At 70.1% G+C, this 57,671-nt stretch carries 42 protein-coding genes, 1 tRNA gene and 1 riboswitch (2 of these 44 only partly in view); of the genes, 23 read left to right on the top strand and 20 right to left on the bottom strand.

From position 1 onward, the window contains the following. A protein-coding gene (locus DFJ64_RS09470; protein WP_245941037.1) for a DUF881 domain-containing protein crosses the window boundary here: on the top strand, positions 1 to 638 show its 3' portion. It extends 85 nt beyond the left edge of the window; only the last 638 of its 723 coding nucleotides appear in the window; its start codon lies off the left edge, out of view; its stop codon occupies positions 636 to 638. Between the two features lie 55 nt (positions 639 to 693). Beyond that, entirely contained in the window at positions 694 to 1,317 is a 624-nt protein-coding gene (locus DFJ64_RS09475; RefSeq protein WP_115850136.1) for an aminodeoxychorismate/anthranilate synthase component II, read from the top strand. Positions 1,318 to 1,497: 180 nt separating this feature from the next. On the opposite strand, the gene pknB is transcribed toward DFJ64_RS09475, so the two are convergent. The 6 genes from pknB to DFJ64_RS09505 all read right to left on the bottom strand — a co-directional run bounded on the left by pknB (position 1,498) and on the right by DFJ64_RS09505 (position 9,250). Further along, positions 1,498 to 3,330 carry a Stk1 family PASTA domain-containing Ser/Thr kinase gene (gene pknB / locus DFJ64_RS09480; RefSeq protein ID WP_115850137.1) on the bottom strand — a complete coding sequence of 611 codons (1,833 nt, stop codon included), beginning with the start codon at positions 3,328 to 3,330 and terminating at the stop codon, positions 1,498 to 1,500. Positions 3,331 to 3,377: 47 nt separating this feature from the next. Next, positions 3,378 to 4,829 carry a peptidoglycan D,D-transpeptidase FtsI family protein gene (locus tag DFJ64_RS09485; protein ID WP_115850138.1) on the bottom strand — a complete coding sequence of 484 codons (1,452 nt, stop codon included), beginning with the start codon at positions 4,827 to 4,829 and terminating at the stop codon, positions 3,378 to 3,380. 7 nt (positions 4,830 to 4,836) lie between these two features. Next, complete coding sequence (locus DFJ64_RS09490; protein ID WP_115850139.1) at positions 4,837 to 6,267, bottom strand: FtsW/RodA/SpoVE family cell cycle protein; 1,431 nt, start codon at positions 6,265 to 6,267, stop codon at positions 4,837 to 4,839. Beyond that, positions 6,264 to 7,793: a PP2C family protein-serine/threonine phosphatase gene (locus DFJ64_RS09495; RefSeq protein ID WP_115850140.1), complete on the bottom strand. Its 1,530-nt coding sequence runs from the start codon at positions 7,791 to 7,793 to the stop codon at positions 6,264 to 6,266. Before DFJ64_RS09495 ends, DFJ64_RS09490 begins: the two co-directional genes overlap by 4 nt. A 152-nt stretch (positions 7,794 to 7,945) precedes the next feature. After that, a complete protein-coding gene (locus DFJ64_RS09500) occupies positions 7,946 to 8,422 on the bottom strand; it encodes an FHA domain-containing protein FhaB/FipA (protein ID WP_115850141.1) in 477 nt (158 codons plus the stop codon). Then, on the bottom strand, positions 8,423 to 9,250 hold the full coding sequence (locus DFJ64_RS09505; protein ID WP_115850142.1) for an FHA domain-containing protein: 828 nt from the start codon (positions 9,248 to 9,250) through the stop codon (positions 8,423 to 8,425). It abuts the gene before it with no gap. A gap of 275 nt (positions 9,251 to 9,525) precedes the next feature. On the opposite strand from DFJ64_RS09505, the gene DFJ64_RS09510 reads away from it, so the two are divergent. Continuing rightward, positions 9,526 to 9,609: transfer RNA gene (locus tag DFJ64_RS09510), tRNA-Leu, on the top strand. A gap of 100 nt (positions 9,610 to 9,709) precedes the next feature. Then, complete coding sequence (locus tag DFJ64_RS09515; protein WP_115850143.1) at positions 9,710 to 11,041, top strand: amidase; 1,332 nt, start codon at positions 9,710 to 9,712, stop codon at positions 11,039 to 11,041. A 46-nt stretch (positions 11,042 to 11,087) separates the two neighbouring features. On the opposite strand, the gene pdxR is transcribed toward DFJ64_RS09515, so the two are convergent. Next, a complete protein-coding gene (gene pdxR, locus DFJ64_RS09520) occupies positions 11,088 to 12,557 on the bottom strand; it encodes a MocR-like pyridoxine biosynthesis transcription factor PdxR (RefSeq protein WP_245941038.1) in 1,470 nt (489 codons plus the stop codon). A 256-nt stretch (positions 12,558 to 12,813) separates the two neighbouring features. Between pdxR and DFJ64_RS09525 the strand changes: the two genes are divergently transcribed. The 8 genes from DFJ64_RS09525 to DFJ64_RS09560 all read left to right on the top strand — a co-directional run bounded on the left by DFJ64_RS09525 (position 12,814) and on the right by DFJ64_RS09560 (position 20,344). Further along, positions 12,814 to 13,767 carry an ABC transporter ATP-binding protein gene (locus DFJ64_RS09525; RefSeq protein WP_245941039.1) on the top strand — a complete coding sequence of 318 codons (954 nt, stop codon included), beginning with the start codon at positions 12,814 to 12,816 and terminating at the stop codon, positions 13,765 to 13,767. Continuing rightward, complete coding sequence (locus DFJ64_RS09530) at positions 13,764 to 14,498, top strand: ABC transporter permease (protein ID WP_115850145.1); 735 nt, start codon at positions 13,764 to 13,766, stop codon at positions 14,496 to 14,498. Before DFJ64_RS09525 ends, DFJ64_RS09530 begins: the two co-directional genes overlap by 4 nt. 87 nt (positions 14,499 to 14,585) lie before the next feature. After that, entirely contained in the window at positions 14,586 to 15,866 is a 1,281-nt protein-coding gene (locus tag DFJ64_RS09535) for a sensor histidine kinase (protein WP_245941040.1), read from the top strand. Positions 15,867 to 16,049: 183 nt separating this feature from the next. Further along, positions 16,050 to 16,706 carry a response regulator gene (locus tag DFJ64_RS09540; protein WP_115851951.1) on the top strand — a complete coding sequence of 219 codons (657 nt, stop codon included), beginning with the start codon at positions 16,050 to 16,052 and terminating at the stop codon, positions 16,704 to 16,706. A gap of 93 nt (positions 16,707 to 16,799) precedes the next feature. Next, on the top strand, positions 16,800 to 17,288 hold the full coding sequence (locus DFJ64_RS09545) for a glutathione peroxidase (RefSeq protein ID WP_115850146.1): 489 nt from the start codon (positions 16,800 to 16,802) through the stop codon (positions 17,286 to 17,288). Between the two features lie 94 nt (positions 17,289 to 17,382). Next, a complete protein-coding gene (locus tag DFJ64_RS09550; RefSeq protein WP_115850147.1) occupies positions 17,383 to 18,441 on the top strand; it encodes a FecCD family ABC transporter permease in 1,059 nt (352 codons plus the stop codon). After that, positions 18,438 to 19,505 (top strand): FecCD family ABC transporter permease, encoded by a 1,068-nt coding sequence (locus DFJ64_RS09555; RefSeq protein ID WP_115850148.1) that lies wholly within the window; start codon positions 18,438 to 18,440, stop codon positions 19,503 to 19,505. The genes DFJ64_RS09550 and DFJ64_RS09555 overlap by 4 nt, the downstream gene beginning before the upstream one ends. Next, a complete protein-coding gene (locus tag DFJ64_RS09560; RefSeq protein ID WP_115851952.1) occupies positions 19,502 to 20,344 on the top strand; it encodes an ABC transporter ATP-binding protein in 843 nt (280 codons plus the stop codon). Before DFJ64_RS09555 ends, DFJ64_RS09560 begins: the two co-directional genes overlap by 4 nt. 33 nt (positions 20,345 to 20,377) lie before the next feature. Here DFJ64_RS09560 and DFJ64_RS09565 read toward each other — a convergent pair whose 3' ends face one another. The 10 genes from DFJ64_RS09565 to DFJ64_RS09610 all read right to left on the bottom strand — a co-directional run bounded on the left by DFJ64_RS09565 (position 20,378) and on the right by DFJ64_RS09610 (position 37,256). After that, positions 20,378 to 21,772: an aminotransferase class V-fold PLP-dependent enzyme gene (locus tag DFJ64_RS09565; RefSeq protein WP_115850149.1), complete on the bottom strand. Its 1,395-nt coding sequence runs from the start codon at positions 21,770 to 21,772 to the stop codon at positions 20,378 to 20,380. Between the two features lie 39 nt (positions 21,773 to 21,811). Beyond that, positions 21,812 to 21,924: riboswitch (SAM riboswitch) on the bottom strand. A gap of 186 nt (positions 21,925 to 22,110) precedes the next feature. Next, positions 22,111 to 24,360: a glycoside hydrolase family 43 protein gene (locus tag DFJ64_RS09570; RefSeq protein ID WP_170152564.1), complete on the bottom strand. Its 2,250-nt coding sequence runs from the start codon at positions 24,358 to 24,360 to the stop codon at positions 22,111 to 22,113. Positions 24,361 to 24,473: 113 nt separating this feature from the next. Next, positions 24,474 to 28,124: an alpha-glucuronidase family glycosyl hydrolase gene (locus DFJ64_RS09575; protein ID WP_115850151.1), complete on the bottom strand. Its 3,651-nt coding sequence runs from the start codon at positions 28,122 to 28,124 to the stop codon at positions 24,474 to 24,476. A 39-nt stretch (positions 28,125 to 28,163) separates the two neighbouring features. Continuing rightward, on the bottom strand, positions 28,164 to 30,128 hold the full coding sequence (locus tag DFJ64_RS09580) for an ABC transporter substrate-binding protein (protein ID WP_115850152.1): 1,965 nt from the start codon (positions 30,126 to 30,128) through the stop codon (positions 28,164 to 28,166). 53 nt (positions 30,129 to 30,181) lie between these two features. Continuing rightward, a complete protein-coding gene (locus tag DFJ64_RS09585) occupies positions 30,182 to 31,567 on the bottom strand; it encodes a sulfatase-like hydrolase/transferase (RefSeq protein WP_115850153.1) in 1,386 nt (461 codons plus the stop codon). 11 nt (positions 31,568 to 31,578) lie between these two features. Beyond that, complete coding sequence (locus tag DFJ64_RS09590; RefSeq protein ID WP_115850154.1) at positions 31,579 to 32,847, bottom strand: ROK family transcriptional regulator; 1,269 nt, start codon at positions 32,845 to 32,847, stop codon at positions 31,579 to 31,581. Positions 32,848 to 33,092: 245 nt separating this feature from the next. Further along, the gene (locus tag DFJ64_RS09595; RefSeq protein ID WP_115850155.1) at positions 33,093 to 33,929 is read right to left on the bottom strand and encodes a carbohydrate ABC transporter permease; all 837 of its coding nucleotides are present in this window, start codon (positions 33,927 to 33,929) and stop codon (positions 33,093 to 33,095) included. After that, positions 33,926 to 34,888, bottom strand: coding sequence for a carbohydrate ABC transporter permease (locus tag DFJ64_RS09600; RefSeq protein ID WP_115850156.1), 963 nt, complete (start codon positions 34,886 to 34,888; stop codon positions 33,926 to 33,928). Before DFJ64_RS09600 ends, DFJ64_RS09595 begins: the two co-directional genes overlap by 4 nt. A 1-nt stretch (position 34,889) precedes the next feature. Then, positions 34,890 to 36,164, bottom strand: coding sequence for an extracellular solute-binding protein (locus tag DFJ64_RS09605; protein WP_115850157.1), 1,275 nt, complete (start codon positions 36,162 to 36,164; stop codon positions 34,890 to 34,892). 339 nt (positions 36,165 to 36,503) lie between these two features. Continuing rightward, the gene (locus tag DFJ64_RS09610; protein ID WP_245941041.1) at positions 36,504 to 37,256 is read right to left on the bottom strand and encodes an EcsC family protein; all 753 of its coding nucleotides are present in this window, start codon (positions 37,254 to 37,256) and stop codon (positions 36,504 to 36,506) included. Positions 37,257 to 37,414: 158 nt separating this feature from the next. Between DFJ64_RS09610 and aat the strand changes: the two genes are divergently transcribed. The 11 genes from aat (at position 37,415) to DFJ64_RS09665 (ending at position 53,956) form a co-directional block, all read left to right on the top strand. Continuing rightward, complete coding sequence (gene aat / locus DFJ64_RS09615) at positions 37,415 to 38,122, top strand: leucyl/phenylalanyl-tRNA--protein transferase (protein WP_245941042.1); 708 nt, start codon at positions 37,415 to 37,417, stop codon at positions 38,120 to 38,122. A 798-nt stretch (positions 38,123 to 38,920) separates the two neighbouring features. Continuing rightward, positions 38,921 to 39,850 (top strand): Fpg/Nei family DNA glycosylase, encoded by a 930-nt coding sequence (locus DFJ64_RS09620; protein ID WP_115850159.1) that lies wholly within the window; start codon positions 38,921 to 38,923, stop codon positions 39,848 to 39,850. A gap of 31 nt (positions 39,851 to 39,881) precedes the next feature. Beyond that, positions 39,882 to 41,264 carry a lipopolysaccharide biosynthesis protein gene (locus DFJ64_RS09625; RefSeq protein WP_115850160.1) on the top strand — a complete coding sequence of 461 codons (1,383 nt, stop codon included), beginning with the start codon at positions 39,882 to 39,884 and terminating at the stop codon, positions 41,262 to 41,264. A gap of 35 nt (positions 41,265 to 41,299) precedes the next feature. Next, positions 41,300 to 43,330: a DUF5693 family protein gene (locus DFJ64_RS09630; RefSeq protein WP_115850161.1), complete on the top strand. Its 2,031-nt coding sequence runs from the start codon at positions 41,300 to 41,302 to the stop codon at positions 43,328 to 43,330. Next, on the top strand, positions 43,327 to 44,370 hold the full coding sequence (gene csaB, locus DFJ64_RS09635) for a polysaccharide pyruvyl transferase CsaB (RefSeq protein WP_115850162.1): 1,044 nt from the start codon (positions 43,327 to 43,329) through the stop codon (positions 44,368 to 44,370). The genes DFJ64_RS09630 and csaB overlap by 4 nt, the downstream gene beginning before the upstream one ends. Before the next feature lie 180 nt (positions 44,371 to 44,550). Further along, positions 44,551 to 46,386, top strand: coding sequence for a conjugal transfer protein (locus DFJ64_RS09640; protein ID WP_147304658.1), 1,836 nt, complete (start codon positions 44,551 to 44,553; stop codon positions 46,384 to 46,386). Positions 46,387 to 46,475: 89 nt separating this feature from the next. Next, positions 46,476 to 46,745 carry a TrbC/VirB2 family protein gene (locus DFJ64_RS09645; protein WP_115850164.1) on the top strand — a complete coding sequence of 90 codons (270 nt, stop codon included), beginning with the start codon at positions 46,476 to 46,478 and terminating at the stop codon, positions 46,743 to 46,745. Between the two features lie 158 nt (positions 46,746 to 46,903). Then, positions 46,904 to 47,407 carry a hypothetical protein gene (locus DFJ64_RS09650; RefSeq protein ID WP_147304659.1) on the top strand — a complete coding sequence of 168 codons (504 nt, stop codon included), beginning with the start codon at positions 46,904 to 46,906 and terminating at the stop codon, positions 47,405 to 47,407. After that, the gene (locus DFJ64_RS09655) at positions 47,404 to 50,376 is read left to right on the top strand and encodes an ATP-binding protein (protein WP_115850166.1); all 2,973 of its coding nucleotides are present in this window, start codon (positions 47,404 to 47,406) and stop codon (positions 50,374 to 50,376) included. The genes DFJ64_RS09650 and DFJ64_RS09655 overlap by 4 nt, the downstream gene beginning before the upstream one ends. Before the next feature lie 74 nt (positions 50,377 to 50,450). Next, on the top strand, positions 50,451 to 52,754 hold the full coding sequence (locus DFJ64_RS09660) for a hypothetical protein (RefSeq protein WP_115850167.1): 2,304 nt from the start codon (positions 50,451 to 50,453) through the stop codon (positions 52,752 to 52,754). A gap of 2 nt (positions 52,755 to 52,756) precedes the next feature. Next, positions 52,757 to 53,956, top strand: a complete 1,200-nt coding sequence (locus DFJ64_RS09665; protein ID WP_115850168.1) for a nuclease-related domain-containing protein — start codon at positions 52,757 to 52,759, stop codon at positions 53,954 to 53,956. Here DFJ64_RS09665 and DFJ64_RS19240 read toward each other — a convergent pair. From DFJ64_RS19240 to DFJ64_RS09685, 3 genes are all read right to left on the bottom strand, one after another. Further along, positions 53,934 to 55,949: a MinD/ParA family ATP-binding protein gene (locus tag DFJ64_RS19240; protein WP_147304660.1), complete on the bottom strand. Its 2,016-nt coding sequence runs from the start codon at positions 55,947 to 55,949 to the stop codon at positions 53,934 to 53,936. The two genes, DFJ64_RS09665 and DFJ64_RS19240, sit on opposite strands and share 23 nt — an antisense overlap. 68 nt (positions 55,950 to 56,017) lie before the next feature. Continuing rightward, complete coding sequence (locus DFJ64_RS09680; protein ID WP_115850171.1) at positions 56,018 to 56,464, bottom strand: hypothetical protein; 447 nt, start codon at positions 56,462 to 56,464, stop codon at positions 56,018 to 56,020. A gap of 127 nt (positions 56,465 to 56,591) precedes the next feature. After that, positions 56,592 to 57,671, bottom strand: partial view of a M23 family metallopeptidase gene (locus tag DFJ64_RS09685; RefSeq protein ID WP_115850172.1) — the 3' portion only. Its footprint extends 471 nt past the window's final position; 1,080 of the gene's 1,551 nt are visible here — the last part of the coding sequence; its start codon lies beyond the right edge, outside the window; it ends in the stop codon at positions 56,592 to 56,594.

Here is a 57,671-nt window from a genome sequence, read left to right on the forward strand (position 1 = left end):
TGCGTGCCGAACGCCAGACCGACATCGCCGATCTCGCCCGCGCCCAGCTGCAGCGCGCCCGCGAGCTCGACGCCGAGCTGGCGGATCTGCGCGAGGAGGTCGACGAGCTGCTCGCGCGTCAGTCCGGTGACGAGGAGGCTCAGGTCGCCCAGAAGGAGCTGGAGCGCATCGCGCCGGTCGCCGGCCTCACTGCCGTCACGGGGCCTGGGGTCGCGGTGACCCTCGATGACGCGCCGCCGAGCGCGCGTTCCTCGGACGTGGATCCCGACGCTCTCGTCGTCCATCAGCAGGACATCCAGGCGGTGGCCAACGCGTTGTGGGCCGGTGGCGCCGAGGCGATGACCATCCAGGGTCAGCGCATCATCTCGACGTCGGCCATCCGTTGTGTCGGGAACTCCGTCGTCTTGCACGGGATCCCGTACCCGCCGCCCTACCGCATCGAGGCCGTCGGTGACGTGGACGGCATGATTCGGGCCCTGGAGAAGTCTCCCCAGGTCGAGGCCTACCTGAGCTATGCCAAGGACCCCCGCTACGGCTTGGGCTGGAAGCTCGAGCGCCTGCCCTCGGTGACCATCCCGGCCTTTGACGGGTCGCTCACGCTCGACTACGCGAGGTCCGCCGACGACGCGAGCCGCTGACGCCGAACGCAACCCCTGTCCCGGAAGGTCATCGGTCGGCCAGCACAATGGCCCCGTGACCGCGCGTGTCCTCGTCGTCGACAACTACGACTCGTTCGTCTACAACCTCGTCCAATACCTCTACCAGCTCGGCGTCGAATGTGACGTTCGTCGCAACGACGAGCTCTGTCCGCGCGACGTCGACGGCTTCGCCGGTGTGCTCCTCTCGCCCGGCCCTGGCACCCCCGAGGAGGCCGGAGTCTGTGTGGACCTCATCCGGTACGCCGCCGGGCGGGTCCCGATCTTCGGTGTCTGCTTGGGTCTCCAGGCGATCGCCGTGGCCTACGGTGCGACGGTCAGCCGAGCACCTGAGCTGCTGCACGGCAAGACCAGCCGGATCCGACACTCCGGCGTCGGGGTTCTGGCGGGCCTGCCCAACCCCTTCACCGCGACCCGGTACCACTCCCTCGCGGTCGAGTCGGCCACCGTGCCCACGGAGCTCGAGATCACCGCGTGGACGGACTCGGGCGTGGTGATGGCGCTCCGCCACCGCGACCTGGCCTGTGAGGGTGTGCAGTTCCATCCCGAGTCCGTGCTCACCGAGGGCGGTCACCGCATGCTCGCCAACTGGCTGGAGGTCTGCGGCGTCGACGGCGCGGTCGAGCGCTCGGCCGGTCTCGCGCCCGTCGTCGATCGCTGACCAGTCGACCGCTAGCCAGTCGACCGCTAGTCCGTCGACACGGACCAGAGGCACGCGCACGAGACCTCGGCCGGCCGCTCGCGAGCGCGCCGGTGTCCTCGCGCCGCGGTAAGGCCGCGAGGACACCAGCGCCATGTCTCCACCGTCGGAACCTGTGCCGGTGGGCGCTCGTCCGTCCGGTTAGCCCTCCTGCGGTGGTGTGGGCGTCGGCCGGGGCGTCTCCGTGGGGCTTGGAGACGGCTCCGGTTCGGGCTCGGGCTCCGGCTCGGGTTCCGGTTCGGGCTCGGGTTCCGGCTCGGGTTCCGGCTCGGGTTCGGGTTCGGGTTCCGGCTCGGGCTGGGGAGCGGCGGCGATGACGATCGTCACCGTCGTACCCCTCTCCCGTCGCTGGCCCGCGGACGGGGTCTGTTCGATGACGGTGCCCGGCGAGGCGTCGGAGGTCGTCCGGAAGATCGGGCGCGGACGGAAGCCGGCCCGCTCCAGCCGCCGTTCCGCGTCGGACTGGTCTTCTCCGACCACGTCGGGGACCTCGATCAGGCCACTGGAGTAGATGAGGACCACCTCGGAGCCGGCGGGAACGCGCTCGCCCTCCTCGGGCTCGACCGCGACGACGGTGCCCTCCGGCTCGTCCGACTCGGGGTCTTCGCGATCGGTGACCTCGAAACCCTTCGACTCCAGAAGCGCCCGGGCCTCGTCGACCTGCATGCCGACGACCTCGGGGATCTCGACCTCGGGTTGGCCACTGGAGATCGTGATGTCGACCGTGCCGTTGACCTCGACCGGGTCACCCGGAGCCGGGTGCTGGGACATCACCAGGCCCTCGGGCACCGTCTCGCTCGCCTCGGTACGGACCTCGCCCAGACGCAGGTCGTTCTGCGCCAAGATCCGCTCCGCCTCTTCCTGCGTGCGATTGAGCAGCGTCGGCGTGGTCACCGTGTTGGCGCTGCCGAACAGCGTCCGATAGCCGATGAACGCTGCGACGCCGAGGACGAAGAGGATCGAGATCGCCAGCATGACGTAGGCGACCTTGCGGGCTCGGTCCGGACCTTCGTCTTCCTCGGGCTCCTCCTCCGGAGGCGGCTCCCACTGCGCGGTGGGTTGAGGGTCCATCGGCTCATCCGGCGGAAGGAACCGGGCGGTGGCGTCGACGGGAACCACCGGGGCGGTCACGGCCTGGCCGGCGAGCGCGCGATCGATGTCCTCGCGCATCTCCGCCGCGGACTGGTACCGGTCGATCGGCTTCTTCTGCAAAGCCTTGAGCGTGATCGCGTCCGCGACCGGAGGCACCTCGGGGTCCAGCATGGACGGCGGCCGCGGCTCCTCCCGGACGTGCTGGTAGGCCACCGACACGGGGGAGTCGCCCACGAACGGCGGACGGCCCGTGAGCAGCTCGTAGAGCAGGCAGCCAGTGGAGTAGATGTCGCTGCGCGCGTCGACCGTCTCGCCCCGCGCTTGCTCCGGAGAGAGGTACTGCGCGGTACCGATCACCGCCGCGGTCTGCGTCATCGTCGCCGACGCGTCGGCCACTGCGCGGGCGATGCCGAAGTCCATGACCTTGACGTCGCCCTGTGGGGTGAGCATCACGTTGCCGGGCTTGATGTCGCGGTGGACGATGCCCGCCCGGTGGCTGTACTCCAGGGCGTCGAGGATGTCAGCGGTGATCTCGAGGGCGCGCTCCGGCAGGATGCGCCGGCCCTCTCGGAGCACGTCACGGAGCGTGCGTCCCTCGACGTACTCCATCACGATGTACGGCACGGAGACGCCGTCGATGATCTCCTCGCCGGTGTCGTAGACGGCGACGATGGACGGGTGGTTCAGTGACGCCGCTGACTGCGCCTCCCGCCGGAACCTGGCCTGGAATGTCGGGTCGGTCGCGAGGTCGTGGCGCAGTGTCTTGACCGCCACAGTGCGTCCCAACCGACGGTCGATACCGATCCGTACCTCGGCCATCCCCCCGTGACCGAGCACCTCGCCTAGGTCGTAGCGACCTCCGAGGAAGCGTCGCTCAGTCATTCCCTACCTTCCTGTGTGGTGATGGGGCTGTGCGGGGGTCACGGTGCTCACTTGCCGATCACCGCCTCCATGACGGATTTCGCGATAGGTGCGGCCAGGCGTCCGCCGGAGATCTCGCTACGACCGACGTTGGCCTTCTCGATGACGACAGCCACAGCGACCTGTGGGTCGTCAGCCGGCGCGAAGGACACGAACCACGCGTATGGTGGCCGATCGGGCGTGGTCTGCGCCGTCCCGGTCTTGCCGCCCACTTGGATGCCGTCGATCTTCACCGGCTTACCGGTGCCGTTCTCGACGACCTCGACCATCATCTGCTTGAGCGCGTTGGCGACCTGAGGTGAGACGGCTTCGGAGACCACCTCGGGCTCGGTGACCTCCAGAGTCTGGAGGTCCGGGCCGCTCAGGCTCTCGACGACGTACGGCTTCATGACCTTGCCGTCGTTGGCGATGGCGGCGGTGACCATCGCCATCTGCAAGGGTGTCGCTCGCACGTCGAACTGGCCGATCGAGCTTTGCGCCAGCTGCGGCGCGTTGAGCTCGTCGGGGAAGACGCTCGCGACGCCGCGAACCTCCGGGAGGAACGTGGTGCCGAAGCCGAACTTCTCCGCCTGCTCGCGCAGCGCGTCCTCCCCGAGATCCATGCCCACCGCCGCGAAGGCGGTGTTGCAGGAGGTGGCGAGCGCCTCGGTGAGGGTGATCCGGTCGGACGATCCGCACAGGCCGTCCTGCCAGTTGGTCATGTTGACCGTGGTGAGTGGAAGGTCGAGCTCGGCTGGAGCTGACACCAGCGTGTCCGCCTCGTAGCGGCCAGAGGACAGCGCCGCCGCCGCGGTGACGAGCTTGAACGTCGAGCCCGGGGGATAGTGCCGCTCGGCGGCGCGGTTCTCCCACGGATTGGAGGGATCCTCGAGGAGCTCTTCCCACGCTTTCTGGATCGACCGCGAGCTGTGCGACGACAGCTTGTTGGGGTCGTACGACGGCCGGCTGACCATGGCCAGGACCTTGCCGGTCTTCGGCTCGAGCGCCACCACCGCGCCGACCTTGCCCTTCAGCCCTTCGTAGGCGGCTTGCTGGACACGAGGGTCGATCGTCAACTGGACACTGCCGCCTTGCGGCTGCCGGTTGGTGATCATGTCGACGACCCGGCGCACGAAGAGTCGGCTGTCTGTGCCGGCGAGCACGTCGTTCTGGGCGCTTTCGATCGCACGGCGGCCCAGCGTGAAGGAGTAGAAGCCGGTCAGGTGCGCGTACAGGTGGGGGTCGCGGTACCTCCGGAGGTAGACGAGGTCGTCGTCGGTGCGCACCGAGTACGCCACCGGGGTGCCGTCGACCACGATGGGGCCGCGCTGCCGGGCGTACTCGTCGAGGAGAACCCGCGTGTTGCCTTCGCGCTTGTTGTACTCGTCCGCCTTGTACGCCTGGATGTAGTTGACGTTGGCGAGCAAGGCGAAGAAGAGCACCATGAAGGCCACCGCGACGCGGCGGATCGGGCGGTTCATCGACTCATCACCGGCGCATCACCACTTGCGTCAGCGCGTCCTCGGTTGGCTGGACCGGCGTGACCGCCGGCCGACGAGCGTAGTCGCTGATGCGCAGGAGGAGGGCGACGAGTGCCCAGTTCGCCACCAGCGAGGACCCGCCGTAGGAGAGGAACGGCGTGGTCAGGCCCGTCAGTGGGATCAGCTTGGTGACTCCGCCGATGACGACGAAGACCTGGAGCGCGAAGATCGCCGCGAACCCGGTGGCGAGCAGCTTGCCGAACGGGTCACGGCAGATGAGCGCGGTCCGCAGACCGCGTTCGACGATGATCCCGTAGAGCAGCAGCAGCGCCATGAGGCCGGTGAGGCCCAGCTCCTCGCCGAGCGCGGCGAAGATGAAGTCGCTCTTGGCGAGCGGGACCAACGTGGGGTGCCCCTCGCCGAGACCGCGACCGAGGATGCCGCCGTAGGCCAGGCCGTACAGCGACTGGATGATCTGGTAGGCGCCGTCCCTGTTCTCGGGCGCGAACGGGTGCAGCCAGGAGTCGACCCGGTTGGCGACGTGGGAGAACTGGTCGATGTGGAGGACCGTGGCGCCGAAGTAGGCGAACCACGCACCGCCGAGGAAGAGCGTCCCGCCGACGAACACCCAGCCGGGACGCTCGGTCGAGACGTAGAGCAGGATCACGAACGCGCCGAAGAACAGCAGGGCCGTTCCCAGGTCCCGCTGGAAGACCAGGATGCCGAGGCTGATCAGCCACGCCGACAAGATCGGACCCAGGTCGCGGCCGCGCGGTAGGTCGATGCCGAGGAAGCGCCGGCCTGCCAGCGCGAGGGCGTCCTTCTTCACCACGAGGTAGCCCGCGAAGAAGATGATGAGGCACACCTTGGCGATCTCGCCCGGCTGGAACGACATGCCCGCGAACCGCACCCAGATCTGGGCTCCCTGGAAGCGGACGCCCAGGCCAGGGACGAGCGGCAGCAGGAGCAGCACCACGCCGGAGAACAGCATGGTGTAGGTGACGCGCTGCAACCACCGGTGGTCGCGGAGCAGCAGCAGGACGAGCACGAACCCGGCGATCCCCACCGCGGTCCAGGTCAGCTGGAGCGGCGCCTCCGTCCTGGGGAGGTCCTTACCGGCGGCCACGGCGTTCTCCACCTTCGTCACGTCGAGCCGGTGGATCATCGCCAGTCCGATGCCGTTGAGGAGCACCACGCACGGGAGGAGGATCGGGTCCGCGTAGGGCGCGCGGATGCGGACGACGATGTGGGCGATCCCGACCAACAGGGAGAGTCCCACGCCGTAGGAGACGACCTGGTTGCTGATCTCCCCCTTCATCGTCAGGCTGACGATGGCGTAGGCCCCCACCGCCACCGCGAGGGCGATGACGGTCAGGAGGAGTTCCGCGTTCCGACGCTTACGGAACGGAACAGCGGTGTAGGTGTGGACCTCGCTCACTTCTGGCCTGTCGGTTGGGATATCGAGTCGTCCGGGTCACACTCCACGGGAACGTCGGACAGGTCATCCGCCTGACGATCCGCCGCCCAGGATCGGACGGCGCCGGCTGTGGGCTCCTCGGTGTGTCGGGTCGAGGACCGGGAGCGTGGAGCGTCGGTGGTCAGTGTGGGCGATGGCGTCAGCCGGCGGTTCGGCGGGGGTGTCGTGTACCCCGCGGCCTTCGCGGTGAGCTCGGCGACGATGCTCCGCGCGTGGCGCAAGTCGTCGGCGGCGATGGTGCAGACCACCCTTTCACGCTCATACGGGGGCAGTTGGGAGAGCTGCAGGTTCTGCAGCTCGAACACCTCGGACAGCTTGACGCCGGGAATCTGCTGGGAGATGCCGCGGAAGATGGCCACCCTGGAGTTCAAGTCCGTGCTGCCCGCGGGGTAGGGGCCGACGTAGTACTGCCGCTGCGTCCAGTCGTACGCCATACGCAGGCCCACGCCGATGAGGCCGAGGGCGACGACGGTGACGCACAGTCGTGTCAGCCATCGAAAGCGGCTCGGGGGCCGCGGCGCGTAGCGGAGCTCCTCCGGATCCGGCTCCTCGTCGTCGGGGGGTGGCTCCTCGTCGATCGGTGGCGTGGCCTCGAGCGGGGCGGTGGTCTCCGTCGGTGACGGTGGTGGCACCGGATCGGACGGGGCCGAGGGTCCGCGACCGCTGGGGAAGTCCCCTCCGCCCAGGTCTCCGAACAGGCGCGGGTCGGCCTCGCTGACGGCTCCCACCAACACCGGTTCGGACATCGAGGCGTCGACCTCGTTCGCGTCGACGAGGTCGGCGACCACGCAGGTGACGTTGTCCGGGCTACCCTGGCGGAGCGCCGCCTCGACGAGCGCGGCCGCCGCCTCGTCCGGGGTCGCGCTGCGCAGCAGGATCGCCTCGATCACCGGGTCCTTGATTCCGGCGTTGTCCAGCCCATCACTGCACAGCAGCAGCCGGTCGCCGACCTCGAGCTCGATGGCGAAGAGGTCCGGCCGAGCGTCCTGACGCCCCTCGAGCGCGCGGATGATGAGGCTGCGGTGGGGGTGGACCTCCGCTTCCTCCGGTGTGATGCGTCCCTCATCGACCAGGCTCTGGACGAACGTGTGGTCGTGGGTGAGCATCCGCAACCGACCGTCGCGCAGCAGGTACGCCCGTGAGTCGCCGATGTGGGCCACGCTCGCGCGATAGCCGTCGAAGAGTGCGGCAGTGAGCGTCGTCCCCATGCCCTCGAGGTGGGGATCGGTCTCGATGCGCTCCGCGATGCGCGCGTTCGCTTCGATCGCGGCCTGGCCGAGCGCTCGGAGCGGCTCGGGGTGACTTGGCGTGTCCAGGGCGCGGACGGTCATGATCGTGGTGGCGCTCGCCACGTCACCACCGACCGTGCCGCCCATGCCGTCGGCGACGGCGAGCAGATGCGGACCGGCGTAGCCGGAGTCCTCGTTCCTCGTCTTCGGACCGAGCCCGACGTCGGTGCGTGCGGCGTAACGGAGCGCGAGCCTCATCCTGCCTTCTCTTGGCCTTGAGTTGTCGTCGCCTTGCCGTGGCGCAGCGGGCGGCCCGGAAGCGACTCCGGTCGGCTCAGCCGACGTGCGCACCCGGGCGCTCCGGTCGTCACTCCGCTCATCCGTGCACCCTCGAACGTCATCGTTGGCGCCTATTTGTACAGCTCGATGATCGTCTTGCCTACTCGGACCGGGACACCAGAGCCCACCGGCGTCGGTCCGTGGATCCGGCTCTCGCCGACGAAGGTGCCGTTCGTGGAGCCGAGATCCTCGGCGTACCAGGTGTCCTGCTGGGGCCGCAGGACAGCGTGCCGAGTGGAGACGTACTCGTCATCCACCCGGATCTCGCAATCCGGAGCCCGGCCGATGACCAGCGGATGGTCACCAAGAGGCACCCGGAGTCCGGCGTTGACGCCCTGGACGACGACCGCCACCGACGGCGCACCCTTACGCCGCCTCGGCTGCCGCGGCGGGCGCGCAGGTCGGCGTGGCGCTCGCTCGGCCGCCTTGGGGTCGGGGACTCGGGCGCCGAACAAGTCGGACCGGATGACCGACACCGCGGACAGCACGAAAAGCCAGAGCACCGCGAGGAACCCCAGCTTGATGATCGTGAGTGTGAGCTCCGACACCTAGTGCTCTCCGCCCGGACGACGTAGGACCAGAAGCGTATTACCGAGCAGGATCTGGCTGCCGTCGTGGAGCGCCGCGTACTCCACGCGCCGTCCATCGACCACGATGCCGTTGGTCGAGCCGAGATCGTGGATCGTCACGGTGTACTGAGGCCCGTCGAGGGACACGCGGATCTCAGCGTGCCGGCGGGAGACCCCTGGGTCGGTGATGCGCAGGTCGGCGTCGGTGCCCCGACCGAGGATGACGCCCGGCGGCTCGAGCGGGTGCCGTTGGCCGTTGACCTCCAGGTACGGCGGCATGGGCCGGTGCAGGTCGGGTCGCGTGCGCGGGACTGGACGCGGACCCGGGGCGGGCGGAGGCACGGACGCGTAGCCGGGCGCGTGCCCGTAGTGCCCGGCGCCGTAGCGCGGCGAAGGCTCGGGTGGCGGCGGGCTCGGGCGCCTCGACGGTACGATCGAGGCCACCGCGCTGCTGCGGATCCGGAACCGCCCTGTGGTCAGGTCTTCGCGGCGTTCGAAGGCGACGGTCACGGGGCCGGTGAAGGTGTACCGCTGGGCGCTGGCGTGCCGGTTGACCACGTCGACGAGCTCGCGCGTCAGCGTGTGCGCGTACGGCGCGAGACGGTCGTAGTCGGTGCTGGACAGCTCAACGGTGAAGTCGTTCGGCACGAGGCTGGCGTCACGGGAGAGGACCTGGGCAGAGTTGTCGAGCTCACGCTGGAGAGCCGACGCGATCTCGACCGGCTGCACGGCGGAGCGGAAGACGCGTGCGAAGGTGCCTGTCACGAGGCCTTCGAGACCTCGCTCCAGGCGGCGAAACACTCCCACTGGTACCTCCTTCCCGCGCCGAACCATGCCATGGTCGATGCCATGTTCGCGCTCGTTGTTCGCGCTCGATCGTAACTGCCGAGACCAGCGATGGCGCTGACCTGCCGCCGCTTACCGCTACCGGATAACTCCGCTGCGGAGTCGCTTGACTTCTTAGTGTGATCGACGGTGGGCGAAATCAACATCATCCCGGACGAATCTTCCGCCGCCCCAGGCTGATCCCTCCGCGGTCACGACGTGCTAGCCTCTATGCGCCCCGGTACGGCTGGGGTCGGGCGCGAGTGGCGGAATAGGCAGACGCGCAGGATTCAGGTTCCTGTGCCCGCAAGGGCGTGGGGGTTCAACTCCCCCCTCGCGCACCCGCTCGATCGTCACCACGCGGACGGTTCCCACTGGTCTTCGCCTCGAAGGTCCTCACCTCGATGGCCAGGACGGGCCGCGCTGTGGCAGCGTGCCTCCATGACCCACGACACGGCCTCTGTCGGTGAGCTGATCGGACTGGCCGCGGCCCTGCGGCGAGGGGACGTCGATCTGCTGGCGTACGTCGACGAGATCTGTGCCCGTGTCGAGACCCGTGACGCCGACCTGTGCTCGTTCGTGCCCGAGGAAGGCCGGCGCGAGCGGCTGCGGCGTGAGGCCCGCGCGTTGCTCGCCCGGTGGCCAGACCCTCACCAGCGGCCACCGTTGTTCGGTGTCCCCGTCGGCGTCAAGGACGTCCTCCACGCCGAGGGCCTGCCCACGCGGGCCGGCTCCGCGCTTCCACCGGAGTCCCTGGCCGGCCAGGAGGCCACCGCGGTGAGCCGGCTGCGCGCCGCCGGCGCGCTCATCGCTGGAAAGACCGTGACCGCGGAGTTCGCGTTCTACGCTCCCGGTCCCACGCGCAACCCCCACCATCGCGATCACTCGCCCGGGGGCTCGAGCAGCGGGTCCGCGGCAGCCGTGGCGGCCGGTCTCGTCCCACTCGCCCTCGGCACCCAGACCGTGGGCTCGGTGATCCGCCCGGCGGCCTACTGCGGCGTCGTGGGCTTCAAACCCACCTACGGGCGCGTCCCCACCGACGGGGTGATCGCCAACGCGCCGTCGTTCGACACCGTTGGCCTGTTCGCCCGCGACGTCGCCAGCGCCGCGGCCGCGGCGGCCGTGCTGTGTACCGGCTGGCGGGCGACGACCCCGAGGGGCGAGCCGACCTTCGCCGTTCCGGAGGGCCCCTACCTGGAGCAGGCGAGCCCGCCGGCGCGGCAGGCGTTCGCCGAGCAGGTGGAGCGGCTGCGGACGGCGGGTGTGCGGGTCCGGTTCGTGCCCGCGCTCGCCGACATCGAGGAGATCAACCGGCGCCACCATCTCATCAATCTGGTGGAGCTCGCCCGTAGCCACGAGTTCCGGTTCCCCGTGTACGGCGACCGCTACCACCCCATCACCGCTCGGGCGATCGAGGACGGGCGCCGCATCAGCCGGGCGGCCTACGAGCGGGCCCTGGACGAGCGAGAGCGGTATGCCGCGGACCTGGTGGCTCTCATGGACGCCGAGAGCATCGACGCCTGGCTCACCCCTGCGGCCACCGACACGGCGCCGCAGGGCCTGGACACGACGGGAAGTCCCGTGATGAACCTCCCGTGGTCGCAGGCGCGCATGCCGGCGGTTGGTCTTCCAGCCGGGCGGGGGGTCAACGGACTTCCCTTGGGTCTGCAGTGCGTCGCCCGACCAGGCGCCGACGAGGAGCTCCTCCACTGGGCCGGCCAGCTCGCCGAGGCGCTGGGGTCGGGGACGCCGGCCGACCAGCGTTCCACCTAGGCCCCAGGCGGCCTGGGCACGGACGGTCGAGTCTCAACGGTCGACCTCACGGCCCGGTCGCCCGGTGGACGGCCATCGCCAGCAGTCGCACGGCCTCGTCGACGGCGCTGTCCGGCAGGTTCCCGTAGCCGAGCACGAGCCCAGGCGACGTGGGATCGGGATGGATCCGGTACGTATCCAGGTCAGCCACCCGAACCCCGGCGTCCGCCGCGTTCTTCACCACGGTCGCCGCCGAGGCCGCCGGTGGAAGGTGGAGAACGATGTGGAGGCCGGCCGCGACACCGGCGATCGCGCACTCGGGGAGCCTGGTGCGGAGGGCTGCCACCAGGGCGTCGCGGCGGTGGCGGTAGCGCTGCCGCACCGACCGGAGGTGCCGGTCGTAGCCGCCGGTCTCGACGAAGTGGGCGAAGGCGAGCTGCTGCAGCACCGACGGCTGGGTCTGGCCGACCTCGCTGGCGCGAAGCGCGCGCGTCCACCGCGGGGGCGTGACCATCCAACCCAGACCGACCGCCGGCGACAGCGTCTTCGACAACGAGCCGAAGAGCGCGACCCGTTCGGGATCGGTTCCCTGAAGAGTTCCGACCGGGCGGCGGTCGTAGCGGAACTCCGCGTCGTAGTCGTCCTCGAGCACGAGCCCGTCGACCTCGCGTGCCCACGTGAGCAAGGCCGTCCGGCGTTCCGGCGCGAGCACCACGCCGGTGGGGAACTGGTGAGCCGGCGTGACGAGGACGGCGCGGACGTCGAGCCGAACCAGCTCGTCCACCCTGATGCCTCGGTCGTCGACGGGGACGCCGACGGTCTCCAGGCCGACGCGTTCGAGCGTCTGCCGGAGCCTGGTCCAGCCGGGGTCCTCGACCGCGATGCGCCGGATGCCGGCCTCGCGGAGGCAACGGGCGAGCCGAGCCACCCCGTCCGCGACACCCGCGCAGCAGGTGACGTCGTCACCGTCGACCTGGGCGCCGCGGCAACGCCGGAGATAGTCCGCCAGGACCCATCGAAAGCGCGCGCAGCCGCCCTCGGGTGGATAGCCGAGCTCGGTGTACGGCAGCGTCGCGAGCTGGCTTCGCACGGCCTCGACCCAGCGACGGCGGGGAAAGGCGCGCAGGTCCGGCAGTCCGGGCGCGAAGTCGAGGCGAAACGTCCGCTCTGGTCTGGGGGGCAGGGAGCCAGGGCGAGCGCCGGTGCCGCCGGCGCCGGGTGCCGCCGGTGCGCCCACGCGCGGGGTCCCGGACGTCGACGTCGGCTCGAGCTCCCGCACCCTCGTCGCCGAACCCGTGCGTGCCGTCAGGTAGCCCTCGGCAACAAGCTGCCCGTACGCCTGCGTCACCACCCAGCGCGAGCAACCGAGGTTGGCGGCGAGGGTCCGGCTGGGCGGGAGAGCCGCGCCGGGTGGGAGCCGGCCGTCCCGGATCGCCTGGCGGAGGGCACGGGTCAGGCGTTCATGGAGCGGTCCGGGGCCGACGACGTCGACGTCGACCAAGGCGTCCCACGCCAGCGTGACCCGAGGGATCGTCACTTGGCGGATGGTACGACGAGCGCCGTTCAAGATCATTCAGCCTTGACCAAGATCACGTCGGCGCATCGCTGGTCGCGACCGGGATCGCTGAGGGCTCGCGCGGCCGGGTTGGTCCGGTTTCAGCAGGCGCGGTCAACCGATCGGTGGATGCACGCGTGCCGGCTGGTCGATGCGCTACCTCCACCGAGCCGGCGGCCAGGTTCGACTGGTTGGGCGATCCGCGGTGACCCCTTCGAACGCGATGCTCGATGGCGACATGCCCAGCGAGGAAGGGACGACGATGCCGGTGATCGAGGTCACCAAGCTGCGAAAGCACTACGGCGCGACGGTGGCGGTGGACGAGGTCTCCTTCACCGTCGACGCCGGCGAGATCTTCGGACTGCTGGGACCGAACGGCGCCGGCAAGACCACCACGGTGGAGTGCGTCGGCGGTCTCCGCGTCCCGGACGCCGGCGAGATCCGGGTGCTCGGCCTGGACCCACAGCGTGACCGTGCCGCGCTTCGACAGCGGGTGGGCATGCAACTCCAGGAGAGCGAGCTGCCCGACCTGATCAAGGTCTGGGAGGCGCTGGATCTCTACAGCTCCTACTACGACGAGCCGGCCGACTGGCGGCTGTTGCTGGAGGAGCTCGGTCTGGCCGACAAGGCCGCCACGCTGTTTCGGGAGCTTTCCGGCGGACAGAAGCAGCGGCTGTCGATCGCTCTCGCCTTGGTGGGCAACCCCGAGGTGCTGATTCTCGACGAACTGACCACCGGCTTGGATCCGCAGGCGCGTCGAGACACCTGGTCGCTGGTGGAGAGGATTCGCGCGCGTGGTGTGACAGTCGTCCTGGTCACCCACCTCATGGAGGAGGCCGAGTACCTCTGCGACAGGGTGGCGATCATCGCCGGGGGTCGAACCGTGGCGATCGATACGCCAGCCGGCCTCGTGGCCCGTGCCGGGACCGGCGAACGGATCACGTTCCGTCCGTCGGAGCCGGTCGATGCTCACCTCCTGGCGGAGCTGCCTGGGGTGACCAGTGTGTCCTGGCACCAGTCACGCCTCGTCGTCACCGGATCGGGTGACGCGTTGCCCGCCGTGACGGCGTTCCTCGCCCGTCGCCAGATCATCGCCCACGACCTTCGCGTCCAGCAGGCCAGTCTCGATGACGCGTTCGTCGAGCTCACCGGCCGCCCGCTCCAGGACGCGACGAACGGAGACACACCATGACCCTGCTGGCCGCGATCACGTTCACCGAAGCCAAGCTGTTCCTGCGGGAACGGCTGACCGTGTTCTTCACGCTCGTGTTCCCCACCGTGGTGTTCGGCGTCCTCGCGTCGATCCCGGCGTTACGCGTCCCTCTTGAGGACCTGGAGGGCGCTCGCTTCATCGACTACTTCATCCCGTCGATCGTGGTGATGACGCTCGCCATGGTCGCGGTCAACACGATGCCGACGCGGCTCGCCACCTATCGCGAGAAGGGTGTGCTGCGGCGTATGTCGACCACGCCGGTCCATCCGGGCGCTGTGCTCGTGGGTCAGCTCGTCGTCAACGCGGCGGCGGCGGCCGTGGGCACGGTCGTGCTCGTGGCTTTCGCGTCGACGGCCTTCGACGTACCGTTGCCACAACACCCGGCGGGTTTCGTGCTCGCGTACGTTCTCGGTGGCGGTGCGATGCTCGCGCTCGGGCTCTTGGCCGCGGCGTTGGCGCCGCGCGCCAACGCGGTCGGCGTGATCGCGTTGCCGATCTTCTTCCTCACCATGTTCGTCGGCGGTGCCTATTTGCCGCGGTTCATGCTGCCGGAGATCGTCGTACGCATCGGCGACTACACCCCGCCTGGGGTCCAGGCGCTCCAGGACGCGTGGACGGGCGCCGGCCCGGACCCGCTGCAGATGGTCAGCATGGCAGCTGTGGGGGTCGTGGCCGGCGTCGTGGCGGTTCGCTCCTTTCGGTGGGAGTGAGCCCCTGGGCGGGGCCTGGACCGCAGGTGAACGTCTCCGCCGGACCTGGCAGGGTGGTGTCTGGACGACGGCAGGGCCGAGGACGCGGTGTCTGCCGAGACCGCTGAGGAGGTGGCGGTGGCGATACCGCGGGCGACGCCGACGGTCTGGGAACGCGTGCAAGGACCGGTGTACGACGCGATCCCGTACTTCGTCCTGATCCTCTCCGCGCTGCTCACCCTCGCCAACCCTGACCAGGCCGGGAGAGGTCCGGCGCTGGCGTTGTCAGCTCTCGCCGCGGTGTGGATCTACCTCATGGTGACGCGACGCGTCGCTGAACGTCACCCGCTCGGCTTGGTCTACTTCGCCGGGTTCACGGCGCTCGCCGGTGCCCTGGTTCTTCTGGCGCCGCCCTTCGGCATCTTCGCCTGGGTTGGTTACCTGCACGCGGTGGGCATCCTGCCGGGCTGGTGGAAGATCCCCGGAGTCGTCGCCACCGCGGTCGTCGTCGCGACGTCTCAGGCCGGCGGCATCCCCCACGACCAGGCGACCACGTCGCTGTTTCTCGTCCTCTTCGTCGTCAACGTCTGTCTCGCCGGGGTGCTGGGTGCGTTCGCGCTCGTGGACGTCCGGCGCAGCGCGGAGCAGAAAAAGACGATCGAGCAGCTCGCCGAGGCCAACCGCAAGCTCGAGGCGATGATGGCGGAGAATGCCGGGCTGCAGGCTCAGCTGCTCACCCAGGCGCGCGAGGCGGGCGTTCTGGACGAGCGACAGAGGATGGCGCGGGAGATCCACGACACCCTCGCCCAAGGGCTGACCGGCATCATCACCCAGCTCGAGGCCGCCCGGCAGGCCGCGAACGACCCGTCGGCGTGGCGCCGGCATCTCGACAACGCGTCGACGTTGGCCCGGGAGAGCCTCCGGGAGGCGCGGCGGTCGGTGCAGGCGCTCCGGACCGAGGCGCTCGACACCGCCCGACTGCCCGAGGTGCTCGCCGAGCTGGCGCGGCGGTGGGCGGAGGTTCACGGCGTCGCGGCGGAGGTCACGACCACGGGAGAGCCTCGGCCACTGCACCCGGAAGTCGAGATGACCCTGCTGCGGACCGCGCAGGAGGCCCTGACCAATGTCGCCAAGCACGCCGGCGCGTCCCGCGTCGGCCTCACCCTCTCCTACATGGAGGACGTGGTGGCGCTGGACGTGCGCGACGACGGTGCTGGTTTCGATCCCGCGCGGCTGTCGGAGCAGGCGCCCGGCGAGGGCGGGTTCGGCTTGCTGGCCATGCGGCAGCGGGTGCGGCGCTTGGCCGGCCGTCTGGACGTGGAGTCCCGACCCGGGGCCGGGACGGCGATCTCGGCGAGCGTTCCCGTGATCCCTGCGGAAGCCAGGTGAGCGTGCGCGAGCTGGGGCGCACCGCCGAAGCCAGACGAGAGCCCCGCGGAAGCCCCAGGAAGCCCTGCGGAAGCCCCAGGAAGCCCTGGAAGCCCCAGGAAGCATGGCGAAACCCGAGGCCAGGTGAGCGCCGCGAGGCCACGAGATGCCGACGGGCGCCAGGTGAGCGAGGAGGAGCCGAGGATGGACGTGCCCGCCCCGAGCGAGCGGATCCGGCTGTTGCTGGTCGATGACCACCCGGTGGTCCGGGACGGTCTGCGTGGCATGCTCGCTGGCGACCCGCGCTTCGAGGTCGTGGGCGAGGCCGCCGATGGGGCGGAGGCGGTCGCGCGAGCCGAGGTGCTCGTGCCGGATGTCATCCTGATGGACCTGCGAATGCCGGGGATGGACGGCGTGGCGGCGATCACTCGGTTGGCCGAGCGCGGCGTGCCGTCGCGGGTGCTGGTGCTCACCACCTACGACACCGACACGGACGTGGTCGCCGCGGTGGAGGCCGGCGCTACCGGCTACCTCCTCAAGGACGCGCCCCGCGAGGACCTGCTGCGGGCGGTCGTGGCCACTGCTCGCGGCGAGGCGGTCCTCTCGCCGGCGGTCGCCACGCGGCTGCTCGGGCAAGTCCGTCAGCCAGCGCGGGAGCCGTTGAGCCAACGGGAGCTCGACGTGCTCGCCCTCATCGCGCAGGGTGCGACGAACCGGGAGGCGGCGGAGTCGCTGTTCATCAGCGAGGCCACCGTCAAGACACACCTGCTCCACATCTACGCCAAGCTCGGCGTCAACGACCGTGCCGCGGCGGTCGCGGTGGCGTACGAGCGCGGACTCCTGGGGCCACAGGGACGCTGAGCGGTCGGGACCGTGTCCGGCGGGCTGACCGCTGTCGGGCTGAATCGGGCGAATCGCCACAACGTGGGGTTTGGCCGTGCAAGGATCGGGTGGGTGAGCATCTACGACATCCCCCTGCGCACGCTCGCCGGCGCCCCGTGGTCACTGGCCGAGCTGGCCGGACGGGCGTTGCTCATCGTCAACGTGGCGTCGAAGTGTGGGTTGACCCCGCAGTACGAGGGACTCCAGCAGCTCCACGAGCGCTACGCCGACCGGGGCTTCTCCGTCGTCGGCTTCCCGTGCAACCAGTTCGGCGGCCAGGAGCCTGGGACGCCCGAGGAGATCCAGGACTTCTGCTCGACGACGTACGGTGTGACGTTCCCCCTGGGCGAGAAGATCGAGGTCAACGGTCCCGGCCGGCACCCGTTGTACGTCGAGCTGACCTCGGTCGCCGACGACGACGGGGAGGCCGGCGACGTCGAGTGGAACTTCGAGAAGTTCCTGGTTGCGCCGTCGGGCGCGGTGGTGCGGCGGTTCCGGCCGGGGACCGAGCCCACCGATCCGGAGTTGGTCGCCGCGATCGAGGCCCAGCTGCCGGGCTGACCGCGTCGAGTCCGGCGAGTTAGGTTAGCCTTCTCTTGGTTGCCGCCCTTGGGGTGGTTGAGCGGGTGGCTGATCTTTCGCCCGGAGGACGCCGATGGCCCGTGCGGTCGGGACACTGGACCGTCAGGGCGACGTCGTCCCCGCCAGCCGACGAAGCGTGACGGCGCTGCGCGGAGCCGGTCTCCTCGTCGCCCTCGCGGTCCTCGTCCTCGTCGCCCTGCTCAGCGTCGCCCTAGGGGCCAAGCCGATCCCGCTGTCCGAGGTCGTCGACGTGCTGGTGCACCGCGGCACCTCGAACGAGGCCGTCGTCATCTGGGAGCTCCGTGTGCCGCGGACCATCCTCGGCCTCGCGGTCGGCGCCGCCCTCGGATTGGCCGGCGCCCTCATGCAGGCGCTGACCCGTAACCCGCTCGCTGACCCCGGCATCCTCGGGATCACCGCGGGCGCGGCGGCGGCGGTGGTGGTCGCCATCGCGTTCCTCGGTGTGACGAGCCTGGTGTCGTACGTCTGGTTCGCCCTCGTCGGGGCGGCGGCCGCCGCTGTGGTCGTCTACCTGCTCGGGTCGGCGGGGCGTGGCGGCGCGACACCGGTCCGGCTGGCGTTGGCCGGCACCGCGATCAGTGCGGCCCTCATGGCGTTCATCCAGTCGATCACGCTCTCCCACACCGACGTCTTCGACGAGTACCGGTTCTGGGCGGTCGGGTCGCTCGCCGGACGGGACGAGACGGTTCTCCTCCAGGTGTGGCCGTTCCTTCTGGTCGGGTGCCTGCTCGCGCTCGGCCTGGGCGGGGCGCTCAACGCCGTTTCCCTCGGCGACGAGACGGGCCGGGCGCTGGGCGCTCACCTGGGTCGCACCCGTGCGCTCGGAGCGGTGGCGATCACGCTGTTGTGTGGCGCCGCGACCGCCGCCGTCGGTCCGGTGGGTTTCGTCGGCTTGACGATCCCGCACATCGCGCGCGCCATCTGCGGCCCCGACCAGCGCTGGGTCCTCGCCTACTCGGTGGTGCTGGGCCCCACCCTGCTCGTCGCGGCGGACGTCGTCGGCCGCCTCGTGGCGCGGCCGGGAGAGGTGGAGGTCGGCATCGTCACCGCCGTCGTGGGTGCGCCCGTCTTCCTCTCCTTGGTACGCCGACGGAGGATCGCGCAGCTATGACGGTGGTCACCGCCCAGCACGCTGATCCTCGCCTGCCGGGCCGCGCGCTCCGCGTGGGCGGGCTGTCGTTCCGGCTTCGAGCGCGGACCGTGGCGGTCTGCCTTGGCCTGGCGCTCCTCGCTCTCGTCGGCGCCGCGGTGACGCTGTCGACGGGTGACTACCCGATCCCGCTCCCCGACGTGGTGCGCGCCCTCGTCGGCGACGGCAGCCAGGCGAGCACCTTCATCGTCGTGACCCTGCGGCTTCCGCGACTGCTGACGGCTCTGCTGGTCGGCGCCGCTCTCGGTCTCGGCGGGGCGGTCTTCCAGAGTCTGACGCGCAACCCGCTGGGAAGCCCGGACATCGTGGGCTTCACGACGGGCGCGGCGTCCGGCGCCCTGGTCGCCTTGCTCATCGTCAAGGCGGGTCCGGCGGGTGTCGCGAGCGCGGCCGTCGGCGGAGGTCTGGCGACGGCCCTGCTGGTCTACGTGTTGGCCTGGAAGCGGGGCGTCCAGGGCTACCGGCTCGTGCTGGTCGGCATCGGGGTGAGCGCGCTCCTCACCTCCGTCAACTCCTACCTGCTCACCCGCGCCGACGTGGTGGACGCGCAGTACGCCGCGGCGTGGCTCACCGGGAGCTTGAACGGCCGCGGCTGGGAGCACGTGGGCCCGGTCGCGGCGGCGCTCGCCGTCCTCGTACCGGCGCTCCTGCTGCTCGGCCGACGACTCCGCATGCTGGAGATGGGCGACGACGTGGCGAAGGCGCTCGGGGTCCCGGTCGAGCGGTCGCGACTGGCCCTGATCGTGCTGGCGGTCGGCGTCACGGCGGTGGCGACCGCCTCGGCGGGGCCGGTCGCCTTCGTAGCCCTGGCGGCACCTCAGCTCGCCCGCCGGCTGACGGGAGAACCAGGCGTCGGGCTCGTGTCGTCCGCCCTCATGGGCTCGTGCGTCCTGGTGTTCAGCGACCTCGCCGCGCAACGCCTGCTCGCGCCGACACAGCTGCCCGTCGGCGTCATGACCGGGGCCGTCGGCGGTGTCTACCTGGCTTGGCTGCTCGCGCGGGAATGGAGGTCCGGGCGGTCATGACGCGTCACGGCGAGACGAGCCGGCTCTGGGCCGAGCAGCTCACCCTCGGCTACGACGGGCGGATCGTGGCGGACGGGCTCGACGCGGTCATCCCCGACGGCTCGTTCACCGTCATCATCGGCCCGAACGCCTGCGGCAAGTCCACCTTGCTCCGCGCCCTCGCGCGCACGCTGCGACCCACCCGTGGGGCGGTGTACCTCGACGGGCAGACGATCTCCTCCTACTCGACGAAGGAGGTGGCCCGCCGGCTCGGTCTGCTCCCCCAGAGCCCCATCGCGCCTGACGGCATCACGGTGGCCGACCTCGTGGCCCGCGGGCGGTACCCCCACCAGCGGCTGCTCCGCCAGTGGTCACGGGACGACGAGGCGGCCGTGGCCGAGGCGATGGCGGCGACCGGCGTGGCCGAGCTCGCCGACCGGTTCGTCGACGAGCTGTCGGGTGGTCAGCGGCAGCGGGTCTGGTTGGCCATGGCGCTCGCCCAGCAGACGTCCCTGCTCCTGCTCGACGAGCCGACGACGTACCTCGACATCGCTCACCAGATCGAGGTCCTCGACCTCTGCGCGGACCTTCACGAACGTCAGGGCCGCACGCTCGTCGCCGTGCTCCATGACTTGAACCAGGCCGCACGGTACGCCACCCACCTGGTCGTCATGCGAGACGGCGCCATCGTCGCGTCCGGTCCACCGTCCCAGGTGCTGACGGCCGAGCTCGTGGAGCGAGTCTTCGACCTGCCCTGCCGGGTGATCGCGGATCCGGAGGCGGGGACACCCTTGGTGGTGCCGGCCAGTCGGCGGGCTCGCGTCGCGACCGAGCCGGCAGCCGGTCAGGCGGCGTCCTAGGGCCCGGTCCGCCGGCGCGCCGGTCTCGACCTCTCACGCGGTGAGCGGCTCACATGGCGACGTGCCCCGGTCAGCCGCGCCGGTGGTCGAGACGGCCCAGTCGGGAAGGCCTCGCGGGTCCGGTGTCGGCGCCCATCGACCGTCGACGACGTCGTAGCTCCAGCGAGGTCCGGACGTGACGAGCTGTTCCACTGCGGCGGCGAGGCGCTCGACGTCGTCCAGCGTCGTCCCGACGCCGAAGCTCGCGCGGACCGCCCCCTCAGGCGCGCCGAGGCGCGACAGGAGGGGATGCGCGCAGAACTTGCCGTCCCGGACGCCGATCCCGTGTTCAGCGGAGAGGTAGGCGGCCACGAGCCCGGGCGCGTACCCGTCCACGGTGAACGCCACCACCCCGATCGAGGTCGTGCTGTCTCGCCAGATCCGCAGGGTTCGGACACCGGGCAGCCGGTTGAGGCGGTCGGTGAGCGCCGTGCGGAGGGCCTCCTCGTGCGCCTCCAGCGCGCCCGACGGTAGCTGGGAGAGGGTGCGAGCAGCCTGGGCGAGGGTCGCCGCCCCGAGGACGTTCGGGGTGCCTCCCTCGTGCCGCTGCGGTGCGGCCGCCCACTCGGTGTGGGTGAGGGTGACCTCGCGGACGGCACCCCCTCCCGGCAGGTATGCCGGGGCCTCGTCGAGCCAGTCCCTCCGTCCGGCGAGCACGCCGGCTCCGAACGGCGCGTAGAGCTTGTGCCCGGACAGCGCGACGTAGTCCACCCCGGACGACGCCAGGTCGATCCTGCGGTGGGGGGCGAGCTGCGCAGCGTCGAGGACGACTCGGGCGCCGGCCGCGTGGGCGAGCTCCACGATCTCGGCGAGAGGCAAGACCTCGCCGGTGACGTTCGACGCGCCGGTGATGGCGAGGAGGCTGGCCGGTCGCGCCTCCAGCTCCGCGCGCAGACTCACCAGCGTGGCCCGCTGGGTGGTGCCGGCGAGGACGCAGCGGTGTTGGCCTCGCCGCCACGGAAGCAGGTTGGCGTGGTGCTCGATGTCGAGGAAGGTGACGCGGCCGCCACCAGGGCCGTCGTCGGGGACACACCGTGCCAACAGGTTGAGCGCGTCGGTGGTGTTGCGGGTGAAGATCACCACGTCGTCGGGACGCGCACCGAGAAACGCCGCGACGTCGGCCCGGGCACCTTCGTAGAGCGCGGTGCAGACCTGGGAGGTGTAGCCGGCGCCGCGGTGGACGCTCGCGTAGTACGGCAGCACCTCGCTCAGGTGGTCGGCGACCGACTGCAGGCTCGGAGCGCTCGCGGCGTAGTCGAGGTTGGCGTACGGGAGGGAGTCGCCGGTGACGAGCGGGACCTCGATGCCGGTGCCGACCACGGGAAGCAGCGGCGCCTGGCCAGGACACGCGGGGTCAGCGGAGTTCACCTGGACGTCGAGAGCAGTCACACCACACCTCACGGGGCTCAGGGACCCCGAGGGTTCTGGGGTCCGCGCTTGCGGTGCCACGTGGCACGCCTGGTCCTCACCCGGAGCACCCCACCGCGGAGGAGGGTTGCCGGCCAGCGAGCCGGGGCTTTCGGGGCCTCGCACCGACGACAGGACACGCGTCGCGAAGGGCGCGGTGGTGTCGACGGTCGAGCCCCGCGCTGGCGCTCATGACCGCGAGCCACAGTAACCGACCGGCCGCCGCCATCGCGGGCGTGTTTCGAATAATGAGAACTTGTCTTACGAAGTGGACACAGGTGGGCTTTCGTACCGCCAGCGCCGGCCAGTCGTCCGGACCGCTACGGCCCGTACACGCGCAGGTAGTCGAAGGTCGCGGTGACCCCTTCACCACCCATGGCCACCAAGCCGACCCGGGGCTCGGCATCGGCTGGCAGGTGCCACACCGCACCCCAGATCCAGTGCTCCCCGTCGCGGCTCGTCGCGGCCCGGAACAGATGCTCGCCGGTCTCCGGATGGATGGTGTGGCGCATCCGCAGCCACAGCGTGTCGGCGGATGGCCCGAGCTGAATCGCGTTCGGCCACGGGCTGGCAGCCGGCCCGACCCACAAGAACGCCTGCCGGGTCGTCCCGGTGGACGTCGGTGCCACGTGCAGGGAGTTCACCCGGTCACCCCAGACGAGCAGGCCCGCCCGTTCGTAGCCGCGCGGCCCGGTGCCGAGCGGAAGGTGCACCTTGGTCTCGACCGTGTACGTGCCCTCCGGCGCGTCGCGCAGCAGCACCGCCGCGTGGTCGTCCGACCTCAGGTCGCCCGCCTGGGTCGGCCACACCAGCGCGCCGCCGACTACCTCGGGGTTCGACTGTGGGGTGCCGACGATCGTCCACGCCTCGTCGAGCTCGGCGCCTTCGAACTCGTCGCTGAACTCCGGCAGCAACGCTCCCACCGTGGGATCCGGCACCTTGGCGGTCACCGGCTCGTACAGCGCGGTAACACCCACGTTGTCGGCCTCCGCGCCGCGACCCTGCGCCGCCACGCCGACGGGGGAGGGTTTCCCGAGCCGTTCCGGCACCTCGACGCTCACCTCGGCCAGCGGGCTGCCTTCCATCGCCGCGCTCACCTCGAACGTCGCCCACGACCCGCGGACCTCTGCGGTGACCGCGTGCCAGGTGTCGAACCGGAAGCCTGCGTGGAGGCGGTCGCTCGCCGACCTCACGACCTCGCCGTCCACGACGACATCGACGACGAGGGCGCGCCGCGACGGGTCCAGCCAGGCGACCACGTAGTTTCGGTGATCCTCATAGCCGACGACCAGGCCAGCCCGGCCCATGCCGCGCACCCGCAGGTCCGCCTCGGCCCGGTAGTCGGCCGCGGTGGTCTCCTCGCTCACCAGCAGCAGTGAGTGGGGTGCGGCCGAACGGCTTCGGACGAAGCCTCCGGCATCCCGCTCGCGGGCGAGACCCCACGCACCGGTGCCGACTGTCACCCAGCCGTCGAGGTCGCCGTCGTTGAACGTGCTGCCGACGTCCCACGTGCCGACCGGTGCCGGCTGCGGGGTGTCGGAGGTCCACTGACCGGCGCGCACGGTGGGCCAGCCATCGATCCAGTCCAGCCGGTCCATCACCGTCGGACGGCCACCCCAGTTGTCGAACCGGCTGTTGGCGTTGCTGAAGAACCAGTCCTGTCCGGAGCGGTCGACGGCGGTCGCGTTGTGGCCGGTGCCGACGAGGCTGCTTCCCGTCGTGGCGTTGACGAGGGTGCCGCCCGGAGCGTCCGCCGTCAGGGGTACGCCCTCGGCGTCGACGAACGGCCCGAGCGGGGACGTGGCTCGACCGACGAACACGGGGTAGCCGCCGGTGTCGACCTCGCAGCACCCGTAGCCGGAGTAGAACAGGTAGTAGTAGCCGTCGCGCTTGACCACCCAGGCGGCTTCCCCACGGTTGCCCGCCACCACCTGTCTCGGCTCACCCACGGCTCGGGTGCCGTCGTCGGAGAGCTGGACGACGTGCATGCCGCCCTCCCGGAAGGAGCCGTAGTACAGGTACTTCGTGCCGTCGGAGTCGACGAACAGCGCTGGGTCGATCTCCATGACCTCGCTGTCGGGAACGAAGTCGACGACCGGACGGCCGATGTCCCTCCACGGCCCAGCTGGCGTGGGGGCGGTGGCCAGCCCGATGGCGGCGTCGCCACCACCGGCAAGCGAGTAGTACAGGTAGTAGGTCCCGTCCACGTAGCGGACGTCCGGTGCCCAGTAGCCCGTACCCGGGAACGGCTTCCACTCAGGGTGGTTGTCCTCGTTGAAGACCGTTCCGACGAACTCCCACGTCACCAGGTCGGCGCTTCGCGCGATCGGCATGTAGTACGGCGGTCCGCCGTTCTGCTGGTTCTCGCGGGTCATCACCGTCGTCGTGGCGTAGGCGTACCAGTAGCCGTCCTTCGCGCGGATGATCCCGGGGTCCGAGAACGCGTCTGCGAAGTTCGACATCAACGGGTTGGTGTAGGTCCGCTGGTCGGCTGCGGTTGACGGCGCCGCGCCTGCCAGGACGAGCACGAGCGCCGCACACCACACCGACAGCCGTCGCCGGAGCTTCATCAGCTGATCCCCTTTCTCGGGCCACCGCATCGCCGTGTCCGTTGTCGGCGAGCTGAGGTCTCAGCCCACCGCGGCCTCGACATCCGCTTGCGTCGACGAGTCATCGCTGTCGATCAGGCTCGCCGCATCACCAGGGCGACCAGGCGCCACCACCGGTCCCGCAGGGCCCCGACGAGTCGCAGATCCGCCAGTCGTCCGGCCTCACCGCCGTCCAGCGTGAACGAGAACCACCGGAACTCTCCCTGCGGAATGATCTCGTCCCCGGAGCTGCCCAGCAGCGTGTCACCCTCGTAGACGCTGGTCGTGCCGGAGGGCGAGTAGGCGTCACCGGTGAGGACGTCGACCCGGTGCGCGCCGGCGGGCACCGCGAGGCGCAGGACGTAGTCCTGGTCGCGCCCCAGCACGAAGTCGCGGCGCAGGACGTCCAGCCGCGCGCGGTCCCGGAACGTCGGCGGCTCCGTCACCCAGCCGAAGCCACGGTCGGCGTCCCACAACTCCTCCGGCGACAGGCGCCGGTATCCCTCCAGGACCGGGCTTGACGGACTGCCGGCGTCGAGAACCAGCACGGCGTCGTCGGGTGCCGGCACCACGATCGTGTCAACCGTCCATTGCTCGCCGTCGGGATCCTCCGCGAGGCGGACAGCGACGGTGCCCATGGTGGGCTCTGTCGGAGGCGTCACCCGCACCGTCAGCTCCACCTCCGCGCCACCCGGAACGCGGCCGCTGGCGGGCTCGGCCGTCCAACCCTCAGGGACGTCGACGGCGACGGTGACGTCGACCGGCTCGTCGGTCATCCCCGCCACGCTCACCCTGACGTCGTTCGGTCGGCCGGCCCACAGCACGCCGCTGGAGCGGACCTCGGTGAGGACGGCGGGCGGGATGGGCGCGTCGGGATTGACGATGACAAGGCCGCATAGCCGCCAGAAGCGGCCCGGGACGCTGGAGAACTCCAGGTCGACCTCCCGGCCCTCCGAGCCGCCATCGAGCTCGAAACGAAGCCACTCGAACGTGCCCCCACGGATGCGGCCGCCCTCCGCGACGCGCTGACCATTCACGTCGATGAACGTCGGCCAGACGTCGGGGCCACCGTCGCCGACCAGGACAGCCGTCTCATGGATCCCCGGTGGGATCGCGAGCCGCAGCGTGCAGGGTGCGGTGTCGCCACAGAAGTCCCGTCGTAGCGCGTCCCAGGCGTCACCGCGGTCGCGGGACTGCGGCGTGCGGCCGATCCACCCGTACCCGCGCGCCGGATCCCACATGGTCTCCGGCGTCAGGCGCTGGTAGCCGGGCACCAGTGGACTCGATCCCGAGCCCGCGTCAAGGGCGATGTGACAGCGACGGCCGGCGGGCGTGACGATCGTGGGGTGACCGGCGGTGCCCAGCACCTCGACGGCTGGGGTCATCGCGACCGCGAGCTGGAGCTGGTCGGCGACCAGGGGAGGTTGGACCGGCAACGTCATCTCTGCGTCCGCCCGGCTGGCGACCTCGGCCTCGGCGGTGCCGGCCGACCATCTCTCGTCGGGCACGTGTAGCCGCGCCGTCACTCGATGGTCTTGCCCAGTCGCGTTGGTGACCTTCAGCGGGAGGCGGTTCGGCCATCCGCCGAGCAGCAACGGCGTCCCTCTGCCGAACTCGTACTGCAGCCACTCACGCCGTTCGTCGAGGATTCTGGAGTAGTCGAAGAAGAACGAGACGATGGTGTCCCGCCAGCGCCGTGCGTGGAACGCGTGCTCGTCGAACGTCGCGAGGACGTCGGCGTGTCGGCGCGCGTCGACGTGCGGGGCGAGCTCACGCCACGTCTCGCGCATGCGGAGAACACGCTCGGCGCCGTCGAAGTGGCTGTCGTAGATGTGCTGGATGACCGTCGACCCCGAGTGGAGACGGTGGGTGTACGGCACCCAGTGCAGGAACAGCAACAGCTCGTCGGGCACCGTCTCCAGCGACTCGTACCGTTCGGCCCAGAACGGCGCGTACAGCCCGGTGAAGCCGCTCCCGGTGGCCACCGTCCGGTCGAAGCCCGTGCCCTCGGCGGTGGTGTGGTGGGACTGGTTGAGCGTCGACCGAGGGTCCGGGTCGAAGTGGGAGCCGGTCGGGAACGTGAGGTAGCCCATCCCGAGAGGCGAGGTGTAGTCCTCGTACGTCCGCCAGGACTCGAGCATGATGTCGGTCAGCGGTCGCACGAACGCCTCGTCCGGGGTGAACGTCAGCTGAATCCACTCGCGGACGATCTCCTCGGCCGACAAGCGTGGGTTCCACGCCAGCCGACCGAAGCCATGCGTGTTCGCTGCGCCGAGCAGGTAACCGGTCCAGTCGCGGTCGTCACCGAGGTTCGCCACGCCGACGATGCCCACGTGGGACTGACCGTAGGCGGTACCGGTGACGATGCTCTCGACTGTCGTCCCGTCCCCTTGCGCCTTGGTGTCGAAGTCGAGGATCTCCTTCCACTGCGGCACCAGGTAGCACAGGTGGACGTTGTGACCGGTGTACTCCTGGGTGATCTGAAGCTCGATCGCCTGGTTGGTCCGCGGCATCGCGCCGAACAGGGGGTGCACCGGCTCCCGCACCTGGAAGTCGAGAGGACCGTTCTTGGTCTGGACGACGACGTTCTCGGCGAACTCGCCGTCCAGGGGCGCGAAGGTCCGGTACTGGTACTCGGCCCAGTCGGAGAAGCCTTCGTGGACGAAGCTCCGCCAGAAGATGAGTCCGCCATACGGGCGGATCCGCTCGGCGAGCATGTTCGCGCCGTCCGCGTGGGTCCTCCCGTAGTCCAGGGGGCCGGGCTGCCCCTCAGAGTTGGCCTTGACCAGGAACCCGCCGAAGTCGGGGATGAGCTCGTAGATCTCGGCGATCTTCTCCTGCCACCAGAGCTGGACGCGCGGGTCGAACGGGTCCGCTGTGGTGATCGGGGACGGATCGTTCGCCGTCAGGACCATCGGGCTCGCGTAGTTCGCCGACAGGTAGAGGCGGATCCCGTAGCAGCGGAGCAGGTCAGCGAGCGCGGCAAGCCCACCCAGCCGGTCGGAGGACAGGAAGTGCGCGTTCGCGTTGACATTGTTGACGACCGTGCCGTTGACGCCGATCGAAGCCAGGATCCGGGCGTAGTCGATGTAGCGCGGCCGCAGCGTCGGCAGCTCATCCCAGTGGAGGATCGCCAGGCCCGCGTAGCCGCGCTCGACCGCACGGTCCAGGTCGTACCAGTGGTTGAACACTCGCAGCGGTGCGGCCGGACGTTCCGTGGCGTCCAGGGTGGCAAGCGGGCGGTGGGTTTGCAGATGTCGCAGGAGGTGGAAGGCGCCGTAGAGCAGTCCGCGCTGGTGTGTCGCCGCGACGACGACGTGCCTGTCTCCCACAGTCGTCAGCCGGTAGCCCTCAGGGCCGAGCGCGGCGAGCTCGTCGTGGCTGAAGAGCGAGCGAACGAACGGCGACTCGTCGTAGGTGCCGAGGACGACGCCGCCGCCCTCGAGGCGCTCACGAACCTCGATCTCGCGGGAAAGCAGGCCACGGAGTCCCGTCGTGAGCTCCCGCGTCGCACAGCGCAGAAGCTCGCCCGATCCCTGCGGCACGATCGCGGTGAGCCGGCGACGATACTCCGCGAGCCGAGCGGGGTCGTCGACATGGCGGTACCGCAGCCACAGCTCGTAGCCGTCCTCGTCGGGTGGGCGAGTGGCTGACGCCGAGGCGAGCGCGGCGTCAACGGGGAGAAAGGAGCTGACGGCGGAGGCGGCTCCGACTTGCAACAGGCGACGGCGGGACAGGTGCGGCATCGACGAACTCCCGGTACTCACGCGTCGTCGATCAAAGGCTCAGGGCTCAGCGATGAAGTACTGCTCGGGATTGGTGGGACCTGGTGTGGCATAGACGTTGGCGTCGGGCATGGACGCCGGAACGTTGTGGAAGTCGTTGGCGACGATCCCATAGCCCATCGCCGGCTGCACCGTTCCGATCAGCCAGAACTGGTCCGCGGCGATGGCGAGAATCTGTCGGAAAAGGTCGACCCGGGTCGCCTCGTCGATCGTGGCTTGAAGCTTGCGATAGAGGCTCATCTGCCGTCTCGCCGGCTCCGGTGGCTTCTCCCCGCTGGCTCCTCGGGAGGTAAACCACGCGGCCCACGCCACCGCGTAGGCAGACTCGGAGCTGAACGGGAAGTAGCAACGGGGATCCATGATGGCGTCTTGGAGTCCGCCCGGCCCTTGCCAGACGACCGCGTCGTGGGCGTTGGCGTCCTTGCGCTGGTAGAACAGCGACCTGTCCTCGGTCTTGACGTCGATCTGGACGCCCACCTCGTGCCAGTAGCCTTTGATGAGCTGGAGAGCGTCGACCCAGAAGTCCTTCAACGCAGGGCTGGGTACCTCGACGGCGAAGCGCACGCGCTTCCCGTCGGGTCGGAGCCGAAAGCCTTGACGGTCGCGTTCGGAGAGCCCGGCTCGGTCCAAGTGCTCGTTGGCCTTGTCGAGATCGAACTCGGTGTACTGCTTGGCGAAGCGCTCGTCAAAGAACTCCGACTCCCGTCGGGGTGCCGCCTGCCACGGCTCACCTTGGCCTTGGAGAACTGCGTCGATGAGCTCTTCGCGGTTGATCGCGTAGGACAAGCCGATGCGAAAGTCTTTGTTGCCGAATACCTCGCGCCACACTGGGTCTTTGTGGGTGAGGTTGAGCTGGATGATGAGGTCGTTCATGATGGCGGGCACCAGTTCGAAGAAGTCGAATCCGCCACGGTCGCGGCCGCGGGCAAGGACTGGCTTGTTCCGCAGCGTGTTGATGTGTCGTGCGTGCATGCTCAGCTCGCCATTGCTCGCCTTGAGCAGGATGACCTGCTCGTTGCCGACAATGTGGAAGACCACGCGGTCGATGTAGGGCAGCTGCCGGCCTTCGGGATCGGTCTTCCAGTAGTACGGGTTGCGCTCAGCGACCATCTGGGTGCCCTCACCGAGCGCCGTCGTGTAGATCCACGGATACAAGCCAGGCAGGTCGGGGTTGCCTGCCGCGTTCGCGCGAGCGAAGAACAAGTCAGTCCAGCTCGACATCCCCTCGCTCTCGGCCAGCTCGGTCGCCTTCGGGTTGTAGGCCTGATGGAAGCGCTCGAGGTAGTGGCGTGGTCGTGAGGTCAAAGGAGCGCCGATCAACGAGGCGAGGTTCGCGAGGAACAACCCGTTCGGTTCGGCGAACGTGAAGCGCACAGACTGCTCGTCTGGGGCCTCGACCCGCGGCGGCTCGTCCCCCGCCATCAGCCATGACGGCGCCACCGGGTAGAGCTCGTCGTTGAGCAACACGTCCTCGACGGCGAACACGATGTCAGCAGCCGTGAACGGCGCGCCGTCCGACCAGCGCATGCCACGCCGGAGCCGGAACGTGTAGACGCGACCGTCCTGGTCGACCTCGACGCTCTCGGCGATATTGGGGATCGGCTCGGAGAAGTCTGGCCGCCAGCGCATGAGGCACTCGTAGTGGACCGTCTTGTCCAGCCACGGGGTGTCCTCGGGGCCGAGCAGAGCGGTGGTCCACGTTCCACCGTAGACGCCGGCTCGCTCGACCGGCTCGACGACGAGCGGGTTCTCAGGCAGCCGCTCGTCGAGTGGGGGAAGCCTGCCGGCCTTGACCAACTCGGCCAGCATCGGCGCTTCTTTCGCATCGGCTTCCCGCGATGGCTTTCGACTCCGTCGGGTCGCCGGGTCGGTGGACAACGCCTCGCATCCGGTCACGATCGCGGGGAAAACGACCGCGCCCACGCCAGCGAGCAGGGCGCGGCGGCGGGTGAGTGTGTCCGCCATGGGTGGGTCCCTCCTTCCGGCGGAGCGGCGTCCGCTCCCGCCATGTGGTCAGGTCACGCCCCGCTGAGCGCGGCGTATCCGGCGTCGCGATAGTGGGGATCCGCGTCTGGTCCATAGCCCAGTGATGACCGTCGCGCTCGGAATCGACGCACCTCGTCGGCGTAGGCAGGATCGTGGAGGAAGTTCGTCGTCTCCGATGGGTCGCGGGCGAGGTCGAAAAGCACCTCAGGCATGTCCTCGCCGTAGTACTGGTACTTCAAGCTCCCCCGTTTGATCATCAGGTTCGTCTGCCCGAAGTGGGAGACCGACTCGTCGAACCACCCCGTGATGTCGCCGTGCATCAGCCGGACCATGCTCCGGCTGTCCAGGCCTGGTGGCACGTCCAGACCGGCGAGCTCGCACAACGTGGCGTACAGGTCGCACAGGTTGACGTTCACATCGACGCGACCTGGTCCGAAGCGGCGCGGCCAGCGAATAATGAGCGGAACCCTCACGCTCGCCTCGAAGAATTTTTGCTTCTCCCACACGCCGTGCTGTCCGAGCATCTCGCCGTGGTCCGAGGTATAGACGACGATCCAGTCATCGATCGATTGGCCGTGGTGCTCCAGCGCCTCGATCACCCGCCCGAACATGGCATCGGCGTTCTCAACCATCGCGTAGTAGGCCGCCGTCGCTCGCCTGATATCCCGCTCGCTGGCGTCGACACCTGGCCGAACCTGACGCGTGGAGAGGAACGGATGGTCGAAGACCGGCTCGTCGAGGAACGGCTCGACGCGGTTGAGGTAGTAGGTGAAGAGCTCCTTCGGAGCCAGGTACGGATAGTGCGGCTGGTTGAGACTGATCTTCAGCAGGAGCGGCCGCTCTGGCGTCGCCCGGTCGTAGTAGGGGTCACTGAAGTACTCCTCGATGAAGTCCAGCGCTCCGGCGAGTGCCAGCTCGTCCTTGGCGGCCCACGGGCTCCGGCCGATGCCGGCGCGCCTGACCTCCTTCGCGTCCGACCATTTCAAGCGCTTCAGGTTGAACGCGCGCTCGGCGAACTCCGGGGCTGGATTCTCCACGAACTCCGGTGCCAGGATGGTGTCGGCGCCGATCCGGTGGGTCCAACCTTGCATCTGGTCGATGCCTTGGTGATGGAGCTTGCCCGCGCAGACGGTCGCGTAGCCGTGTCGGGCGAACAGCCGCGCGAACGTCAGGTGGCCCGGCGGCAGGTCCTGTCCGAACCGCAGGCAGCCGGTGGTGCGGGGCAGCTGACCCGCCATCATGCTCTGCCGTCCAGGAACACAGATGGGCGCTGGTGTATAGGCGTTGTTGAAGACGACGCCGTCGGCGGCGAGACGGTCGAGCGTGGGTGTGCGAACGATGGTGTTGCCGGCGAACCCGGCGACGTCGTACCGGTGCTCGTCGGTCATCAAGAACAGAATGTTCGGGCTTCGCTCCACGCGCTCCCACCTCACTCGCTGTCCCTGGCCGATGCCTGAGTCCCCGCGCTGTTCGGCCGACGTCTCGCTCGGGTTGGTGCGGTGTCAGTGCCGGCTTGCTCGGTCTCGTCGTCGGCGGCGTCTCGGATGAAGTCGGCGAGCACGAGTGCCGCCGCGCCGAGGGGACCGCTGTGTCCGCCGAGGTCGCCGAGCCGTACGGGGGGTGGCGTGGACGGCGATCGAGCGCGCAGGATGGCCTGGAAGGGCTCGAGGAGGAGCGGGCCCGCCCGCGTGCTTGGGCCGCACAGCACGACGAGGTCGGAGTCGGTGACGCAGAGAGCGGCGGCCACGGCGGCGCCGAGGACGCGCCCGGCGTGAGCGAGCACGTCGGCCATGAGGGCGTCCCCATCGAGGGCGGCGTCGATCACGTGCCCCGCGTTAAGGAGGTGCAGCGGGACCTCGCCGAGCGTGCGCCGCCCGGCATGGCGGAGCCTGGCGACGGCGGCGGCCACGATGCCGGACTCCCCGACCATCTCACCGACGGTGGGCGCCGGTTCGTCGGATACGGCGGCGTCGAGAACCATCCGTCCGAGCACACCCGCGGCTCCATCACCACCGGTGAAAAGTCGTCCTCCGGCGATGACCGCGGCGCCCAGACCGGAGCCAAGGACGAGACACAGCAGGTTCGCCACACCTCGGCCAGCGCCGAACAGGTGCTCTCCCACACCGACGGCGTGGGCGCGGTTCGCCGTCACGACAGGCAAGCCGTACCGCTGACGCACCAGCTCGTGCAGGTCGACCCCGGTCCAGGTTGGGTGGCCGAGGGGAGCGAAGCGTCCCTTGGCGGAGCGCGGCATCATCGCCGGCACGGCGACCCCAATCCCGGCGAGCTCGTCGGGTGACTCGACCGTCGACAGCACGGTATCGACCGCACGATGCAGGTTGGCGACGAACGCACTTTCACCGTCGGTGAAGTCGATCGGCACCGTCGACTCCGCGACGATGTCGCCGGACAGGTCAGAGATGACCGCGCGGACCGTGTCCGGATCGACGTTCACACCCACGGCGCGCAGGCCTTGGGTACGTAATGCGTAGAGCATGGGTCGGCGACCGCCCGTCGAGCGGCCTTCGCCGACCTCCTCGACGACTCCATCGGTCGCGCACTCCCGCAAGATCTCGGTCACCGTGGGCACGCTCAGCCCAAGACGTCGTGCGAGCTCGGCCTTCGACAGCGGACCGGCGGCGCGGAGAGCACCCAAGACGAGCGCGCGATGACGCGTGCGGGTGTGGATGCCTGGCACTTTTTAAACCTTCCTTAAGAAGTCCTGTGTCCAGGCTCGTGTGGGTCGCCAGCACGGTCAAGGAACGCGCCCGCTTCCGGACGGCACGGTGCGGACCGTCCGTCGCTGGCGCGTGAGTGGACCGCTCGTCGATGAAGGCCGTGGGGACCGTTCGAGAAACCCAAGAGCCGACAGGAGTTGGCGTGGTGCCGGAACGCGAACGCCGGCTGGCGAGGAGGCCAGCCGGCGTTCGGTCGACGTGCGGGCTACTGCTTGACGGCTCCCGCGGCGAGGTCGGACAGGAACTGCCTCGCTCCGAAGAAGAACACCACGATGAGGGGGATCACCGCGAGCAGCGTGCCCGCCATCACCAGGCTGTAGTCGGTGTTGTAGAGGCCCTGCAGCTGCGACAGCGCCACCTGCAACGTGACCTTTTCCGGGTTGATGAGCACGACCAGCGGCCAGAAGTAGTCGTTCCAGGCGTTGATGAACGTGAAGATGCCGAGGAACGCGAGGACCGGCCGCAGCAGCGGGAGGGCCACGCTCCAGTACTGCCGCCAGAAGCCGCAGCCGTCGATCCGCGCGGCGTCGAGCAGGTCGGAGGGGATCGCCCCTTGTGCGTACTGGCGGATCAGGAAGATGCCGAACGCGTTCACAGCGCCCGGGATGATGAGCGCCTTCAGGTCACCGACCCATCCGAAGTTCGCCAGGATGACGAACGACGGAACGGTCGACAGCTGCGACGGGACCATGAACGTCGCGAGCAGGAGAACGAACAGAAAGTTCTTCCCGGGGAAGTCGAACTTGGCGAACGCGAACGCCGCGATCGAGTCGAAGAACAGCACCAGCACCGTCGTCGTGAGCGCGACGATCAACGTGTTGAGCGTCGAGCCGAGGAGGTCGACGGTGTCCAGCACCTTGCTGACGTTCTCGATGAGCTGCGAGCCCGGAAGTAGCTCAGGCGGGTACGTGAAGATCTCGCCAGTCGTCCGGGTCGCCATCACGAACATCCAGTAGAAGGGGAAGATCGAGATGGCGACGCCCAGCAGCAGGAGCGCGTGGGTGATGACCGACTTGACGCGTTGCGCGACGACGGGGTTCATACACGCACTCCTCTCCGCAGCCCACGCTCACCGGCTCCCTGGACCAGCCGCCAGTTGATGATCGAGAAGAGGATCATGATGACGAACAGGCCCCAACCGATGGCGGCGCCGTAGCCGAAGTTGTTGTTGATGAACGCCTGCTGGTAGAGGTAGAGCACCATCGTCTGGCCCTCGTTGCCCGGACCACCACCGTTGCCAAGGAGCACTTGCGGCTCGGTGAACAGCTGCATGCCGCCGATGGTGGACGTGATCACGGTGAAGAGGATGATCGGCCGCAGCAGGGGAATGGTGATGCGGAAGAACACCTGGGTCCAGCTCGCGCCGTCGACCCGCGCCGCCTCGTACAGCTCCGTCGGGATCGCCTGCAGACCCGCCAGGTAGATGATCGCGTTGTAGCCGGTCCAGCGCCAGATCACCATGGCGGCGATGGCGAGCTTGATGCCCCAGGGCGTGTTCAGCCACTCGACGGTCTCCAGACCCAGGGCCTCCAGCACGGCGTTGAGGAGGCCGAACTCGTTGCTGAAGATCGAGCCGAAGATGATGGCGATCGCGACGATCGAGGTGACGTTGGGGATGAAGTAGGCGATCCGGTAGGCGCCCCGTCCGCGGATCTGCTGGTTCAGCATGAACGCGATGACGAGGGCGAGGAACAGCATCGGGATCGTGGACAGGAACCAGATCTGGAAGGTGTTGACGATCGACTTCCAGAAGTTCGGGTCCGTCAGCATGAACTGGTACTGAGCGAACCCCACGAACTGCATCTCACCGATGCCGTTCCAGTTCTGGAAGGACAGGTAGAGCGAGAACAGGATCGGGAAGAGGCCGAAGATGGCGAACAGGATGTAGAACGGCGAGATCGCCAGGTAGAGCGCCAGGTACTCCGAGCGCTTGCGACCGGCGGTGGCCCCGACCGACCGCTGAGGCTGGATGGGTGGCGCCGCGAGTGGTGTCGTCGTCATGTCAGATCAACCCCAGGTGCGAGAGCTGCCGGTCGACTTCGCGGAGCGCGTCCTCCCACGCGCGGTCGGGGTCCTTGCCCAAGCTCCAGACGTTGGTGAGCTCGTCGGTGAACGCTGGGCCGATGACGTCGTCGTAGGGACTCATGTAGACCGGCTTGACCTCCTTGGCGGAGGCCGCGAAGACCTCGTTGATGACCTGGCCGCCGAAGAACTCCTCCTCCTGGTCGGCGCGTGGGTCCTCCAGCGCGGCGATGGCCGACGGGTACAGCTTCATCTCGTTGAGGCCGTAGACGAGCTGGTTCTCCGGTGACTGCAGCCAGGTGATGACCCGGAATGCCGCCTCTGGGTCGCGACAGTACTTCGTGATGCCGAGGAAGGATCCACCCGCGTTGCCGGCACCTCCAGGTGCGCGACAGACCCGCCACTTGCCGCTGGTGGTTGGCGCGCTGTCGGCGAGAATCTGCCCGGCCCAGACAGCGCCCACGAAGCTGGCCACCTTGCCGGCGGTCATCGCCGCGCCCCAGTCGGTGGACCAGTCGGACACGTTCGCGGCGATGCGCCGCTCGTAGGCGTCCACCGCCAGCTCCCACGCACGTCGGACTTGAGGTCCGTCACCGATGAAGCGGTCGCGCTCGTCCATGTAGCGCTCAGCCTGCTGGTACAGGTACTGGCTGTAGACCATGTTGATGCTCGGCACCATCCTGACGTCGGGCAAGGCCTCCTTGAGCTGGCTCCCGGCCTCGAGGTAGGCCTCCCACGTCGACAGCGCCTCGGCCACGTCGTCAGGCTCGGTGGGCAGACCGGCCTGCTCGAAGATGTCCTGCCGATAGAAGAGCGCCGTGGGGCCGGTGTCCATCGGGAAGGCGATCATCCGACCTTCCGGCGTCACACCGCGCAGCCACTTCCATTCCAGGTACTCCGGCTCCAGCTCTTTCGCGCCGAGCTCGTAGAGGTCGACGAACTGGTCGGCGTCCGGGAAGTACGTGGCGACGTCCTCATTGAGGCCCACGATGTCCGGGACGTACGCCCGTGCGGCGAGGCTGGTGAGGAACTTGGCCTTGTAGTCGGTGCTGATCTTCTGCTCGATCAGCGGGATGCCGAGTTCCGTGTCGACCTTCTGCAGCAGGGTGTCGCTGATCGACCGGTTCCAATACCAGAGACTGAGAGTTCCTTCAGGTGTCAAGTAGGAGCCTCGACCACAACCGGCGGTGCCGAGGAGTGCCGTGCCGAGGAGTCCAGAGGCCGCCGCGAGGAACGTGCGTCGGTTCGGGGCCATGGTTCACCTCGATCCTTTTGCCGTGGCGGAAGTCGAAGGTCACGCCGAACCGCGAGGCGAACGCGCCTGGCGGGTGGAACGAGCACGATTGGCGGCGAAAACCGCCAAACGCCCATCGCAGCGTAGGGCGCCGACGGGATGCCACGGAAGATCACGACCAGTTCTGGACTCGTCGGCCAGTTCTGGACTCGTCGGCGAGGCGAGCCGGCCTCCGTCGAGGTGCGTGCTGGACGACGCAGACCGATCAGGCTCCGGTCCTGGAGTGGCGCGGAGCGGGCCGGAGCTGGGTGTCAGGGAGCTCGGTCAGGGGGACTGATGGAGGGCTCAGAAGGCTGGGGGTTACTCGGGTGCCGAGACGCCCTCGGGGTCCGACAGCTGGCTGATGTGGCGCGGTACCAGCTCCCGCTGTGCGTACCGACCGACGCGGTAGGTGGCGATGGCGTCGACGGCGGCCCCGACGCCCCCGCCGAGCAGCGGGACGCGTCGGCTCACGCTCAGGCCGAGTCGCTTGCCCCCGACCTGGGCGGTGAGGACGGCGGCCAGCTCGGCCGCGATCTTGGTGTCGAGGGAGGGGTCGTGCACGGGCGCGGTGGCCAAGCCGAGAGGGGTGGAGGGCAGCCTCCCCTTTCGCACCAGTGCCTCGGCGGCCTCCTCCCCGAGCAGGCAGGCGACGACGGCTGTCCGCACCCGCGGGTCAGTCAGGTCGTAACCCCGCAGGTAGGCGATGGCGGCGACCATCCGCGTCTGCAGGACCGCCAGCCCGGTGACGTTGGCGGGCAGCGCGAACGCGAGAGCGGCGAATCCGCCGAGGCTGGTGAGGAAGCCCTGCGCTCCGGCCAGCCGGACGTGCTGTTCGACGATCGCGCGGCACGCCCGGACCCGGTCTCCGCCGGCGCGGGCACGCTGGCGCTCCGCGACAGCGATCGCCCCGGGGAAGCCGCTGCGCCCGTCGATCGCGGCGTCCAGGATGGAGCGGAAGAAACCACCCGCCGCGCGGGGACCCAACCGCCGAACCACGGGCGTGAGACCCCGCACCACCATCGTTCCCACCGACTTTCCGACCGACTTTCCGACCGACTTTCCGACCGACATGGTCCACCGTCCCGTCCGGTCGCCGAACGATGCGTAGGGTCGTTCGCCGCCCCAGCCCGCAGGAGAGATCTGCCGGGAACTCTACGTGCTGCCACCGCGCCCGGACACATCCCGACGGCGATCCGCCCGGTTCGAGGGAGGTTCGGCAGGATGGGTCTGTGCCGTCACAGCTACCGCCGAACCGCTGGGAGTTCCCCTCGCCGGAGCTCGCGGGTGACGACGATCTGCTGGGCCACGGCGCCGACTTGGAGCCGGGAACGTTGCTCGCGGCGTACCAGCGCGGCATCTTCCCGATGCCGATCCGACGGTCCGGGCCGATGGCGTGGTGGTCGCCGGCTCGGCGCGGCATCCTGCCGCTCGATCACCTCGTGGTGTCCCGCTCGCTGCGGCGTTCCTGTCGGCGTTTCGAGATCCGCGTCAACGCAGCATTCGACCAGGTCATCCGCCACTGCGCGGATCCCAGCCGGCCGGGCGGCTGGATCACGCCGGAGATCATTCGGGCCTACGAGCGGCTTCACCAGCTGGGCTGGGCGCATTCGGTGGAGGCGTGGACGCCGGAGGGGCGGCTCGCAGGAGGCCTGTACGGCGTCGCGATCGGCGGGTTCTTCAGCGGCGAGTCGATGTTCCATCTCGAGCGTGACGCGTCCAAGGTGGCGCTCGTCGCGTTGGTGAACCTGCTTCGTTCGGCCGGAGACGCTGACCGCCGCCTGCTGGACGTGCAGTGGCGAACACCGCACCTGGCTTCCCTCGGCGCGATCGAGGTGCCCCGGGCCACCTATCTCCGGTTACTCGATCAGGCGCTCCGGCTACCCGCGCCGGAGGAGTTCGGTGGCCACCAGCGCAGCCTCTGCGCCGGCGACAGGTGAGCGTGCGTGGTTGGCGGCGACTCAGGGGAGCGTGGGGTCCATGTCTCTTGTGACGTCTCTTGAGACGTGGTCTCTCGAAGCGTGGTCTCTCGAGACATGGCCTCTCGACGCGTGCTCTCCCGATCCGTGGTGTCTCGCCGCGTCGTCTCCGGATGCGTCATCTGGTGCGGTGTCCACGTCTTGCGGCGTGGCGGCTCACCCTGCCTCGGCGGCCACGTCGTCGACCTGTGCATCCGCCACCGTGCCGCTGTGTCGGGCGGCGACGACTCCTCGTCGGGTGGCCACGACTCGCGGCCCTCGTACCAGCCGGCTCCGGGTGTGGGCGACCCTCCGGCGCCCTGTGCGAGGACGTCGATCAGGAGCAGCGCGTCACGTGCGCGCAGCCGGAACGTTCCCACGCAACGCGCGCCGCGCCATAACGACAGCACGGCCAAGGCATCGGGTCCGTCCAGGCCGTGCCAGTTGACCCGTAAGGTCCGATCCCCACCCCGTGCGTCGGTGAAGACCTCGCCGTGGAGCGGCAGCACCGTCACATCCGACGACATGGCTCGATCATGCCGCGGGGTGCTGCCCCCGAACAGCCGCAATGACCTGGTCAAACGGGTTTGTCCGGGCTTGGCTGGACCTTCGCGGCCGGCATCGGGGACCTCGGACGGACCGCCCACCGTCGTCGGTTCCTCCCCCGTGGGTTCGATCGCCTCCGAGCGGTGGCGTCAGCCGCCCGACCCGTGTGCCCTCGGCACCTGACCGGCTCCGCGCGGACCTGGTGGGGGTTGCGTCCAGCGGGAAGATGGGGGCATGCCCGAGCTACCGGAGGTCGAGGCGCTGGTGGGCTTCCTACGCCAGGAGGCGGTCGGCCGGACTGTCACCAGGGTCCACGTGGTGGCGATCAGCGCCCTCAAGACCTTTCAACCGCCCATCGACGCGCTGGTCGGCCGCACCGTCACCGCTGTCGACCGGCACGGGAAGTTCCTCGACCTCACGGTCCGTCAGGCCCCTGGAGCCAGTACTGGTCCGGACGACGGGGGGTCGGACGACGGGGGGTCGGACGACGACCTGCACCTGGTCGTGCACCTGGCGCGAGCTGGCTGGCTGCGGTGGAGTACCTCGCTGAGCGAGAAGCCGCCCCGACCCGGCCGCAACAATCCGCTCGCGGTCCGCGTCCATCTCGGCGACGGCGTGGGATTCGACCTCACCGAGGCGGGCACCCAGAAGCGGCTCGCCTGCTACCTCGTCCCCGACCCGGCCGACGTCCCAGGCGTGGCTCGGCTCGGGCCCGACCCGCTCGCCGACGACTTCACGCCGGAGCGGATGGCGGAGATCTTGACCGCTGCGGGCCGCGCCCAGCTCAAGGGGGTGCTCACCGACCAGGCGCGCCTCGCGGGAATCGGCAACGCCTACTCCGACGAGATCCTCCACGCGGCCCGACTGTCGCCGTTCAAGCCGGCCAACGGCCTCGCGCCGGACCAGATCACCACCCTCTACGACGCAATACGCCGAGTGCTCTCCGAGGCGACCGAGCGTGCCCGTGGCTTGGCCGCGAAGGACCTCAAGTCGGAGAAGAAGACCAACCTGGCCGTGCACGGGCGCACCGGCCAGCCGTGCCCCGTCTGTGGTGACACCGTGCGTGAGGTCTCGTTCGCCGACTCCAGCCTGCAGTACTGCCCCACCTGCCAGACGGGAGGCAAGCCGCTGGCCGACCGTCGGCTCTCGCGCCTGCTGAAGTAGCCGAACCCGGCTGCGATACTGTCGCCCTCCCATGGCTGGTATCGCGGAGACCACCAACCAGGCGGACGGCAGGGCGGCGTCGGGCGCTTCCCTCGGCTCCGCGATGGTCGCGCTCACCGGAGCGCGGCTCGCCTCCGTGGCCGCCACGTTCCTCGCCGGAGTGGTCGCCGCGCGCCTGCTCGACCCAGCCGCCCTCGGCGCCGGCGGTGTCGGGCTGACGCTCGCCTGGGCGGTGGCCATCGTCGGCAACGGCGGGCTCAATATCGCCGCGATCTACTTCCTCGGCCGCCGTCCACACGAGCGGTCCGCCGTCGTGGCCTACGTCCTGGCGCTGGCCGTGGGTGCCGGCCTGGTCGCCGCCGTCCTGACCGGAGCGCTGTCCCCTCTTGTCGGCGCCGTCGTCCTCGACACCGGCGAGCCGACGCTGTTCGTGGCGGCCGGCGTCCTGGCGGTCGCCACCATCGGCTACGAGGTGGCGGGCGCGCTGCTGCTCGGTCTGGAGCGCCGTCACGCATATGTGATGGCCGACGTCCTCCGCAGTGTGGCGACGCTGGGCTGCACCGTCGTGGTGGTGGGGCTCGTGGCCCGGACGTCGGCCGGCTACGTCCTCGCGACGGGCCTCGGCGTCGCGGTGCCCGCCGTCGTCGCACTGCTGGTGGTCCGTCGCGTCACCGGCTCGCTCCGACCGCGGTTCGATCGGGCGTTCTCCCGGGACGCGCTGCGCCTCGGACTGGCGGGCCAGGTCGGGAACGTGCTCACGTTCCTCAACCTGCGGCTCGACCTGCTGCTGGTCCCGGCTCTGCTGCGGCTCGACCTCGCCGGCGTCTACTTCGTCGCCACGAGGGTCGCCGAGGTCGTCGGGCAGGCGTCGACGGCCGCGTCGTCCATGCTCTTCCCGCACGTCGCCGCGCAGGCCGACCATCGAGACACCGCCACGACCGAGCGCACGAGCCGGCTCACCCTGCTTGCGACGTTCGCGCTCGCGGTGGCCTTGGCGGTCGTGTCGCCGCTGGTCCTCGGCTGGTTCTTCGGTCCCACCTACCGCCGGGGCACTCTCACCTTGCTGATCCTGCTCGTGGCCATGTTGCCGCTGGCCGTGGCGCGGGTGTTGTCCGCCGACCTGAAGGGGCGCGGTCGGCCTGGCCTGGTCTCGATCGGGACCGGTGTCGGCGCGATCCTCACCGTCGTCGCCGACCTCGTGCTCATCCCGTTGCTCGGCATCGAGGGCGCGGCGCTGGCCTCTGTCGTCGCCTACGCCGGGACCGCCGCCGTGCTGCTCGGCTACTACCGACGCCTGACCGGTGGTCGGCTGCTCGCGTTGCTGCCGAGCGTCTCCGACGTCGCCGACGTCCTGCGGCTGGTGCGTGGGCGGCTGGGGCGCCGACGTGGCGCGGTCGAGGTGGAGTCCGCATGACGGGGCCGCTGTCGTCCGGGTGCTCCCGTCCGCCCGTGCCCCTCCGACTCGTCGCTCTCGCGTGCCTGCTCGCGATCGCGCTCAGCGTTCCCGCGCTGCTGTCGCGCGTCGCCGCGGAACGCCAGGTCGACACGCTCGACGTCGCCCTCGTCGACTCCGCGCTGCGAACCTGGGAGGACGCCCGTGACGTGGGCGACCAGCGAGCGCTCGCCACGCGGTTGACGGACGCCGGCGTCCGCACCGTCGTCGTCGGCATGGTGTCGGTGAGCGAGCACCTCCAGAGCGGCGCGCTCGTCGCCGTGGTGGGGAGCGGACGGCGTGGACGAGGACCGGTGCCGAAGGAGCTCGCCGGGCCGGGGCCGGCGACGGTGCTGCGCGGCCGGACCGGCGACCAGGTCTTCGCGCGGGTGGTCGACGGTCTGCGCCGCGAGTTCGGCGATCGGGTGACCGTCGCCACGAGACCCTCCCCAGCCGGTCCGGTTCCCTACGTGCGGGTCGACGGGACCAAGGACGTCAGCGGCGTCTCGCTGGGATACGACGTCGACCGCCTGCGCCGGCTGGTGGCGGTGGGATTCCGGGTGGTCGTCGCGCTGCCCACCGCGGTCGAGTCCCGCCCGTCGTGGCTGCGGCGGGAGGTCGACCGCGCGGTCCGGCTCACCGGCAGCACCACGGTCCTGGCCCTCGGGCCCCTCCCCTTCGCCGACCGTCCGGCGGACGCGGCGGCGTTCGCGGAGTTCCTCGCCGCTCGACGCCTCGACCTGGCCGTGCCGGACCTCGGGCCGACACCCGGTGCCGCGCTCTACGCCGCGCGGCTGCCGGGTCGCATCGTGCGGGCGCACGTCGTTCCGGTGACCAGGCAGTCCGTGCGCGACCTGGACCGGCTGGTCGTCCGTGGGCATCGCGCCGGGAAGGAGCGCGGGGTCTCGCTGCTCGTCGTCCGGCCGTCGCCCGCGCTGTCACCGGCGCGGGCGACCGACGGGGTGTCGGAGCTGGCCTCGCGGACCCGCGCCGAGCTGCCCGCCGGGCTCCGCGCCGGCCCGCCGACCGCCATGCCGGCGGTGGAGCCGGGCCTGGCGAGCCAGCTGGCGGCGTTCGGAGCGGCGCTCCTCGTCCTGGCTGTCGCGGGCGCCTGGCTGGTCGGGACGCCCGTGCCCTTCCCGACGGTCCTGAAACGACGAGCCTCGTCGGCCGGGCCGAGCCTGGAGTGGCGGGCCCTGCCGCGCGGTGCGGTCGCCGTGGTCTGGGCCGCGGTCGGCCTGATCGGCGTCGGCGCGTTGGTGAGTGGGCGGCTTGTGCTGTGGCAGCTCGTCACTCTCGCCGTGGCCGTCGCCGGCGCCTCGCTCGGCGTGCTCGTGGCGCTCGGGATGAGCGAGCCGCCGGCGCCCCAGCGGCTGCCTCGGCGAACACTCGCCGCCTACGGGCTCGGGGTGCTGGTGGCCACGACGACCGGGCTCGTGGTCGCGGCCTTGGGCAGTCGGAGCGTCATGCTCGTGGGAGCGGTGCCGTTCCTCGGGGTCAAGGTGCTGCTGCTGGCGCCGCCGCTGGTCGTCGCGGTCGTCGGGGCGCTGCGCGTGGGGTCGGGAACGCCGCGCTGGACCGTCGACCTCGCGGCCGTGGCGCGTCGGGTCCGACCACATCACGTGCTCGCCGCCCTCGCCGTGCTGGGTGCTGCCGGCTACTACCTGGTCCGCTCGGGCAACTCGGGTATCGCGCCCGGGCCCGAGCTGTGGTTGCGGGACGCGCTGGACCAGGCGTTGTACGTGCGACCACGGTTCAAGGAAGCGTTCCTCGGCTTCCCCGCGTTGGTGGTGGCGCTCGCCGGGCGCTGGACGACGCTGCCCCGATGGATGTGGGGTGCCGTGGCCGCCGTCGGGACGGCGTCGCTCGTGGACACCTTCGCTCACTTCCACATGCCGCTCGCGCTGGAGCTGCTGCGGTCGGCGTACTCGGTGGTGATTGGCTTGGTTGTCGGCTCGCTGATCGTCTGGTGGTGGCGGGGGCGTAAGAAGGATGCGGACGTCAGCGACGGCGCGGTTCGTTCACCAGCGGAGGTGTCGCCTTCGTGAGGCTGCTGCTCCTGGGCTACTTCGGCTTCGGCAACGCCGGCGACGAGGCGCTGCTCGCCGCCGAGGTGGAGGCCCTCCGATCGGTGCTCGGGCCGTCGACGGAGTTTCTGGTCGTGTCCGGCGATCCGGCGTACACCCAGGCGACACATGACCTCCCCGCCGTCTCGCGGACGGACGTCAAGGGTCTGGTCCGGGCCTTGGCCTGGTGCGACGGCGTGATCGCCGGTGGCGGGAGTCTTCTGCAGGACGTCACGAGCGCCCGCCCGGTCGCGTTCTACGCCGGCACGATGCTGGCGGCGCGGCTCGCCGGGAAACCGGTGTTCGTCTACGCACAGGGGTTGGGGCCGCTTCGGCGACGAATCAACCGCCGGCTGGCGGGCATGGCCTTGCGGTCGTCGACGTACGTCGCGGTGCGGGACGCCCAGTCCTTGGCGTTGGCGCACGACCTTGGGGCTCGCGGGGCTGAGCTGACGGCGGATCCGGTGCTGGGGTGGGGCGCGCTGGCCCCGGGTGACGGTGACCGGCTCGCGGTGGCGCTGCGTCCCTGGGACGGACTCGCGGAGTGGTTGCCGGTCGTGCGCGCCGTGCTCAGCGAGATGGCCCGCGAGGTCGAGGTCGTGCTGGTGCCGTTCCACGCCGGCCAGGACGTCGGCCTCGCTCGTGAGCTGGCGTCGGTGCTGCCGAACGCGACCGTGGTGGACTCGCGCCGCGCCGGCTATCGCGCCGCCATCGACGCCGTCGCCAGCGCACGCGCGGTCCTCGGGATGCGGCTGCACGCGCTCGTCGTGGCGGCCGCGGCGGGTCGCCCCTTCGTCGCCCTGTCCTACGACCCGAAGGTCAGCGCGTTCGCGACCTCGGTGGGGGCGCCCGTGGCCGCGACCCTGCCGGGTCCCGTGGACGTCGAAACGCTCGTCACGAGCCTTCGGAAGGCGTTGCAGGGACCAGACCAGTACTACCTGGAGCAGGTCGAGCGCCTGCGTGCGACAGCTCGGCGGCCTGCGCGGGAGGTCGCCGAGCGACTCGGTGGAGGCGACGGCTAGGACGGGTCGGAGTCGGCCTCGGACGGGTCAGCGTCGGCGCGGTATCGCTTGCCCACGCCGTAGCCGCGCGAGGTGTCCACGCTTCGGGCGGCGTGTCCAGGAATCGGGCCTGCACGGCGAAGAGGTTGCAGGCACGCTTATCGTGACTACGACGGGCAAGCAGCCGAGAACAGTAGGGTCATGACAGAGCCGAACGAACCCGCCCCACCGCTGTCGCGGATGCGCTTCTCCTGGCAGCGCGGTACCGGACGGCCCGGCGTCGAGGACGTGCGGCCGGACGCGGAGGTGAGCGCGGCCGACGCGTGGCCCTCGTCGGCTGACGACGAGACGTACGACGCCGACGGGCACCCCGTCGGCGACGACGTCGAGGCCGAGGGCGATGCCGGCCTCGAGGTCGATGAGCCGGTGGACGGCTATGAGGACGGCTACCCGGGGGACGACTACCAGGGCGGCGTCGTCGCCGCGGACGCTCCCGACGCCGACGTCGACACCAACGTCGACGCCGTCGATCCGGATGCGTTCTCCCCAGAGGCGGGTGAGGTCGCCGATCTCGGCTATGGCGAGGCAGTCGACTATGGCGAGGCAGCCGACTACGCCGAGGCGGCCGAGGTCCCACCCGGTGACGTCGACACGGCTTTCTCCGACGTCCCAGCGTCCTCCGACGTCGCAGCGTCCTCCGACGTCGCAGCGTCCTCCGACGTCGCAGCGTCCCCCGACGTCCCGGGGTCCTACGACGTCCCAGAGTCGGAGGACACCCGAGGTTCGTACGACGTCGAGCACGACCTCGAGCAGGAGCTCGTCGAGGACCAGCTCGTCACCGACGAGCTGGACGTGGGGCCGGATCCCATCCAGTCGACCGAGCCAGCCGTCGACGCCCGGGCGGGTGCCGCGGCGAGTTCGGCATCCTCGGCAGCCTTGGCTGAACGCACGTCAGGACGACCTGAGCGCTCGTCGCGCCGCTCGGCGGCGTCCCGTCCCTCGTCGGCGACCGCGGCGGGACGGTTCGACGTGCCTCCACCTGGGGGGAGGTTCTCCGGAGGGCGTGGTGCGCACACCGCCGTCAAGGTCACCGTCGTCCTGTCGTCGTGCTTGGTCGCGGTCGGGATCGTCGCGTACCTGACGTTCTCGTTCGCCGTTTCCGTGATGCGGGAGAACACCTACCGGCTGAGTGACGCCGACATCACCCGCTACCGGCTCAGCGAGTTCCCGTTGGAGCAAGCCGGCAGGTTCGCCGCCGACTACGCCCGCATCTGCCTCACCCACGACGCGGAGGACCCCCGGCAGCGGGAGGCGCTGCTCGCCCGCTACATCTCCGCGGGAACCGACGCGCGCTGCGGTTGGAACGGCGAGGGCGTGCAGTCGGTGATCGACGCGACCTGGACCGGCGAGTCCGAGCCGATCGACATCCCCGGTTACGCCGGGCACGCCCGCATGATGACCGTGCGGGTCCTCACCAGCACCGGGAGCCGCTTCGTGACGGTCCCCGTCTACGTCGAGGACCTCGCGACCGGCGACGGCATGCGGATCATCGGCGATATCGGCGAGGTGCCGCAGCCCACGCTGGCCGACCCGAACACCATGCCCAAGCCGACCGCACCGGCGGCGGTGGACGCCGCCCTCGGTGAGGCCCTCACGCAGGGCGAGTTCTTCCAGCAGTTCTTCACCGCGTGGGGAGACTCCAATGGTCCGGCGCTGGAGCGGTTCATGACGCCGGACGCGACCGCTCGCACCCGGAGCGGGCTGGGCGGCGCGCTGACCGCGCCCACCGTCCGCCAGGCCCGCGTCTTCCTACCCAAGGGCGCTGACCTCACCGAGGGCAGCTTCGAGTGGAAGGTCGGCATGGTGGCCGAGGCCTGGGTCTGGGTCGACTGGCGCAGCCCCGGCGCGGGCGGCGAGGCCGTCGAGACGCGTGCGTACCGACTGCAGTTGGTGAAGACGACACAGGCCGCCAGTCCGAGTCAGGAGTGGGCGGTGCGGGATATTCGCGGTGGGGTCCCCGACCTCAAGGGAGGCTGACGTATGCGCCCTCGACACCAGCTATCCCGCCTGTCGGGGCCAGCCGCGACAGGCGCTCGACGTGGATGACGTGAGGAAGGTAGACCGAGATGAGCCAACACGTTGTGGCATCCGGTACGTCGCAGCTCGAAGCGTTCTTCGCGCGGATCGAGGGTCTGCTGACCGGTGTGGCCGTGGGCGCGCTGACCGTCGCCATCATCATCATCGGCTTCAAGATCATGTTCGCCATCCGCAGCGGTGACAATGTCCGGATGGCGATCCAGAACATGGGTGTCGTGGCGTTCGCGGCACTCCTCATCGGTGGAGCCTCCGGCATCGCCGCCCTGCTCAACGCGATCGGGCGACAGATCGGCGGGTGACCGGCCGGCCGCGACGGCGCGAGCCGCTCGTGGTGGTGCCCCGGGTGGAGGAAACGCCGGGGTCACGATCATGATCGGTCCACGCGATCGAGCGGCCGGGTCGAGACGCGGGCGAGGCGGCGAGGTGGGAGCGACGACGTGGCAGGGAGGTGGAGCCGGTGACGGAGACGTCGAACGGTCAGTACATCGCGTTCGACTACACCGACCTCGAGCGTCGACGGAAGAAGCTGTGGAACCTCGCGGAAGGCGTTCCCCTCACCGTCATCGGTGGAATCGACCTCCGCGCTCTCGTGGTCGCCGGCACGGTCTTCCTCGGGTTGCTGGGCCTGGTCTTGGTGTTGTCACCGGTGCTGCCCGTCGTCGAGTTCGACCTCTGGTCCATCCTCGTCAGCCTCGGTATCGCGGTGACCCTCTACATCACCTGGCCGCGGCGCTGGCGCAACGGCCTCACCACCGAGCAGAACCTCCTCGTCGCAGCGGACTACCTCTTCCTGCAGCCACGCCGCATCCACGGGCTCGCCGCCGACGTCGAGCCGGACGTCGTCCAGTGGCGGGTCATCCTCTGGCATCCGGTCCACCCTCGGTGGCATGGCGAGCTGTCCGCGGCTCGCGAGGTCCGCGCCGGTCGGCTCATCCGACCTGTTGAGGAGTCGGTTCGATGAACCCTCTCTACTTCCTCCCCCTCGCGGCACTCGGTGTGCTCGCGATCGGCGCGGTGCTGATCTTCGTCTTCAACGTCGGTGGCAACGACGACAAGCCGCAGTCCGGCAAGCCCCGCGAGCCCCGTACGGAGCGCGAGCGGCTGCCGTACCGCTACGGCGACGACGTGCTCTTCATCTGGGGTCGCTCGGTCTGGACGGGCTTCTTCATCACGACCACGACGGACGAGCACATGCCCACCGACGAGCTCGTGCCGGAGGCGCTGAAGCTGCCCGGGCTGCTCCACCAGATCGCCCGTGAGTTCCACCGCCCTCAGTTCCAGGTCATGCTCGTGCCGCGGCGCCCCGACTTGAGCGGCTGGGTCGTCGACCTCACCCGACGCGCCTGGCGTCCCACCGACAACTTCGCCAAGCTCATCCATCGCGAGGCCGAACGGGCGATCGCCCAGGACCGCCTCGGTGCTCAGTACGACGTCGTCTTCTTGATGCGGGTCGGCCAGCTCAGCGAGAGCCGCGGTCCTGGCGCGGCGGTGGTCTCCGCGATCGCCGACCAAGCGACCGGAGTGCACGACGAGTACTTCGATCCCGCGATCGTCGCCGAGTGGCACGAACGGGCCGACGAGGTGTACGCGGTGGCGGTGGACTCCGGTGTCGAGGTCCAGCCCATGCTGCGCAAGGACCTCGTCCGCATCATTCGGACCTGCTTGTTCGGGCACCTCCCGATCCCCGAGGACACGGCCGTGGACCGACGCCCCTGGGGCGCCCACGAGTTCGAGCTCGCGGCCGACTTCCGGGCCTACAACCACAAGAGCCGGCTCGAGGTGAGCGTGGTCGACGACGACACCGGTGAGGAGCATCGGACCTACCTCGCCACCCTCGTCGCCACCGGTTGGCCGGACACTATTCGCTTCGCCAAAGCGCGTGCCTGGGGGCGCATCCTTAAACGGCTGGACTTTCCGGTCGTGGTGTCCTGGCGAGGTGTCCTCCTGCCGCCTGAGGAGTTCCGGGACCGGGGCAAGAAGATCCGCGACAACCTCGAGGACGAGGCCCGGGACATGGACCGGGCGAACGCCCGCATCGACTCCCTGCTCGTGGAGCAGGTCGAGCGGGCCAACCACTTGGTCGACGAGCAGGACAGCAGGCCGTTCCCCGGCATGGAGTCCCAGCTGCTCCTCACCATCTCGGCGGAGACCCCCGAGGAGCTGGAGAACCGCCGGAAGCGGATCGAGCGCCTCTTCGCCAAGACCCTCGACGCCACCGTCCTGCGTCCCAAGCGACTGCAGTACCGCCTCCTCTACAACGTGCTTCCCGGGGACGGCGACCGTTCCCTCATCGGTCGCATCGCGCCCTTCCGGCGGCTGCAAGAGCTCGACCAGCTCGGTGTCGCCCTGCTGACCACGGCGACGCAGGTCGGCGACCGGGCCATCGTCGGCCGCGACGGCATCACCAAGGGGTGGCAGGGCATCCTGGTCGGCCGCACCCGCGACGGCCACTACCCCGTCCACTACTCCGCGCACTCCGCGATCGCCCGCGAGCACGGCGCTGGCGTGGTCATCGTCGGCGCCTCTGGCGGCGGCAAGACCACCTTGGCGCTCAAGGTCTTTCACTACGAGTCGGAGGCGGGCGCCCGGTGTGTGTTCATCGACCCGAAGATCGACGCCGCCCGTATGGCGTACTACCTCGCCTTCGGGTCGCAGGTGCTCGACCCTGACTTCATGCGACACGCCGCCGAGGGCTGCCTCGGCGAGCCGGGTTGCCCGTTCCAGCCGGTCAACGAGGCGTATTGGCGGGACACCGAGATCATCGACCCGCTTCGCGGCCGCGCGGGCAACCTCGACCCCTTGCTGACCGCCGCGACCGTCGTCGAGGGGCGCATGCACGCGCAGGCGATGCTGGAGATCTTCCTCGGACCGACGGCCTGGTCCCGGATCAGTGGGTACGTCGTCGAGGCCTTCTCCCGCGTCGTCAATGACTACGACCGGCGGGTGGCGGCGTACCGGCACGCGCACCCGGACGCCAGCGCCGAGGAGGTGGAGCGGGCGGTTCCCCGACCCACCACGTGGAGCGTCGTGCAGCTGGTGGTCGACGAGTACGAGCGGGTGAAGGACTCCGGGGTCGCCGACACCGAGGTCCGCGACCTGCGGTTCGCCGCGGCCGTCCTGGAGGATCTGCGCAAGAACCCTTACGCTCGCGTGGCCTTCGCCCAGGAGCCGACGGTCGCGGTCGGCCACGGCGGAAAACGACGGACCATCATCACGTTGCGAGGCCTGCCCCGGGCGCACGGCACCAGCTCGTCGGCGAACATCGCCCGCGGCATCATCTACCTCGTCACTCGGCTGGGCTTCCAGATGCTGGAGGAGACCACCGAGCGGGATCCGGTCAAGGGCTGGCGTCCACAGATGCTCTTCATCGACGAGGCGTACAGCGTCGCGAGCACCGGCGAAGGACGCGACCTCATCAGCTTCGTGCTCAAGCAGGGGCGGGCGTTCAACATCGGGATCGTGCTCATCACCCAGCAGGCCGGTGACCTGGCCAAGATCGAGTCCGAGGACCTCGACGCCAAGGCGACGGGGACCAACCAGATCCACACCGTCTTCGCCTTCCGACACCACTCCGACGCCGACGCGGCGCAGACGTTGCAGTTGCTCAACCGACCGGCCGGCGATCGGCAGATGATCGAGACGCTGAAGTCGCTTCGAGACGGCGAGTGCGTGATGCGCGACGTCGACGGAGAGCTGGCCAGTGTCGAGGTCGACCGGTCGTTCTTCGAGTTCGCGGCCGCCATCCAGAGCAACCCGCACCTGGAGGCGCGGTTCAAGTCCGTCGACCCGTCCCCGGACGTCGACGACTGGCGGGTCATCGAGGAGACGTCGACGATCCTGGGCGAGGTCGGATCCGTGCGCAGGGCCGATGGTACGGCTGATGCTCCGGCCGAGGAGCCCGTGCCGGCTGACGAAGGGATCTCCGTGTGACAAGGTCGAAGCGCCACGCGGGCGAGTCCGCCGCGCCACGCCCTCTCGCCGTTCCGGGGACGTCGACTCCGCACGTGACGAACGGCCGGGCGCACGCCCGAACCGGTGCCGGGGGGCGAACCGCGCGCCCGCGACGCCTGATCCTGCACCGGCTCGTCCGAGGGCTCGCGGTCCTGGCCGTCCTCGCCGGCACCGTGGTCGGCGCCACGCTGGCAGTCCAACCCGCCCAGGCGGCGCCCTGGGACTGCCCGTTCGGTAGTGGTGAGATCTCCAACGCCGGACCGGAGCACGGCGGCGCGGGCATGACGGCGTGGATCCCGATCATCGCCAAGGAGGACGTCGATCCCGACCTCGACCCCGACCCGCGGAAGCGGGGCCGCCAGGAGCGCCCCTCCGACCACACCCTGCTGGAGGTCGTGGGTCCGCGTGGCCTGCTGTGGTCGTACGCACCCTACGGTCTGCCGGACGACCACGAGGAGTTCAACACCGAGGACCCCGAGGACAACTTCGAGCAGCGCTGCTCGGTGATGGACGCCTCCGCCACCGGGATCGCTCAGATGATCTTCTCCATCGCCGGCTTCTTCGGTGGCCTCACCATCGGGGTCAAGCAGCTCGCCAGCAACGAGGCACCGTTCTCCGCCTTCTACGACGCCCAGCAGAGCCTGCTCACCAGCCTCAACGAGAACATCGGGGTGCCGGCGGTGACGGTGGCGGTCGCGGCCACTGGTTTCTGGGTGCTGACCCGCATCCACCGCCGAGCCGACAGTCGCGAGACCTACGCCGGGGTGATCAGCTCGGCCCTCATCGTCGTCCTGGTGGCGAGCGTGCTCGCCGGCGACAACTACGTGCGCATCACCGCCGCCGTCGACCGCTACACCTCTGAGTTCAACTCGGCCGTCATGGACCTCGCGGTCATCAACCGCAACCGCGACCCGTCGAGCCCGTGCTACCTGCCGACAGTGCCGACGGCGGCACAGGCCGAGCCGGGCGCCCGGCCGAGTCCCGACGACCCGCACCGGGCCCTGACCTACAACCTCGGGAAGCGCGTGTCGTCGTGCATGTTGTACGAGGTGCTGCTGTTCCAGCCGTGGGTCAACGGCCAGTTCGGCACCGAGCGACAGCTGCTCGCCGACGACCTCACCTTCAACGGCAAGAGCTACTGCCCGGACGGGCGACCACCGCAATACCAACGTCCCGAGGGCGTCGAGAGCATCGAGTACCGCTGCGCCACCCGGCCCAAGCCACCCGGACAGCCCGAGGCCAAGATCAACCTGGCTGTCCAGCAGGTCGTCGCCCAGGCGTTGAGCCGGAACCAGACGATCGACGAGGCGGACGGGCGTCCGGTCGACACCGAGCAGCACCGGGTGCTGTGGAAGGGCGTGCAGTACAAGATCGCCCAGCTGTACGAGCCGAACTATGAGTTCTGGCGAGGAACCCAACCGTCGGGTCGCATGGCGACCGCGGTGGCGGCGCTGTTCGTCAACCTCATCGCCTTCATCTTCGTCGGCATCCTCGCGCTGCTGACCATCTTCTGGCACGCGGTCTTCTTGATGGCCTGGATCTTCCTGCCGGTCATCGGGGCGATCGCGGCGTTCCCACCGGCCCGCCGGATCGTCCGCATGGTGATCGGCATCATGGTCCAGGCGGTGTTCTTGCGCTGCGTGTTCGGGCTCGTGCTCGCCCTCCTGCTGGCGGTGCTCAACATCCTCCAGGTCGCCGAGGGTGGCACGGTCATCAAGATCTTCCTCATGCTCATGGCGACCGCGGCGATCTGGAAGCTGCTCACCGCGTTGCGCAGTGGCGCGATCGCCCCGCAGGTGGTCCAGGAGGCCAGCGCGAGCGGTGTGATGCCGTCCGACACCCCCGTGCTGGTGCGCACTCGCGAGGCCACCGCGACGGCGTACCGCTTCCAGCGCAACGTGCGGGCGGGCGCGCGGGCCGGCGCCGCGTCGGCCGCCGAGACCGCGCAGGCGCTGGGCTACTCCCGCGGCTCGCCTCAGTGGCGGGCCGAGGTACGCCGCGGCCGGCTCCAGGGCGCGGTCACCGCTGGACGGATGACATCAGCCCACGGTCGGGTCCGCGTTCTCGCCGAAGACCAAGCGCGGGCGGACGCCTCCGCACGGGTGCACCGCCGGGCCCAAGCCGCGCAGAACACGGCCCCGCAGGCTCCTGGGGACCAGCCCACGCGCGGGGCTGGGCGGACACCGGAGGAGGGGAGACTGAGCGAGAGGAGACTGGGCGAGGGGCGACCGAGCCAGAGGAGAGCGGACGGCGTCCGGCGGAACGAGGACGCGGTACGGCCTCGTACGGCCGCTCCCGAGCGTGAGGCGTCCACCCCCGGGCGGCTCCGGCGCGGACCGGACGGTGAGCCGCGCTGACGGTGAGCGGGAGCCCGACCAGACGGCGGGGGGCCGCGCTCGCGGTCGGGGCCGCGGTCCTCTTCCTCGTCCTGCTCGCGGCGCTGCGCAGTGACGCGGCGACGACGCTCGTCGTCGGTGTCCTGGTCGTGGTGGCCGTCGGTGTCTGGTGGCGTCGAAACGCCTCCGCCGCGGGCTCCGTCGTCTCCTTGGCCGTGACCTTGGTGCTCACGTCGATGACGACGGAGTGGGCGAGCACGCGGTCGCCCCTGGTGTCGCCGGTGCGGTCGGGCCTGGTCTACTGGCTGTTCGCCGCCGTGGTGGTGGCGACCGTGTGGTTGACCCCGTCCCCACGAGGCAGTCGGGCGGTGACGACCGCGTGGGCCCACAGTGTGCTCGTGGTGACGAGCGTGCTGGTCCCGCTCGCGCCGGCGGCCGTGCCGATCCTAGGTCTCGGTGCCGCCATGGTGGTGATCGCGTGGCGCTCGCGACCGCCCCGGTTCGGGCGGTCCAGGTGGCGGTGGCGAACGTGGCCGGCTCGGCTGGCGGGAGGCGCCCGCGCGTGGTCGAGGTGGCCGCGCTCGAGAAGTCGACCAAAGGACGACGTGGCGCGCGGGAGCGTCGCCGGTGGCGCGGCCTTGCTGCGGGGTGTCGGCCGGACCGGGAAGCTGCTGGCGGAGTTGGGTCCGTCCTGGCACGTCATCGCGGACCGGCGTCTCGACGACGGCACGGTGGTCGAGCACCTGCTCGTCGGTCCGGCCGGCGTCATCGTGGTGGCGACCCGGCGATGGGGCGGGCGGGTGTCGTTGGTTCACGTCGCTGACGACACCGCGGACCTGGCGTACGCCCTCGACGGTGATCCGCACGCGCTGGCCGCGCGGCTCGTTCCCCTCGCCCGGGCGGTGTGCGGGGTGGCGGATCACCTCGGTGTCGACGTCATGGCGGCTGATCAGACCACCACCGGGGCACAGGAGCTGGCGGTCGTGGTCGGCGTGACGGTCCTGTGGGACGACACGGTCCTGCCGGTCGAGCAGGTGGAGCTCACGGTCCTGCCCCGAGGCGTCGACCGGTCCGTCCCCGTCGTCGTCGTCCGGGGTGACGACCTCGTGGCCTGGCTACGGTCGCGGCCGGCCAGGCTCACCGACGAGCAGGTTGAGCGACTCGCCCGGCGGGCGGCGAGACTCGCCGGCGGCGACAGCCTCACGCCACCAGGTCGTCGATGACGATGGCGGCGAGCCGGCGCACGGCGGCGCGTGTCTGGGGCCGCAGGACCTTGTTGACGGCGTTCGGGTCGCGGAACGGGATGCGGCCTCCGCCGTCGAGTGCCGGGTCGTACGGGACGACGACGAGCTCCCGGACGTGGTCGGTGAACGCACGCTCGATCGCCCGCACCTTGACCGGACTCGCCGTCTCCTTGGCGACGACGGCGAGCACGATCCGCCGACGCATCTCGGGGAAGCCGTTGTCGGTGAGGAACTGGAGGGTCTTGCGCGCGAGGTTGGCGCCGTCCTTGGTGTTGTCGGTGACCAGAACCATGCCGTGGGCGATGCGCAGCGTCCCGAGCATCGCCTCGTGGGTGATGTGGGTGCCGTTGTCGAGGATGGCGAAGGAGAAGAACGGCGCGAACAGCTCCGCCAGCAGCTCGACGTCGGACACGCTGAGCTGGTGCCGGATCTTGCGGTCTGTCGAAGCGGCCAGCACCCGGACGTTCATCTCCGGGACCTTCTCCATGAAGTCGTGCACGTGGTAGCGCCAGGGGATCTCGTCCACGTGCGCGAGCAGGTCACGGATGGAGTGCTGGGGCCGGACGCCGAAGCGGTCCGGCAGCGTGCCGAGGTCGGGGTTGAGGTCGGCCACGCCGACCGACTCACGGCGTCCCTCGGCGAGCTCGGCCGCCAAGAGGGCGGCGAGGGTGGTCTTGCCGACGCCACCCTTCTCGGAGGCGATGCCGATGTAGCCGCAGTACCCACGCGTGCGACGCAGCTGGCGGTTGAGCCGGTAGCGGAGCTCGAGCTCCTCCCGGTCACGCTTGCTCGGACCGAAGTTGAGGCGGGTGAGCCGGTAGACCAGACCCTGCCAGCCGTAGCGTGGGATCGGCTTGCCCGACCCGCTGGAGAGGTTCTCGATGAACGCGTCGTCGTCGACGTCGCTGAGGTCGGGCAGCGACAGATCGACCCCCGAACGGTCGCGCTGGCTGGCCGATCCGGCTCGCCCCGACGTCGTCGCGCCAGAGGACGGCCGGCTGGCGGCTCTCCCGGCCCGGGTGGCCTTCGCGGCCGTCGCTCCCGTCCGGCCGCTCGCGGGTCGGCCGGACGATGTCCGGCTCGCCGCCTTGGCGCCCCCGGTGCCGCTCGTCGTGGCCGAGGCGCCCCGGGCCACTCCAGACGGCGGGGTGGCGGCCGACTGGAGACGAGCCGCCGGCCGGTTGCCGGGCCGGCTCGACGGCGCGGTTCCGGCCTGCCGAGATGTGCCGGCCTGCCGTGGCGTCGTGGCCTGCCGAGGTGTGCTGGCCTGCCGAGGTGTGCTGGCGCGGCCCGGTGCCGTGGGCGTACCGGCCGCGCTGGGCTGGCCCGTCGGGGACGACGTGCTGGCTCGGCGGGGCTCGTCCGTGCGGCCCGTCATCCTCGCCGTGGCCGCTTGTCCGGCCGCGGGTGTCGCGGCGCCGGAGACTCGAGCGCGCGACGCCGAGGACGGCGCCGACCGCGCGCCGGCCCCGCCACCGCGCTGCGCCTGGGTCGTCGACGTGCTACCGAGTCCGCCAGGTTGGCCAGGCCGTCTCGCCGTGTCGTCGTCAGAGCGTGAGGCCGCTCGCTGTGCCCAGTACGGAGGAACGGTCGTGTCCGCGAGTGCCTCCTCCGCCTCCTCGCCCGCCTCGCTCTCCGGACCGCCACCGGTCGCTGGCTCGGATGACGCGGCGCTGTCGTCCGCCAGCGGTGAGGCGTCGGAGGGGGTGGTGACGTCGGCTGCGTCCCCGGAGGTGCCGGGATCCCTGGTGCCCGCGGTGGCCGGTCGCGGCGTGCTCCCCCCGGTGATGAGGGTCCCCCGCTCCAGTGACGGTTCGACCGCCCTGGTGGTCAGGTGCGGGTACGGGCGGCCGACGCCGATGTGGAACTCCTCCTCGTCGGACTCGCGGGACGACGCCGCCGCCGACCCGGTGAGGCGTCCGCTCGTGGCGTGGGGCGCTGGGTCGTCGTTGGTGTAGGGCTGGTCGGTCACAGCAGGCTCCCTGACGGTCAGGCTTCGCACGCTACCGAACCACGATCGCTATCGAAGCACGATCGCTCTCAGGACACGAGCGAAGCGATGAGCCCGAGCAGGACGAACAACACGGCACCCCCGATGATGACGAGACGTCCCTGCGGCGAGGTGTGCCAGACCCGGGCGACGTGAGCACTGCCTGTCGCGAGCCGGGCGGCGTGAGCGAGCTGGTGGAGAGCACCGGGACGGTCGTCCCGAGTGGTCCCCTCCGGGGAGGGCACGCCGAGCGCCGTCCGCTGCGCCTCCCGAACCTCGTCGAGCCGCTCGACCAGCAGGTCGAGGTTCTTCGGGGTCAACGGCAGGACGGTCACCGCCCGCTCGCTCTCCACGCACAGCACCGCGTTCCACGGGTCGTCGGGGTCGAAGTCCTCGACGCCGAAGGCCGTCGCTTCGTCGATCGGCAGGTCGTCCGACGCCTCCGTCGCCGCCTCGGGTACGTCGACGGACGGGGACCCTGACTCCGGGGTCGTCACGTCGTTGCCCCCTTCCGGTGCGCGTCGTGGCGGGCGTCAGCAGCCTGGCGCCGTTGCGTCCTCATCGCGAACAGTAGTTGGTCGGCGTGGATGTGCAACAACGTCCGTCGACACCAAACCCCGCGGTCTACGGCGGCACTCCGTGGGCGCCGAGCCACACTTCAGGGTCCTCGAGCTGCCCGGCCACGCGCACCTCGAAGTGGAGGTGTGGTCCGGTCGAGTTCCCGGTCGTTCCCACCTCACCGATCATCTGGCCCGCGATGACCGTCGCGCCCTCGACCTGGGGTGCGAAACCGCGCAGGTGGGCGTACGAGGTCACCACACCATTGCCGTGATCGATGCGCACCAGGTTGCCGTACGGACCGAGTCGGCCGGCGAAGACGACCGTTCCGGCGGCCGCGGCCCGCACGGGCGTTCCCTCGGAGGCGGCGAAGTCGAGACCGGTGTGGCAGTGCTCCCACCGTGCCCCGCACTCACCGAACCGGGCGGTGAGCTGATAGCTGCCGGGGGCCACCGGAAGCACCCAGTCGCCGGTGTCTGGGAGCCGAGCGGCGTTGCCGTAGACCGACACGTGGATGTGGTCGTAGTGCAGGCAGGTGTCGGTCTCGCATCCGCTGTAGTGGGTGTAGGGGCGCCAGCCTTCGTCCTGCCGCGCGACGGACCAGATCTTGGCGTCGAAGATGATGTACTTCACCCCGAGCTCGGAGTGGTGCTGCCGCAGCCAGTTGGCGACCGTCCAGCCGAACGCCTTGGCCGGCTGGGACTTGTAGTCGGGGAACGGCAGCATCGCGTCGACCGCCCGGCCGTTGGCGTGGTCGCCGTCACCACCGGCGGGGCGCTGGCCAACGCCGTAGAAGGTCTCGAACTGCGGGAACCGCTGGTGCGTGCAGCGAAGGACGAGGACAGCGTCATTGGTGAGCCCGTCCTCGACACCCGGCCACGGAGTCGGCGGGCAGACCAGACCGGGTGGGAACCCGCAGTCTCCTGGGTCCGTCCCGCCGTACTGCGCGACCAACGCGCGGGCCAGCGGCTCGTCGTCGGCGTAGGCGTTGGGGTACGCCGACCGCTGCACCGCTTGGGCGGCGTCGGTCACCGACATCTGCTCCCAGCCCGGGATGTCGAGCAGGCCGGGCTGGCCGCCGCGACCACCGGTGAAGAACATCGTGGTCGCGATCTCGGGGTTCGTGCGCTCGGCGACGGACCCCCA

Source organism: Thermasporomyces composti (assembly GCF_003386795.1).
Taxonomy (GTDB): Bacteria; Actinomycetota; Actinomycetes; order Propionibacteriales; family Actinopolymorphaceae; genus Thermasporomyces; species Thermasporomyces composti.

What these genes read in the sequence shown, in the direction of transcription:
- pknB (WP_115850137.1), bottom strand. Translation starts at nt 3,330, where the DNA reads ATGACTGAGCGACGCTTCCTCGGAGGTCGCTACGACCTAGGCGAGGTG.
- DFJ64_RS09485 (WP_115850138.1), bottom strand. Translation starts at nt 4,829, where the DNA reads ATGAACCGCCCGATCCGCCGCGTCGCGGTGGCCTTCATGGTGCTCTTC.
- DFJ64_RS09495 (WP_115850140.1), bottom strand. Translation starts at nt 7,793, where the DNA reads ATGAGGCTCGCGCTCCGTTACGCCGCACGCACCGACGTCGGGCTCGGT.
- DFJ64_RS09515 (WP_115850143.1), top strand. Translation starts at nt 9,710, where the DNA reads ATGACCCACGACACGGCCTCTGTCGGTGAGCTGATCGGACTGGCCGCG.
- DFJ64_RS09525 (WP_245941039.1), top strand. Translation starts at nt 12,814, where the DNA reads ATGCCCAGCGAGGAAGGGACGACGATGCCGGTGATCGAGGTCACCAAG.
- DFJ64_RS09530 (WP_115850145.1), top strand. Translation starts at nt 13,764, where the DNA reads ATGACCCTGCTGGCCGCGATCACGTTCACCGAAGCCAAGCTGTTCCTG.
- DFJ64_RS09540 (WP_115851951.1), top strand. Translation starts at nt 16,050, where the DNA reads ATGGACGTGCCCGCCCCGAGCGAGCGGATCCGGCTGTTGCTGGTCGAT.
- DFJ64_RS09550 (WP_115850147.1), top strand. Translation starts at nt 17,383, where the DNA reads ATGGCCCGTGCGGTCGGGACACTGGACCGTCAGGGCGACGTCGTCCCC.
- DFJ64_RS09555 (WP_115850148.1), top strand. Translation starts at nt 18,438, where the DNA reads ATGACGGTGGTCACCGCCCAGCACGCTGATCCTCGCCTGCCGGGCCGC.
- DFJ64_RS09560 (WP_115851952.1), top strand. Translation starts at nt 19,502, where the DNA reads ATGACGCGTCACGGCGAGACGAGCCGGCTCTGGGCCGAGCAGCTCACC.
- DFJ64_RS09570 (WP_170152564.1), bottom strand. Translation starts at nt 24,360, where the DNA reads ATGAAGCTCCGGCGACGGCTGTCGGTGTGGTGTGCGGCGCTCGTGCTC.
- DFJ64_RS09575 (WP_115850151.1), bottom strand. Translation starts at nt 28,124, where the DNA reads ATGCCGCACCTGTCCCGCCGTCGCCTGTTGCAAGTCGGAGCCGCCTCC.
- DFJ64_RS09580 (WP_115850152.1), bottom strand. Translation starts at nt 30,128, where the DNA reads ATGGCGGACACACTCACCCGCCGCCGCGCCCTGCTCGCTGGCGTGGGC.
- DFJ64_RS09595 (WP_115850155.1), bottom strand. Translation starts at nt 33,929, where the DNA reads ATGAACCCCGTCGTCGCGCAACGCGTCAAGTCGGTCATCACCCACGCG.
- DFJ64_RS09600 (WP_115850156.1), bottom strand. Translation starts at nt 34,888, where the DNA reads ATGACGACGACACCACTCGCGGCGCCACCCATCCAGCCTCAGCGGTCG.
- DFJ64_RS09605 (WP_115850157.1), bottom strand. Translation starts at nt 36,164, where the DNA reads ATGGCCCCGAACCGACGCACGTTCCTCGCGGCGGCCTCTGGACTCCTC.
- DFJ64_RS09610 (WP_245941041.1), bottom strand. Translation starts at nt 37,256, where the DNA reads ATGTCGGTCGGAAAGTCGGTCGGAAAGTCGGTCGGAAAGTCGGTGGGA.
- DFJ64_RS09620 (WP_115850159.1), top strand. Translation starts at nt 38,921, where the DNA reads ATGCCCGAGCTACCGGAGGTCGAGGCGCTGGTGGGCTTCCTACGCCAG.
- DFJ64_RS09625 (WP_115850160.1), top strand. Translation starts at nt 39,882, where the DNA reads ATGGCTGGTATCGCGGAGACCACCAACCAGGCGGACGGCAGGGCGGCG.
- DFJ64_RS09640 (WP_147304658.1), top strand. Translation starts at nt 44,551, where the DNA reads ATGACAGAGCCGAACGAACCCGCCCCACCGCTGTCGCGGATGCGCTTC.
- DFJ64_RS09645 (WP_115850164.1), top strand. Translation starts at nt 46,476, where the DNA reads ATGAGCCAACACGTTGTGGCATCCGGTACGTCGCAGCTCGAAGCGTTC.
- DFJ64_RS09655 (WP_115850166.1), top strand. Translation starts at nt 47,404, where the DNA reads ATGAACCCTCTCTACTTCCTCCCCCTCGCGGCACTCGGTGTGCTCGCG.